Genomic DNA, 54,470 nt, shown 5'->3' with positions numbered 1-54,470 from the left:
CGGCCAGGTCACCGTCGTCTCCGAGCCCGGCATCGGCACGCGCTTCCAGTTGCAGCTGCCGCTGACGCTGTCCGTGATCCGCGCGCTGCTGGTCGAGATCGACGGCGAGCCCTATGCCCTGCCGCTGACGGCGATCGGCCGCGCCTTGCGGCTGCCGCGTGACAAGATCGAGCTGCTCGAAGGTCGCCCGCACTTCCGTCATGGCGAGCAGCAGGTCGGCCTTGTCACCGCCCACGAAATCCTGGGCCGGGGCGAAGCGATAGCCGGCGAGGCCGAATTGGCGACGGTCGTCGTCGGCGAGGGTGACAATCTCTACGCGCTCGTGGTCGACCGTTTCCTCGGCGAGCGCGAACTCGTGGTCCGGCCGCTCGACCCGAGGCTAGCCAAGGTCAAGGATGTCAGCGCCGCCGCCCTGATGGACGACGGCTCGCCGGTGCTGATCCTCGATGTCGAGGACCTGATCCGCTCGATGGAGAAACTGGTCTCGGGCGGGCGCCTCAGGACGCTCGAGCGCAGCGTGGTTCGTACGGGACAGAAGCGGCGCAAGCGCGTCCTCGTCGTCGACGATTCGCTGACGGTGCGCGAGCTGGAGCGCAAGCTGCTTGACCATCACGGCTTCGAGGTCGAGGTCGCCGTCGACGGCATGGACGGCTGGAACGCGGTGCGCTCCGACTCCTTCGACCTCGTCGTCACCGATGTCGACATGCCCCGCATGGACGGCATCGAGCTCGTCACCCTGATCAAGCGCGATCCCAACCTGCGCAACCTGCCGGTGATGATCGTCTCGTACAAGGACCGCGAGGAGGATCGCCGCCGAGGTCTCGATGCCGGCGCCGATTACTATTTGACCAAAGGGAGCTTCCACGACGAAACTTTGATTCATGCGGTCGTCGACCTGATCGGCGAGCCATGAGCACAAGTATACGCTGTGGGGGCGTTTCATGAGAATCGGTCTGGTCAACGACCTGCCGATGGCGGTCGAGTTATTGCGACGCGTCATCGCTTCAACGGCGGAGCATCAAATCGCCTGGATCGCCATGAACGGCCGAGAGGCGGTCGAGGCCTGCCGGCACGACCGGCCGGACCTGATCCTGATGGACCTCACCATGCCGGAGATGGACGGCGTCGAGGCCACGCGCCGGATCATGGCTGAGACGCCCTGTCCGATCCTGCTGGTCACTGCCAGTGTCGACGCCAATGTCTCCGGCGTCTACGAGGCGATGGGCCATGGCGCGCTCGATGCGGTGGACATTCCCAGCGTCGGCGCCAACGGCCACACCTCGGCGCAGACGGCCGCCCTGCTCGCACGCATCGCGACGATCGGCCGACTATCGCGCAGCCTGCCGACGGTCGATCCAGGCTCGCGCCGGCCGCCAGCGCCGGTCTCCTCCTCTCAGCGGCTCGTTGCCATCGGCGCCTCGGCCGGCGGCCCGGCCGCCGTAGCGACCCTGCTCGGCGGGCTGGCACCCGATTTCCCGGCAGCGATCATCCTGGTCCAGCATCTCGACGAGCAGTTCGTGCCCGGCTTCGCAAGCTGGCTCAGCCAGCATTGCCGCCTGCCCGTCCGGCCGGCCCGTGAAGGCGACAGACCGAAGCGCGGCGCGGTGCTGATCGCGGCGAGCGCCGATCACCTGGTTTTCAAGGCCGGCGGAGAACTCGGCTACCGGGCCGAACCGCGCGACTATCCCTACCGTCCGTCGGTGGACGTGTTCTTCGAAAGCGTCGCGGAACGCTGGCAGGGCGACACTGTCGGCGTCCTGCTGACGGGCATGGGCCGCGATGGCGCCCATGGACTGAAGCTCCTGCGCGACAGGCAGTGTTTGACGATTGCGCAGGACAAGGCCACAAGCGCGGTTTACGGGATGCCCAAGGCTGCCGCCGCGATCGGCGCGGCTGCGGAGATTCTGCCGCTGGCCGCTATCGCCCCTCGCCTGGCCGAGGCGTGCGCTCCGTCGTCCTGATGAAGGTTGCCCATGACAGCCGAAACGAGACCTCCCTCGCCTGACGTCCCGCCCCCCCGCCGACAGCTACCTGTCCATGGTGCTGCTGGTCGATGACCAGGTCATGGTCTGCGAAGCCGTACGCCGCGCGCTCGCCCATCATGGCGATCTCGATTTCCACTACTGCACCGACCCGCTGGAGGCGATCGCGATCGCCCAGCGCGTCAAGCCGACAGTCATCCTCCAGGATCTCGTCATGCCCGGCGTCGACGGGCTGGATCTTGTCCGGCAGTACCGCAAGCATCCGGCCCTGCATGCCGTGCCGGTCATCGTGCTCTCCACCAAGGAAGACCCGGCGACGAAGAGCGAGGCGTTCCAGGCCGGCGCCAACGACTATCTCGTCAAGCTGCCCGACAAGATCGAATTGATCGCTCGCGTGCGCTACCACACCCGCGCCTATCTCGATCACCTCCAGCGCGACGAGGCCTACCGTGCGCTGCGCGAGAGCCAGCGCGAATTGATGCGGGCCAATCTCGAGCTCGAGCGCCTGACCCGGATCGACGGCCTGACCGGTCTCGGCAACCGGCGCTATTTCGACGAGTACCTCACCGCCGAGTGGAAGCGCTGCCAGCGCACCCAGAGCCCGCTCTCCGTGCTGATGATCGATGTCGACCATTTCAAGCGCTACAACGACGCCTATGGCCATCTCGCCGGCGACGACGTGCTGAAACAGGTCGCACGCGTGATCCAGGAAGGCTCCACCCGCTCGACCGACCTTGCCGCACGCTTCGGTGGCGAAGAGTTCGTGGTCATCCTGACCGGCGTGCCACAGGAAGGGGCGGTCCATGTCGCCGAGCGGCTGGTGCAGGGCGTGCGCGATCTGAACATCGCGCATGGAAACGACCGGGTGACGATCAGCGCTGGCGTGGCGACCGCCTGGCCGGATGCCGACGGCGATCCCGCGAGGCTGGTCAATGCCGCCGACCTCGCCCTGTTCCGCGCCAAGAACGAAGGCCGCAACCGACTGGTCTATGCGGAGCTGCCTCCCGATCGGTGAGCGGCGCCGGGACGGCGCGGAGGCCGCACCGATGGCAAGCATAGGCAATATCTATTTGCCTGCGCCGCCCCCGGCCTGAAATCCTGAGCTGGTTGGTTCGCTCGCCATGGCTGAGCGAACGCATCGCCCCGCAGCAGCTCCCGCCCCGCCCGGCGGAGAGGAGACCCGTCATGCCCAGCCTCGACACGGCCCGTATCGACATCGAGCGCTTCTGGACCACGATCGAGCGCTCGGCCGAGATCGGTCCCGGCCGGCCGGGCGGCCTCTCGCGCCTCGCCTTGTCCGATGCCGACAAGCAGGTTCGTGACGTCTTCGTCGGCTGGTGCCGCGAGGCCGGGCTCGATGTGCGTGTCGACGGCATCGGCAACATCTTCGCCCGCCGCGCCGGCACCGATGACAGCCTGCCGCCGGTGGTGATGGGCAGCCATCTCGATACGCAGATCAATGGCGGCCGCTTCGACGGCATCGCCGGCGTGCTCGGCGGGCTCGAAGTCTGCCGCACGCTCGACGCGCTAGGCCACCGCACGCGCCGGCCGATCGAGATCGTCAACTGGACCAACGAGGAAGGCGCGCGCTTCTCGCCGCCGATGGTCGGCTCCGGCTGCTTCGTCGGCGCCTATACGCTCGACTTCGCGCAAGGGCGCACCGACGAGGACGGCCGCACGATCGGCCAGGAGCTGGAGCGGATCGGCTATCGCGGCGAGATGGAAGCGGCACCGCACGCCTTCGACGCATACTTCGAGTTCCATATCGAGCAGGGCTACTACCTCGACCGCGACGGCATGCAGGTCGGCGTCGTCACAGGCGGCTTCCCGAGCACCGGCATGCTCGTCGAGTTCAAGGGCGAGACCGCCCATACCGGCCCCTGGCCGATGGAGCGCCGCCGCAACGCCCTGCTGGCCGGCGCCCGCCTGCTGGTCGAGACTGACGAGATCGGCTGGACCTACGCCGCCGGCGGCGGCAAGGCGACGGCCGCGCGCCTCGCCGCCTGGCCGAACAAGCCGGGCATCCTCTCCGACTGGGCACAGGCCGTCTGCGACGTCCGCCATCCCGATCCGGAAACCTCCGAGGTCATGGCCGAGCGCGTCCGCCGCGCCGTCGGCGAATCCGCCGCCCGCGCGGGCTGCACCGCCGAGATCCTCGACGTCTGGAAATGGGGTGGCAAGATCTTCGCGCAGGAGCTGATCGACAGCGTCCGCCAGACCTCGCTGGCATTGGGCTATCGCACGCAGGACATCCTGAGCCAGGCCGGACACGACGCCTATTTCGTCGCCCGCCATGCTCCGACGACGATGATCTTCGCGCCCTGCAAGGGCGGCATCACCCATAACAATGCCGAGCTCTGCACGAAGGACGACCTCGAACCCGGTCTCAACGTGCTGCTTCACACCGTCATGGCACGGGCGGATCGCTAATCAGAATCGCGGCGGCCTCGGCCGCCGGCTCCTCCTCCGCCGTGCTGAGCCGCTTCTCGAACAGCCGCAGGAAGGCCTCTTCCGCGGCGCTGAGCTGCATGGCCGGGTTGGAGATGAAATAGAGATCGGCGCCGAGCAGGTCCTCGGGCCGTGCCAGGTTCCACAGGCTGCGGTTCTCCAGCGCCTCGGCCACGGAGGCCAGCGGCAGGATGCCGATGCCGAGGCCTGCGGCGATCATCCGGGTAACCTCCTCGAGATTGGGGCTGGAGCCGACGACCCGGCTGCCGAGCCCCGCCCCTTCCCTGACCGAGACCATCGGCTCCAGCGCCCCGTCCTGCCCGCAGGCGAGCGCGACGAAGGGCTCGTCGCGCAGTTCTGCCAATGGCACATCCGAGAGCCCGAAGAGCGGGTGGCCGCGCCCGCACAGGATGCCGAATTCCTCGCGCAGCAGCGGCCGGCAGTCGAGCCCGGCGAGTGGCTTGGCGAGCAGGCAGAAGCCGAAGGGACTGAGCTTCTGCGAGACCGCGCGGACGATGTCCTGGCTGTTGGCGACGTCGATCCGTACGCTGACGCCGGGATGCTTGCGGTTGAGCAGCGTCAGCGTCCGGTCGAGCGGCGGCAGCACGACATGGGTCACGACGAGCAGGCGCACCAGCCCGGTCAGGTCGTCGTGATCTTCCGACAGCCGGTCGCCGATGCGCGCCACGCTGCGGTAGATGTCGACGCATTCCTTGTAGAGCAATTCGCCGCGCTTGGTCAGGACGAAGCGGCGGCTGTCGCGCTGGATGAGCTGGCCGCCCAGCGTCTCCTCCAGCCGCTGCAGGGCCGCGCTGACCGTCGGCTGGCGCACGAGCAGACGGTCGGCCGCGCGCGTGATGCTGCGTTCCTCGACGATGACGAGGAAGGTATGCAGCAGATTCCAGTTGAGATGGTGCAGCTTCGGCTTCGTTCCGCTCAAGCGCGTATCTCTCTTCCCTTGGTGGTCCATGCCCCTTATGCAAACCCGCTGCCGTGGCAAGCCTATGCTTAGCATAGGAACTGTCTATTGGACCCGGTTTCGGTGCTTCCGTAGGTTCGGCAGAACGCGACATCCTCCAGCGCAAGGGCGACCATGACAGCGACCGGATCATCGGCGGAAGCCTCGATCGCACAGCGCGCCGCGCTGTTTCGCGAGATCGAGACCGCGACGCTCGGCCATATCCTGACCGAGGGTTTCATGGTCCCGGCGATCCAGTGCGTCATCGAGGGCCCGCGCGTCTGCGGACCGGCCCTCACGGTCAGCGTTCCGCCGGATGACGGCGCGGTGCTCTCCTGCGCGCTGACGCAGGCGAAGCCCGGCGACATCCTCGTCATCGACCGCCAGGGCGACGACCGCCAGGCCTGCTGGGGCGCAGTAATGACCGCCGCCGCACAGGCCGCCGGCATCGTCGGCGTCGTCATCGACGGCTTCATCACCGATGTCGCAGCGATCCGGGCCTCGGGCCTGCCGGTCTGGTGCCGTGGCCGCTCGCCCCTGACGACCAAGCTGCTCGGCAAGGGCGGCTCGATCGGCGAGACCGTCCAGTGCGGCAGTGTTACGATACGCCCCGGCGACTTGGTCCTAGCCGACGAGAACGGCGTCTGCGTCATCGATCCCGCCGAGGCCGACGCCCTCGCCAGGACCTGCGCCGCCATGCAGGCCGCCGAGCCCAGCGTTATCGAACGGGTCCGCAAGGGCGAGCGCATCGACGAGATCAACGGCGCGCGGAAGCTCTGGGAAAAATTTCAGGCCTCGTAGGCTCCGGCTGCAGAATCGCCCATAGAGGCGCGCTCCGGCCGGATGGATCATCCAGAAAACACAGGGGAACAAACCGATGAAGATTTTGGGAACGACCGCGCTGGCCGGCGCACTGCTGGCCGCCTCCTTCGCGCTGGCGCCGGCGCCGGCCATGGCCGGCAAGGCCGACGATACGCTCAACGCCGCCTTCGCACTCGAGCCGGAAGCGCTCGACACCTACAAGATCGCCGGCCGCGAGGGCCTGATCCTGGCCCGGCACATCTATGACGGCCTGCTCTACAAGGATCTCGACACCGGCGAGATCAAGCCCGCGCTCGCCAAGGCCTGGCGCTTCGTCGATCCCACGACGATGGAGTTCGACCTGCGCGAGGGCGTGACCTTCCATAACGGCGCCAAGTTCACCGCCGACGACGTGGTCTACACCCTGACGACCGTGCTCGACCCCGCCTATGGCACGCGCTTCCGCATCGCCGTCGACTGGATCGACAAGGTCGAGAAGGTCTCGGATTTCCAGGTCCGCATCAAGATGGCCAAGCCTTTCGCCGGCGCGGTCGAGATGCTGGCCGATGCGCTACCGATCTACCCGGCCGCCTATTTCAAGGAAGTCGGCTCCGCCGGCATGGCCGCCAAGCCCGTCGGCACCGGCCCCTACAAGCTCGTCGAGATGACACCCGGCATCCGCTACGCCTTCGAGCGCTTCGACGGCCACTATGCCGGCAGCCCGAAGGGCAAGCCCGCGATCGGCAAGATCGTCGTGCGCACCATTCCCGAGCTCAACACCCAGTTCGCCGAACTGATGGCCGGCAAGCTCGACTGGACCTGGCGTATCCCGCCGGATCAGGCCGCCCGCCTCGCCAGCCGCGTGCAGATCGTCAACGGCCCGATCATGCGCATCTCCTATGTCGGCATGACCGTGACCGGCGAGGGCAAGGACTACCCGACCAAGAACCTGAAGGTCCGCCAGGCGATCAATCACGCCGTCAACCGCGAGGCCATCGTCAAGGCCTTCGCCGGCGGTGCCTCGCAGGTCCTCAACGCCGCCTGCAACCCCAAGCAATTCGGCTGCGCGCAGGACGTGACGAAATACGCCTATGACCCGGCCAAGGCGAAGGCGCTGCTGGCAGAAGCCGGCTTCGCTAACGGAGTCGACATCGAGATGGTCTTCGCCGCCATGCCGCGCCCTGTCGCCGAGGCGATCGCCAGCGATCTCGGCAAGGTCGGCATCCGCACCACGCTGAATGAGCAGCAATACGCGGCCGGCGTGCAGAAGTGGCGCGCGGGCGAACTGCCGGCCTTCTTCACCAACTGGGGCAGCTACGGCACCGGCGACGTCGCCTTCATCATCTCCAACTTCTTCGGCGGCGGCGCCGACGACCTCGTCCAGGACAAGGAAGTCATGGAGCTGGTCAACGCGGCCGACACCTCCCAGGACCGGGCGCTGCGCGAGGCGAACTACGCCAAGGCGCTGAAGAAGATCGCCGATCAGGCCTACTGGCTGCCGATGTACGACTTCAACATCAATTACGGCCTGTCGCAGCAGCTCACCTTCAAGCCCCATCCGGACGAGTTCGCCCGCTGGTGGCTGTCGAGCTGGAAGTAACAGCTCCTCACCTGTCGCCGCGCCGCTTCCAGTCCATGGCTGGTAGCGGCGCCATCCCTGCCAGGCAGGCCGACCCGCTATTCCCGGAGCCGTCATGCTGCCCTTTCTCGCGCGCCGCCTGATCGTCGCCGCCCTCGTGGCGCTCGCCGTTTCGGCCGTCGCCTTCGGATTGATGTTCGTCTCCGGCGACCCCGCCGTCGTCCTCGCCGGCCAGGCCGGCCGGGCGCAGGATGTCGAGCTGATCCGGCAGGCCTATGGCCTCGACCGGCCGATCCCACTGCAATTCCTGAGCTGGATCGGCAATGCCTTCGCCGGCAATTTCGGCACCAGCCTCTATTTCAACCTGCCGGTCGCGCCGATCATCGCCGAGCGGCTCTCGGTCACGCTCGTGCTTGGCTCGGCTGCCTTCCTGCTGGCGCTCGTGGTCGCGGTCCCGCTCGGCATCCTCGCCTCGCTCAAGCCGGGCGGCACGATCGACCGGATCGCGCTGATGCTCGCCGTCCTCGGCCAGGCGATCCCGAGCTTCTGGCTCGGCCTGATCCTGATCGTCGTCTTCGGCGTCTGGTACGGGCTCGTGCCGATCTCCGGCACGGAAAGCTGGCAGGGCTATATCCTGCCCGTTGTGGTGCTGAGCTATTACGCCATGCCCGCCCTGATGCGCCTGACGCGAGCCGGCATGATCGACGTGCTGACCGCCGATTACATCCGCACCGCCCGCGCCAAGGGCGCCTCGCAGCCACGCGTGCTGCTGGTCCATGCCTTGCGCAACGCCGTGCTGCCGCTGGTCTCGCTCGCTGCCGTCCAGTTCGGCCTGATGCTTTCGGGCTCGATCGTCATCGAGAGCGTCTTCGCCATCAACGGGCTCGGCCGCCTCGCCTGGGAATCGCTGCTGCGCAGCGACCTGCCCGTCGTGCAGGCGATCATCCTGATCCTCTCGCTGATCTACGTCACGCTGACCACGGCAGCCGACCTGATCAATGCCTGGCTCGATCCCCGCCTGAGGAGCGCCTGATGTCGATCGCCGACAGCCCCGCCATCCGCCGGCGCAAGCTCTTCAAGGGCCTGAGCGCCAGCAGCGCCATCCGCATCGGCGGCGGCCTGCTCGCCGTCATCGTCTTCGTCGCGATCTTCGCGCCCTGGCTCTCGAGCCATGATCCGATCGCGCAGGATCTCGGCAAGCGCATGATCCCGCCCTTCTGGTATCCGGGCTCGGACCCCGCGCATCTCCTCGGCACCGACCATCTCGGCCGCGACTACCTTGCCCGCCTGCTCTACGGCGCACGCGTCTCAATCCTGATCGGCCTCGGCGTCACGCTCTGCGCCGGGTTCATCGGCACGATGCTCGGGCTCGCCGCCGGCTATTTCGGCGGACGTGTCGACATGGCGATCAGCTTCATCGTGACGACGCGGCTCTCGCTCCCGATCGTGCTGGTCGCGCTCGCGGCGGTGGCGCTCGGCGGCGCCTCGCTGAAGACGCTCGCGATCGTTCTCAGCCTCCTGCTCTGGGACCGGTTCGCGGTGGTCGTGCGCGCCGCTGCGCAGAGCCTGCGCAGTCGCGAATTCGTGCAGGCGACCCAGTCCTTCGGCGCCTCGCATCTCTACATCATGCTGCACGGCATCCTGCCCAACCTGCGCAACACGCTGATCGTGGTCGCGACGCTGGAAATCGCCAACGTCATCCTGCTCGAAGCGGCGCTGTCCTTCCTCGGCCTCGGCGCCCAGCCGCCGACGCCCTCCTGGGGCCTGATGATCGCGGAAGGGCGCGAGCACATCCTGTTCGACCCCTGGCTGATCGCCTTGCCGGGCGCCGGGCTCTGCCTGCTGATCCTGGCGGTGAACCTGCTCGGCGACGGCGTCCGCGACGCGCTCGACGAAAAGCGCTGAGACCTCCTCAAACGACGACGGCCCCTCGCGGGGCCGTCACATGCTTCCGGTCTATATCGATAGGCCGCTTCAGCGGACCGGCGGCGCGAACTGGATGCCACCCTTCGACCAGAGATTGTTGATGCCGCGCGGCAGGTTGATCCGGCTGCCGGAGCCGAGATTGCGCTCGTAGGATTCAGCATAATTGCCGACATGCTTGACGATGCGGGCGATCCAGTCAGGCGTCAGGCCGAGCCCCACGCCGAATTTGCCCTCGACGCCGAGCAGGCGCCGGATCTCGGGGTTTTCCGATTTCAGCATCTCCGCGAGGTTCGCCTTGGTCACGCCGAGCTCCTCGGCATTGACCAGCGCGAAGACCGCCCAGCGCACGATGTCGAACCATTCGTCGTCGCCCTGGCGGACATAAGGGCCGATCGGCTCCTTCGAGATCACCTCGGGCAGCAGCACATGTTCGGCCGGGTCGGTCATCTTCAGGCGGTACGAGACGAGCTGCGACATATCGGTCGAGATCGCGTCGCAGCGCCCGCTCTCATAGGCTTTCACCGTCTCGTCGATGCCCTGGAAGGCAACGACCTCGTATTTCATCTTGTTGACGCGGAAATAGTCGGAAAGGTTCAGCTCGTTGGTCGTGCCCTGCACCGTGCAGATCGAGGCGCCGTTCAACTCCTTGACCGATTTGACGCCGCTCTTGGCGCGGACCTGAAAGCCCTGCCCGTCATAATAGTTCACGGCGGTGAAGTTCAGGCCCTGCCCGGCGTCGCGGCTCAGCGTCCAGGTCGTGGTGCGCGGCAGCACGTCGATCTCCCCGCTCTGCAATGCGGTGAGCCGGTCCTTGCTCGCCAGCGGGATGAACTTGACCTTCGCGGGATCGTCGAAGACCGCCGCCGCCAGCGCCCTGCAGACATCGACATCGAGCCCCGACCAGTTGCCCTGCCCGTCCGCCATGCTGAAGCCGGCGATGCCGGTGCTGGTGCCGCAGATCAACTGCCCGCGCTGCTTGAGGCGTTCGAGCGTGGTTTGAGCCTGCGCGGCGGTCCCGGCCAGCAGCAGGCCGGCGAATGCTGCTAAAAGGCGATGGCGTGACGCTGTCATGGTCTGTCCTGTTGCTGGCGGGAGGGCGGGCTCAGAGCCCCATCTGCTCGTAGCGGCGATGCGCCGTCGGCTTTGGGGCGGGGACATCGCTGATCGCGATGATCTCGCAAGGGTGGCTCGACGGGGCGGCATCGCCCGCACGCCAGAGCCAGTAATGGTTCTCAGGCAGGCCGTTGACGGCGACGACCTTGTGGCCGCCTTGCCGGTCGATCGCATGGATGGTCACGCGGCCGATCAGCCCGCCCTTGAGGGCGCGCATGTCCTCGACCGCCTCGTGCACGGCCTCTTCGACGCTCATGCCCATCTTCATGTAGAGGACGACGGCGCGCGACGTGCCGGCGCGGATGCTCATCTCGCCGACGCCGGTGCAGGCGCAGGCGCCGTAGCGGCTATCCGCATAGGAGCCCGCGCCGATGATCGGGCTGTCGCCGAGGCGGCCGGGATATTTCCAACCCCAGCCCGAAGTGCTCGTGCCCGCACCGATATGACCCTCGACATCCTGCGCCAGGAAGACCGTGGTATCGCGCCCGGTCTCCGGGTCGATCGCCTGCTGGCACAGCTCCGCCATCGGCACGTCCGGCCAACGCGCCTGCTCGGCCGCGCTGACTTCCGTCTCCAACCAGCGCTGCCACGCCGACCGCGCATGCGGCATCAGCAATTCGCCGGCCTCGGCGCCGATCTCGGCGGCGAAGCGGCGTGCACCCTCCCCGACCAGCAGTTCATGCGGCAATCGTTCGAGCACCTGCCGGGCGATGCTGACCGGATGGAGATAGCCAGTCAGGGAGCCGACCGAACCGGTGCGCAGCGTCGTACCATCCATTACCGAAGCGTCGAGCTCGACCTCTCCCAGCAGATTCGGCCAGCCGCCGCGCCCGACGGTCCTGACCTCTTCGCTCGCCTCGACCAGCCGGATACCGGCCTCGATCGCGTCCAGCGCCAGATCGCCGCGGGCCAGAGACGCGCCTGTCGCCGCGATTCCGCAGGCTCCCTCATTATTGCAGATCGCGATCACGGGCAGGCTGTCCACCTAGATTGAATATTGAATCCAATTTTTGGATAAGACGACTCGATTGAGTATGCAAGGGGCCCTCTTTTACAGAACGACGGGAAAATTTCGGCGCACGGCCTCAGAATAATTGGATACAATAATTTCGCCACGCCGACATGACGACACCATCGATTGTAAGCGCGCGCCGTTCGGGGCAAGGATTGGGGCCAAACGCATTCGACGAAGCATGCCCGAGCGATGACCGCGCCGATCCTCTCGACCAAGACCACCGCGCTTCAGCGCAAGACGACGACCGCGCGCGTCGTGGCGCTGCTGCGCGACCAGATTCTCTCCGGGGCGCTGCCCGAAGGCCTGCAATTGCGGCAGGAGAAGCTGGCGGCCGAGCTCGGCGTCAGCCGGGTGCCGATCCGCGAGGCCCTGCACCAGCTCGAAGCCGAGGGGCTTGTCCTCCAGGAATCACATAAGGGCGCGGTGGTCTCGGGCCTGTCGATCGACGATCTCGAGGAGACCTACGAGATTCGCGCCCGGCTGGAGACCTGGCTGCTCGAACTCTCCATCCCGCTGCTCGGTCCCCAGCATTACGCCAAGGCGGAGGAATTGCTGGCGCGCATGGCTGTTGACCGCGAGGACGAAGCCTGGTCGAGCCAGAACTGGAATTTCCACGCCGCGCTCTACGCCCCGGCGAACCGGCCGCAGACGCTGGAGCTCGTCCGCAAGCTCTATCTCAACGCCTACCGCCATTTCCCGCTGCCGATCCGCCTGACCGGCGGGCGCGACCGGATGAACCGCGAGCACCAGCTCCTGCTCGACCTGTGCAGGCAGGGCGAGATCGAGCGCGCGAAGGAGCATCTGGAGCAGCATATCCTGATGGGCGCGCGCCACCTCATCAACCGGCTGAAGGCACTCCGCCAGCAGAGCAAGAGCGCCAGCTGAACGCTGCCGCTCAGCCCAGCGCCTTCACCATGTTGCGGGCGATGACGATCTGCTGGATCTGCGAGGTGCCCTCGTAGATCCGGAACAGGCGCGCATCCCGGTAGAAGCGCTCGATGCCGTGATCGGCGATGTAGCCGGCCCCGCCATGAATCTGCACGGCCCGGTCGACCACACGCCCGACCATCTCGCTGGCGAAGAGCTTGCAGCAGGCGGCATCGGTCGCGACGTCCTCGCCCCGATCCTTGGCACGCGCCGTCTCCAGCACCATGCAGCGCGCCGCATAGGCTTCCGTCCGGCTATCGGCCAGCATCGCCTGCACGAGCTGGAACTCGGCGATCGGCTGGCCGAACTGCTTGCGCTCGACCGCATAGCGCAGGCTGTCATCGATGACGCGCTCGGCCATCGCGACGCAGACCGCCGAGATATGGAGGCGCCCGCGATCGAGCACCTTCATCGCCGTGCGGAAACCCTGCCCCTCGCGCCCGCCGAGCAGCGCATCGGCCGGAACGCGGCAGTCCTCGAAGATGACATCAGAGGTGTGTGAGCCGCTCTGACCCATCTTCTTGTCGACCGGCCCGAGCGAGAGCCCCGGCGTGCCCGCTTCGACGAGGAAGGCCGAGACGCCCTTGGCGCCGGGCTGCGACGGATCGGTCCGCGCGAACACCGTGAACAGCCCGGCATGCGGGGCATTGGTGATGAAGCGCTTGGTGCCGTTCAGGACATAGCCGCCCTCGACCGGTCGAGCCGAGGTCTTGAGCGAGGCCGCATCCGAGCCCGCCTCCGGCTCGGTCAGCGCGAAGGAACTGATCAGTTCGCCCGAGGCCAGTCGCGGCAGGTAGCGTCGCTTCTGCTCTTCCGTGCCGTCCATGATCAGCCCCTGCGAGCCAATGCCGTTATTGGTCCCGATCAGCGAGCGGAAGGCCGGCGAGGTCCGGCCCAGCTCGAAAGCAACGCGGACCTCCTCCTCCATTGTCAGGCCGAGCCCGCCATATTCCTCGGGGATCGACAGGCCGAACAGCCCCATCTCCGCGATCTCCCGGCGGATCTCCGCAGGGATGCGATCCTCCTGCGCGACCTGATGCTCGAGGGGCCGCAGGCGCTCGCGCACGAAACGCGCGACGCTCTCCAACAGCCCCTGCATCGTCTCGCTGTCCAAGGCCATCGCCATCTCCCTCGCTTGCTCTCGCCCGGCGCCTCGGGCTTCCTTGACAAGGCGGAGCAGTTAAATACCTTCCAGCCGGTAAGTAAATATCGAGAACGCGAGACGGCAAGCGATGGGCGCGGCACTGGAAGGCATCAAGGTCCTCGATCTCACCCGCGTTCTCGCCGGCCCCTGGGCAACCATGACGCTGGGCGATCTCGGCGCGGAAATCTGGAAAATCGAGCAACCCGGCGCGGGCGATGACACGCGCGGCTGGATGCCGCCTTCGGTCGGAGATCACACCGACGCGGTTCTAGCTGAACATCTCCAGCTCGACCCCGAGCAGATCGCACGCCTGCGCGCGGCCGGCGCGATCGGCTGACGAGCCGTGGTAGCGCCCACCCCTCCAGCAACGAAACCCAAGCGTCAGGGTCGTCCGCCGACCATCGAGAACGCACGCGACCGCATCCTCGACGACGCCGCCCGGCTCTTCGCTAGGGACGGCTATGACGGAACATCGCTCGGCGAACTCGCAGCGTCCGTCGGCGTCACCAAGGCGGCGATCTACCACTACTTCCCCAACAAGCAGGAGATCTACGAGGCGATCATCGTGCGCACGCTGGAGGGGCTGCGCCGTCACGTCTCGCAGGCGACAGCCCAGACCTCCGGGCCGGAAGAGGCGCTGGCCCGCTTCATGATCGCCCACGCCGATTTCTTCGAGGATCACTACGATGGCTTCCTCACCATGCTCGTGGGCTATGGCGGCATGGAGAATGTCGTGATGATCGCGGAGGCACAGAAGCTGCGCGACGAGCACGAGCAGGCCCTGAGGCACATTATCGCCGACGGCATCGCCAAGGGCGCCTTCCGACCGATCGATATCGACGTCACCAGCCGCGCCGTGCTCTCGATGCTCAACTGGATGGTGCGGTGGTTCAAGCCGGGCAAGGGCCGCCGCGCCGCAGCCTTCGCACAGGATTATTGCGACCTGATGCTCGGCGGCCTGCGCGGCTGATCGTCAGGCAACCGCCGCAAACACCTTGGCCAGCCCGGCAACGCCGCGCCGGATCACGTCGACATCATGCGCCGCATAGCCGATGACGAAACCCGCCTCGGCCGGGCGCTCAGCCCCGGACGCGTAGAGCGGCCCGATCGGATAAAGGCCGATCCCGGCTTCGCGCGCGGCTTCGACGACAGCCGCCTCACGCTCCGCCGGGACGCCGTTGAGCCAGGCGACGACATGCAGGCCGGTATCCGCACCGGCCACCGTCAGGCGCGCCCCGCATTCCTCGGCGAGAGCCTGCAAAAGCGCGGCCCGGCGCTCGGCATTCCGCCGACGAATGCTCCGGATATGGCGCTCGTAGCCGCCGCTTGAGAGGAACTCCGCCAGCGCTTCCTGCTCCAGCAAGGGCGTATGCCGGTCGGTCAGGCGTTTGGCCTCTGCGAAGATAGGGCTGAGATCGGGCGGCACGACGAGATAGCCGAGCCGTAATGTCGGCGAGAGCGTCTTCGAGACCGTGCCGAGATAGATGACCCTGTCGGGGGCGGAAGCCTGCAAGGGCGGAATCGGTGCGACGCTGTGCCGATATTCGCCGTCATAGTCGTCCTCGACGACCATGGCCCCGGTTTCGGCCGCCCAGTCCAGCAGCGCCCGTCGCCGTGCCGCCGAGAGCACGCTGCCGAGCGGATACTGATGCGATGGCGTGACATAGGCCAATCGCGCCGCCGGCAAGCCCTCCGTCCGGATGCCCTCGCGATCGACGGCAGTAGGCACAGCCACTCCGCCCGAAGCGGCGAAGGCATGCCGCGCCAGCACATAGCCGGGGTCTTCCATGATGAAACTGTCGCCGGGATCGAGCTGCAGTCGGGCGCTGAGATCGAGCCCCTGCTGCGAACCGTTGACGACGATGATCTGCTCCGGCGCGCAACTGATCCCGCGTGACCGCCACAGATAGCTCTGCAAAGCCTCACGAAGCGGAGCCGAACCCTGCGGATCGCTGTAACGCAGACGCTCGGCCCGGCGCAGGCTCGCCCGATTGAGCGCACGACGCCAGGCCAGCATCGGAAAATCCGCGCCGCTCAGGTCGCCATAGCGCAGATCGGCGACGCGATAGGTGTGAAACCGGGCTGGCGCGGGCAAGGCAAGCAGGCGCTCAGCGAAACCGGACAAAGCCCGCGCACTTGCAGGCGCAAGAGCCTTGGGTGCTGGCGCCGCCGCAAGCCCGCGCGCCACGACGACCCGCGCACCGGGGCGGTTGAGCAAATAGCCTTCGGCGATCAACTGCCCATAGGCCGCCGTGACCGTCGTCCGCGACACGCCCCACTCGATGGCGAGCGCCCGGCTCGACGGCAGGCGATCGCCTGGCCGATATTCCCCGTCATGGATCCGCTGCTTGATCGCAGCGATGATCCGGCGGGCGACGCCCTGCCCCTCCAACTGGACCACTCAAAACCCTTGGAACTGGATATTCCGATCAGTCCAGATTGCAGGCATGACGGCGGCGACACAAGGAGTTCCCCATGTACACGCCACCGGCCTTTCGCGACGAGGACAGGACGAGCCTGCTGGCGACGATCCGCGCCGCGCGGCTCGCGACCTTCATCACCGCCACAGCCGAGGGGCCGCTGGCGACGCCGCTGCCGCTGTTTATCGACGAGAACGAGGGCGAGCATGGCGTGCTCTACGGTCATCTCGCCAGGGCGAACCCGCAATGGCGCGCGCCTGCCGTGGGCAATGGCCTCGCCCTCTTCGCGGGCCCGGACGCCTATGTGACGCCAAGCTGGTACGCGCTGAAGCAGGAGACCGGCAAGGTCGTGCCGACCTGGAACTACGTGACAGTCCATGCCTCCGGTCCGGTCGAGTTCTTCGACGATCCCGCCCGGCTGCTGGATGTCGTCACCCGCCTCACCAACCTGCATGAGGGCGAGCGCGCCGCGCCCTGGGCGGTCTCGGACGCGCCGCCGGAGTTCATCCAAGCCCAGTTGCGCGGCATCGTCGGCCTGCGCATGCCGATCGCGACGCTCGAAGGCAAGCGCAAGCTCAGCCAGAACCGCAGCCCGACCGACCGCGCCGGCGTCGCAGCAGGCCTCGCCGAGAGCGAACGGCCGGCGGAGCACCATGTCGCGAGGTTGATTCCGGTCTGAAGCCGCCAGGGAATCGGTCAACGCAGGTAAAAGATGCCGCTTTTGGAACGCTGCAAATAGGCCGGATTGAACACAGAAATGCCCCACCAGAATGTCCCACCGGCACGATCCTCTGGCTAAGGCATTGATCTGAAACGGAATGGTGGGCCGGGCCGGACTCGAACCGGCACCGGCGCTGTTATGAGCAGCGAGCTCTAACCATTGAGCTACCGGCCCGTTCCTCGCCTAGCATCGCCACCACCCGGCAAGCAAGGCGCATGCAACCGGAATCGAAAGGGCCTCCCGGCAATGCCGGGAGGCCCTGTTCCGTTCACGGGAGCTGGATGGCCCCGCAGCCCTCTCAGGCTGCCGCGACATGCCGGCCCTCGCCATGCTCCTCGGCCGCATGGCCCTGCCGGAAGGTGAAGCGGCCGATATGCTCGGTCAGCGCCCGCGTCTGCTCGTCGGTGAGGGCAAGCGCAGCGTTGGTCTCCTCGACCAGCGCGGCGTTCTGGTGTGCCATCGTGCCGATGCCGTCGATCTCGGTATTGATCGCCGAGACGTCGCTCGCCTGGCTGCGGGCGGTCTGCGAGATGCCGTTCATCAGCCCGGTCAGCTCGTTCACCGAGGAGACGATCGCGCCGAACATGGACGAGGTCTCTTCGACCAGCCCGACGCCGACCTTGACGTCGCCATGCGCCGCCTCGACCAGCTTCTTGACGTCGTTCGAGGCGTCGGCCGAGCGCTTGGCCAGGCTGCGCACCTCGGTCGCGACCACCGCGAAGCCCTTGCCGGCATCGCCCGCACGCGCCGCCTCGACCGCGGCGTTCAGCGCCAGCAGATTGGTCTGGAAGGCGATCTCGTCGATCATAGCGATGACCTCGGAAATCTTGCTCGAGGACTGGCGGATGCGCTGCATCGCTTCCAGCGCCGAGGCCACGACCTTCTCCCCCTGCTGCGCGCGCTCCTCCGCTCCCTGAGCCATGCCCGTCGCCTGGGCGGCCTCGCTCGCGGTCTTCTTCACGGTGCCGGCGAAGGCGCCGAGCTGGTTGGTCGCCATCGAGACGGCGTTGCTCTCCTCGCTGGTGCGCTCGGCCAGATCGGTGACGCCGTCGAGGATCTCGCTGGTCGCGCTGCGGACCGCGGAAACCGTCTCGGCGAGGCGGGCGAGCGTGCTCTCGAACTCGTCGGCCAGCGCGTTGGTGCCGTCCTTGAGCTCGGCGAAGGCACCCTGATACATCCCCTCGACCCGGGTCGAGAGATGACCGGCGGACAGCTCCGCCAGTACGTCGCAGGTCTCCAGCAGACCGGTCTGGACGGTTTCCAGCAGCGTGTTGACCGAGCCGGCGAGCGCATTGAGCTCGGGATCGGCGAACTGCGCCGCAACGCGCTGGGTGAAGTCGCCAGCCGCAGCGGCGGCCACGACGACGCCGAAGGCCTCGCCGAGTTCGCGCATCATCTCGCGGCGCTGCTCCAGCGCCCGCGCCTCGTCCTCGACCTTAGCGAGTTCAGCCGCGCGCAACGCCACCGCGTTGTCGCGGAACAGCAGGACGCTCTTCGAGATATCGGAGATCTCGTCATTGCCCTTGGTATCGACCACCGTCTCCAGCGCGCCATCGGCGATCGCCTTGGTCGCGGCCCAGAGCCGGTTGAGGCGGCCAACGATCATCGGGCGGACGAAGAAGAAGGACAGGGCGAGTGCAATCAGCAGCGAGGTGATGCCGATCGCGGCCAGCGTCAGCTCGCTGCGCTTGATCACCGCCTTGGTCGAGTCGCGCCCGGCGATCGCGCCGCCACGGGCGGAGGTCACGAGCTCGCCGACCTCGCGACGGACCTTATCCGCCGCCTGGTCGAGATTCTTGAGGCCGGCAGCGATCGCGGCCTGCGTCCCGAGATCGCGCTCGCGGATGGCGACGAGACCACCCGCGCCTTCGCCGAGTTCGGTCACGGCATTGACCGCCTGGCCGCGCGCCGGATTGGCCTGGAGCATGTCCGCCGCCATCAGCAGGCCGCGGACCTGGCCGAGCTGCGCCTTGAGGCGCGATTTGGCATATTCGAGCTTCTCGGTGCTGTCGACCTGGGAAATCTCGCGCAGCAGGCCGACCGTCTCGCTGATCTGGAGCTGGAGCGACTGGGCGGTCTGGAGCGAGGAGAGATCCTTGTCGAGCACCTTGGACAGGGCGGCGTCGAACTCTGCACCGGTGAGCTGCGCGGCACTGGTGATGTTCATCTTGACGTTGAACTGGGCGTCGGCCGTCTCGAAATCGGCCATGGCACTGAACCCGTCGCGGGCCTTGGACAGGGCCGCCAGCGCCGCAGTGGTGTCGGCGGCGTTGCGCAGCCGCTCGCCCGTCAGGTCGTTGATGTCGTTGATCTGGCGCGCCAGGTCGTCGATCGCCGATTGCGGCTTGGACTTGTCGACCTTGCCCTGCTCGGCGATGCGCCGCAGCAGCTCGAGCTGGCGCGCCTCGACGGTATCGAGCTCGCCGGTCAGGGTCGCGCGCTGCTGCAGGGTCGAGACCTCGCTGAAGCGGGCCGCCAGCGCGGTCGACTGCGTCGCCGCCTGCGAGAGCTCGAGCGCGAGTTCGACCACGGGCATCTTCTGCCCGACGAGGTCGTCCACCGTCTGGTCGACGCTGTCATAGGAGAACCATGCCACCGAGGACGAGATGATGGTCAGGGCCGTCATCACGCCGAGAGCGGCATAGATGCGGGGCGCGATACCGATCCGCAGCGGCTTGCCCTCACGCGCGGGCTTGGCTTTCGTCATGAAGTCGTACTCCGGATTCACGCAACGCTGGAGAGGAGTTCTGAACACAGGAAGACCGACCCGCTCAGGCTCACCCTGAGCCGGCCCTGATCATCCGGCAGACGCGGGAATCCCCTCCCTCCCCCGGCGTGCAAGCCAGGCGGCTGGATCCGCATGCGGCGTCGAAAGGCCATGGAAGTCCCCTGGCCGGGGCGTATCCCCGGTCTGGCGCGCAGCATCCCCCGAGCGCGCTTAAGGAACGCTTAAAAGTGGATTCTTTTGAATCACTCCCGCGGCCGAGAGATTCACTCGGCGTTAGAGGAGGTTAAATCCGGTTAAGCTTCCGGTTTCGGCACCGGCCGCGGCCGCCCCTCCTCGTCGATCGCGACGAAGGTGAAGGTGGCGTCGGTGACCTTCTCGTGCAGCGTGGTGCGGAAGCGCTTGGCCCAGGCCTCGACATGGATCTTCATCGAAGTCCGCCCCACGGATTCGATCTCGGTATAGACGCTGAGCACGTCGCCGACCTTGACCGGCCGGATGAAGGTCATCGCATCGACCGCGATCGTGACCACGCGCCCCTGCGCCCGGTCGACACCCGCGATGCCACCGGCCTGGTCCATCCGCGACATCACCCAGCCGCCGAAGATATCGCCATTGGCGTTGGTGTCGCCCGGCATGGCGATCGTGCGCACGGTCAGCGTCCCGCGCGGGGCTTCATCGGATCCGTCGGTGGCAGGGCTCATGGGCATCCTTGGGGCAGGCGGAGAATCCGCCGGCGATGATGCTGACGCTGCGGCGGGCGCGCAAGCGGGCGCTTTGCCAAACGGGCGCTTTGCATTGCCTCGCATTGTCGCCGACAATCGCGGCGGGCCCCATGAACAGGGATCATGCCATGTCGAGCGCCGATGCGTCCAAGCTCGCGCCCATGATCATCATCTCGCTGCGCTATGCCGATGCGCCGCGGATGTATGACTGGTTGATCGAGGCCTTCGGCTTCGAGAAGCATGCCGCCCATTATTCAGAGGACGGCAGGACGCTTCTCCACGGCGAACTGCGCATGGGCTCGAGCTTCGTCATGCTCGGCTCGTCCGAGGGCAACGCATTCGGCAAGCTGGTCGCGCGCCCGGCCGAGCTCGGCGGCACCACCGCCTCGCCCTACATCGCCACCGACGATATCGACGCCCGCTGCGAGCGCGCCCGCAAGGCCGGCGCCGAGATCTGCATGGAGCCGACCGACCAGCCCTATGGCAGCCGCGACTTCATCTGCAAGGACCCGGAAGGGCATGTCTGGTGCTTCGGCACCTATCGCCCCGCCTGACGCATCGGACCGAAAAGTGGAATGCACTTTTCGGTCCGATGCGATCGCAAAGAGCGAGATCGCCACAATCGCGTCCAATCGGACGCGCGGCGATCTAGCCGGCGACCTGAAGCGGCGGCGTCGACCGCCGCGCCCGCATCATCAGCCAGCAGACCACGCTGAGATTGACGAGGTTCCAGGCGAGGCCGTTGAGGAAGGCCATCCGGTACGAGCTGAAATAGTCGAAGATCACGCCCGAGAGATAGCCGCCGAAGGCCATGCCGAGCACGGTCACCGACATCACCAGGCCGATCCGCACGCCCGCCTGCTTGGCCGGCAGGTACTCGCGGATGACGACGGCGTACATCGGCACGATACCGCCCTGGAACAGCCCGAAGATGCCGCTGACGACATAGAGCGACTGCAGCCCGTCGAACCAGAGATAAAGGAAGAGCGCGACGCCCTGCATCAGCGAGCCCAGCGCCAACGTCGCCACGCCACCGATCCTGTCCGCGACGAAGCCCGAGCCGATGCGGCTGACGATGCCGAGCAGCATCATCAGCGAGAGCATCTCGGCGCCACGCGCCACGCCGTAGCCGAGATCGCCGCAATAGGCGACGATATGGACCTGCGGCATCGCCATGGCGACGCAGCAGGCGAAGCCCGCGACGCAGAGCAGGAGCTGGAGTTGGCCGGCGCTGAGGCCGAGATCGCCGCGCGCTCCGGCACTGCTCGCCTCGGCCGCGGCAAACGTCGCCGCGCTCGGCTGGCGCCGGAAGAACGGCGCGAGCGGCAGCAAGACCACCAGTGTGACGATGGCGATACCGAAATGCGTCGCGCGCCAGCCATGGTTGGCCATGCCCCAGGTGATCACCTGCGGCCAGAACACGCCGGCGAGATAGCTGCCCGAGGCGCCGCAGACCACGGCGAGGCCGCGGTGCTTGCGAAACCAGTGCGAGAGGTCAGAGATCAGCGGCGAGAAGCCGGCGGCGCTGCCCATGCCGATGAGCAGTCCATGCGCCAGCGCGAACTGCCACAGCGACTGCGACATCGCCGCAGCCGCATAGCCGGCCGCGAGCAGGATCGCGCCCATCACGATCGGCACCATGATGCCGTAGCGATCGGCGACCCGACCCATGATGATGTTGCCGGCGCCGAAGCCGAGCATGGCGAAGGTATAGGGCAGCGAGGCACCGGCCCGGAGCGTGCCGAACTCGCCCTGCATCGTCGGCAGCACCACCACGACCGACCAGGAACCGACGCAGGCGATCGTGCCGATCACCAGCGCGACGGCGAGCCGGAGCCAGGCATAGGACGAATCGGGTTGGTAGCGCTCGGCGTCGTGGGACATGTTTCCTCGGCGGCCACATCTTTGGAGATGGCTCTTCTCCGGGCAGCTTTAGCGGCTGGAATCCGCCGGGCAAGCGCACGCGAGGCAGCCCTGCCGCGCGCCAGCGGCAGGGAGCATTTCAGACTCCCGCCCCGCAGTCTCAGCGGAAGACGCGGTCGCCTTCCATGTCGACGATCTGCTGGCCCTTCACCAGGGTGAAATCGGCGGCCTCGGCCTGGCCCGGGAAACGGTCGGCCCGGATGAAGCGATGGCTCTTGGTCTCGCCGTCGACGACCTTCTCGATGACGCCGCAGAGCTGGTACTGCCCCGCTTCCTGGTAGGGCGTGGCATGGATGGTGAAGCCGTTATGCTCGATGCTCTTGACCGGGCCGGCGGGCTTCTCCTCGGCCGGCTTGCGGCCACCGAACAGCGATTTGAAGAAAGACATGGTGCCTCCGCATTGCTTGCGGCCTGATATAAGGCAGGAGCCGCCTCAAGGGGAGCGCTGTTTCGCTTGATCGCGCAAAGCCCCGCCGGCTCTGCCGCTTGAACCGCGCTTCGCCGCTTCCCACATCTAGGGTGTTCAGGGCAGCCGCGGGGCTTCCCGATATCGTGCCGCCCGAGCGGCTACCTCCGGACAGGGAGGTGGTCATGACACTCAGCAGAATCCTGATGACCGCGTGGCTCGTCGGTGCGACGGTCACAGCCCCCGCTTTCGCCCAGCAACCCACACCGCGCGAGCCGCCCTGCGCCGATCGCAGCCATGTCGTCGGCCAGCTTCGCGACACCTTCGGCGAACGCATGATCGGCAGCGGGCTGGCCGAGATCGGTGTCCTGTTCGAGCTCTATGTCGGGCCGACCGGCAGTTGGACCCTGCTCGCCACCAACCCCGCCGGCAGAAGCTGCTTCGTCGGCGCAGGGGAAGCCTGGGAGCCTCTGCCGGAACAGGATCTGTTCGCAGCGCGGTAGACCGCCTTGGCAATCCCGTTCGGATCACCTAATGGAGCCGCCACCGGGCTTCCATCCCGTTCGTAAGCGTCTCACGTCAGGCAACGCACCATTCGGCCAAGTCGTATCGGATGCCTCCGAACGGCCTGCCTCTTGCGAAAGCCTGACTTATGTCCAGCCCTGCCTTCCCTCGCCTCCCCGCCCGCTATGCCGGCGTGGTGATGCCCTTCTTCCTGTCGATCCTGATGACCTTCGTCGTCTCCGGCATCTCGACCGTGAAGGCGCTCGGTCCCACCGCCGAATTCCTCCGGACCTGGCCCGGCGCCTGGGCCCTGTCCTGGCTCGTCGCCTTCCCGACATTGCTCCTCGTGCTGCCGGTCGTCCGGCGCCTCGTCGCGCTCGTGGTGGCGCCGCCGGCCTGATCGCTTACGCCGAAAGGTGGAGGGCGATCTCGCGCCGATGCGGCATCCGGCGGTGCTCGAACAGATAGATGCCCTGCCAGGTGCCGAGCGCGAGGCGCCCGCCTATCACCGGGAGCGAGAGAGAGACCGGCGTCAGCGCCGCCTTGATATGGGCCGGCATGTCGTCCGGTCCCTCGTCGCGATGAACGAGATAGGCCATCGCCGGATCATCCGCCGACGGCACCAGACGACGAAAAAAGGCGTCGAGATCGCGGCGCACATCCGGATCGGCATTCTCCTGGATCAGCAGCGAACAGGAGGTGTGCCGCACGAACAGCGTCAGCAAGCCGCTCGTCTCGCCGCTGGCCTTCACGAAGGCGGCAACGCGGTCAGTGAACTCGTAGAGTCCCGGCCCGCGCGTCTCGACGCTCAGGATCGTCTGCCGCGCCATCAGCGCTCGGTCAGCGCGAGCTTGGCGCCGAGCGCGACGAAGGCGGCGGCGAAGCTCCGGCGCAGCCAGGCCATCACCGCCGGGCGGCTGATGACCTTGTCGCGCATCGCCGCAGCGAAGAGCCCGTAGAGCGCGAAGACGATGAAAGTCATTGCCATGAACACGCCGGAGAGCTCCAGCATGCGCGCGCCCGGGCTGGCCTCGCCGGCCACGATGAACTGCGGCAGGAAGGCGACGAAGAAGATCGAGAGCTTGGGGTTGAGCAGATTGAGCGCGAGCCCGTCGCGCAGCACCAGCCAGGCCGAGCGCGCATCCGCCTTCGTCTCGACCTTGAGCGCACCATGCTCCTTGAGCGTCTGCCAGGCCATGTAGAGCAGGTAGGCGACGCCGGCATATTTCACGACGGCGAAGGCGAGCGCGCTGGCATGCAGCAGCGCCGCGATCCCCATCATCGCCGCGATCAGATGCGGCACGATGCCGATCGTGCAGGCGAAGGCGGCGAGCACGCTCGCCCGCGATCCGCGCGTGAGGCCGGCGGCGATGGTGTAGATCGCGCCCGTTCCGGGCGAAGCGACGATGATCAGCGAGGTCAGCAGGAATTCCGGGGACATCAGGAGCTCAACCCTTCGAAAATGCCGCCAATGACGGTGACGACCGCCTCGCCGGTTGCCACCGCGACGGTCCCCACGCCTTGGACCACGGCCCCGGCCACATCGACCGTGACGGTTCCCGCGATATCGAGCGCGCCGCCGATGATGTCAGCGGTTGCCGAACCCGTTTCCTGTTTCGGCTCGTTCTGGACTTGTGCCTGGAGTGCCGTCTGGGCAGCCTCGATCTCTTCGGGCGTTGGGATACCGGTCATCTGCTCTCCTCCGACGGAAGCACTGATCTTCAAAGCAACTTTAGCAGAACTGTGGCGGAACCAAACGCGCGTAACGGCAGGCAGAGGCTTGACGCCTGCCTCGAATCAGAAAATGTTTATGCTTTGTTCCAGGTCGGGAGGCAGCATTGGCTACCAATACCGGTAAAGGGCACCGTCAAGGTGCCGTGACGGGCAGAACGCAGTTTCAACAGCCGAATGGAGATTGGCAGAAGCGCGACGAGCGCACCGGCCATTTCATGGAACGCAAGGACAGCCCCGGACCGTTCAAAGGGGTAGCCAAAGAGCCGGATGGGCGCGACACGAAGAATAGCTAGGGCATGTTGATCTTGCTCGGAAACACGGCGTCATCCCGGGCTTGACCCGGGATCCATGCCGGAGCGCTTCCGGTTGAGGTTCAGGCATGGATCCCGGATCTCCGCTTCGCTGCGTCCGGGATGACCTGTCGCTGATATGCAATTGCTGGAAATGAAGAAGGGCGCCAATGGCGCCCTTCGTTTTATCTCAGTTGTCCAAGAAGCTCCTGAGCTTCCGGCTCCGGCTCGGGTGCTTGAGCTTGCGCAACGCCTTCGCCTCGATCTGGCGGATACGCTCGCGGGTGACGCTGAACTGCTGACCGACCTCTTCGAGCGTGTGGTCGGTGTTCATGCCGATGCCGAAGCGCATGCGCAGCACGCGCTCCTCGCGCGGCGTGAGCGAGGCCAGCACGCGGGTCGTCGTCTCGCGCAGGTTCGACTGGATCGCGGCGTCGATCGGCAGGATCGCATTCTTGTCCTCGATGAAGTCGCCGAGATGCGAATCCTCCTCGTCGCCGATCGGGGTTTCCAGCGAGATCGGCTCCTTGGCGATCTTCAGGACCTTGCGCACCTTCTCCAGCGGCATGGCCAGCTTCTCGGCCAGTTCCTCCGGGGTCGGCTCGCGGCCGATCTCATGCAGCATCTGGCGCGAGGTCCGTACGATCTTGTTGATCGTCTCGATCATGTGGACGGGGATGCGGATCGTGCGGGCCTGGTCGGCGATCGAGCGGGTGATCGCCTGCCGGATCCACCAGGTCGCGTAGGTCGAGAACTTGTAGCCCCGGCGGTACTCGAACTTGTCGACCGCCTTCATCAGGCCGATATTGCCTTCCTGGATCAGGTCGAGGAACTGCAGGCCGCGGTTCGTGTACTTCTTGGCGATCGAGATCACGAGACGCAGGTTCGCCTCGATCATTTCCTTCTTGGCCTGGCGGGCCTCGCGCTCGCCCTTCTGGACCATCAGCACGATCTTGCGGAATTCCTGGATCTCAAGGCCGGTCTCGGAGGCGAGCGTGTGTACCTCCTCGCGCAGCTGCTTAATGCGCTCCAGCTCCGCCGCGACGAACTCCTTCCAGCCGCGCGAGCCGAGCTTCGAGACGCGCAGGACCCATTTCGGATCGAGCTCGCCGCCGACATGCTGCTTGAGGAAGTCGTCGCGCGCCACGCCATAGCTCTCGGCGAGGCGCAGCAGGCGCGTCTCATGGCCGATCAGGCGCTTGTTGATGTCGTAGAGCTGCTCGACCAGCGCCTCGATGCGGTTGTTGTTGAGCGAGAGCGACTTCACCGCGGTGATGATGTCGTCCTTGAGCTTCTTGTACTTGCGGTCCTGCGACGGCGAGAGCTTGGTGTTCTCCAGCCGGTTCGCGATGTCCTGATCCTGCAGGCGACGCAGCTTCTTGTAGTCGTCGGCGATAGCGTTGAAGGTCTCGAGCACGCGCGGCTTGAGCTCGGCTTCCATGGCCGAGAGCGACACGTTGTTCTCCATGTCGTCGTCGTCCATGTCCGGCGGGGTCTCGCCCTCCGGGGTCTCGGCCTGCTCGGCTTCCTCGCCCCCCTCCTCGCCGGCGACGGCGTCGGGGTTCTTGCCGTCCGGGCCGGCATAGGTCGCTTCAAGGTCGATGATGTCGCGCAGCAGAACCTTGCCGTCGACGAGTTCGTCACGCCAGATGATGATGGCCTGGAAGGTCAGCGGGCTCTCGCAGAGGCCCGCGATCATCGCTTCGCGGCCGGCTTCGATGCGCTTGGCGATCGCGATTTCGCCCTCGCGCGAGAGCAGCTCGACCGAGCCCATCTCGCGCAGATACATGCGGACGGGGTCATCGGTGCGCTCGGTCGGCTCGAGGTTGCGCTTGGTCTCGACAGGCAGGGTCTGGCGCGAGGCGTCGACCATGTCGCCGCCCTCGGGCTCTTCCTCGTCGGCACCGCCATCCTTGCGGGCCGCGCGCTCCTCGCCAGCCGCTTCCGGGTCCTCGTTGTCGACGACGTTGATGCCCTGCTCGCTGAGCTGGCCGAGTACGTCCTCGATCTGCTCCGAGGAGAATTCCTCGGAAGGCAGCACTTCGTTCAGTTCGTCATAGGTGACATAGCCGCGCTTCTTCGCGAGCTTGATCATCCGCCTTACGGCCTGATCGGTCAGATCGAGCAACGGGCCGTCGGTAGTCGGGGGGGCATCCGGCGCGACCTGATCGGTCTTTTCCCGTTCGCTCGCTTTAGTCGCCATCAATCAGCGCTCCGCACTCGCGCCGGCTCTGGCCGAGAAAGCCATATACCGACGCATAAAAGGGCGGCGCGACCGCAGGCCCGGCGCGCTCACCCACCCAAATCCAGTTGCAGATGGCACCAGACGTCGTTGACGAATCGTGAACCACCCCACAGCTTGCGCGCACTCGGACTCGCGTCCACCACTCGCTGGGCTTCAATTCTCGGACATGGCCTCGGTGCCTTCGATTGTCTCGAGGCGGGCCTTCACGTCCTTGATCCAGGCGAAATTGGCTTCGGTCGCGTCGTCAGCCAAGGCGCGCTCAGCTGCTCTCAACTCGCTATTTAGCGTTCGCGCGCGATGATGCAAGACGAGAGCCTGATGAATCGAGTCAAAAACCGATTCAGGATCAGCATCTTGCGCGAGTTTTAATCGTTCGGCCGGGCCTGTGACGGCCATCAGATGGCCCTGCGCTTCCCGCACACGCGGCTGCTCCAACCGATTCGCCAGGGTTTCCCGGTCGAGCGTCTCCTCGACGGAATCGAGCAGCGCCTGCCGGAAGCGCTCGGCCGCCGGTCCGTCCAGCGACAACTCGGCGATCTCGTCGGCGCAGCGCAGGATGAGATCGGGGTGGCTCGCCAGCGCCAGCAGGATGAAGGCCTCGCGCTGGTCCTCGCCGCGCACCTTCGCGATCAGGCGCGACTGCGTCAGCGCGCTCGACGCCTTGAGCGGTCCGGCAAGCCACGGCGGAACCTGCCTGCCGAACCCGCCACGCTGGGGCGGCCCGCCGCGACCGCGCTGGAAATTTCCACCGCCGCCGCGCTCCGACCGCGCCGGGGCAGCGCTGGCGAAGAGCTGCGCCAGGCGCTCATCCATCTCGCGGCGATAATGCTTGCGCGTGGTCTCGTCGCGGATCTGCCCAAGAGGCTCCTTCAGGCGGCGCTCGAAGGCCGCGCGGCGCTCCGGCGTATCGAGCGGGCCGGCCTCGACCTCGCGCTGCCAGAGCATGTCGACCAGCGGGCGCGCCGCCGCAACCACCTCGGCGATAGCCTGCCGCCCGCCCGAGCGGGCGAGGTCGTCGGGGTCCTGCCCGTCAGGTAGCAGGGCAAAAGAGAGCGACTTGCCGGGCTCCAGCAGCGGCAGCGCGATATCGATCGCCCGGCTCGCGGCCTTGCGACCCGCCTTGTCGCCGTCGAGGCAGATCACCGGCTCGTCAGCCATGCGCCAGAGCAGGCCGAGCTGATCCTCGGTCAAAGCCGTGCCGAGCGGCGCCACCGTCTGCGGAAAGCCCGAGAGCGACATGGCGATGACATCGACATAGCCCTCGACCACGATCACCTGCCCGGTGTCATGCGACGCCTTGCGGGCATTGTGGTGGTTGAACAGCAGGTGGCCCTTGTGGAAGAGCGGCGTCTCCGGCGAGTTCAGATATTTCGCCGCGACTTCCGAGCTCATCGCCCGCCCGCCGAAGGCGACCACGCGTCCCCGCGCATCATGGATCGGGAACATCACCCGGTCGCGGAAGCGGTCATAGGGCACGGCGATTTCCTCGCCGTGGATGAGCAGCCCCGCTTCCATCATCAACTCGGCCGGAACGCCCTTCCCCGCCAGATGGTCGCGCAAGGCGAAGCGATCGACCGGGCCATAGCCGAGACGGAAGCGCGTGCGCGCCTCTCCGTCGAGCCCGCGCGTCGCGAGATATCGCCTTGCCGCACCACCGCGATCGCCCATCAATTCGGCCTCGAAGAACTGCGCCGCGAGCTCCACGACCTCGTGCAGCCCCTTGCGCTTCTCCTCCTGGACCTGCGCCTCCGCCGTGATCTTCGGCAGGATGACGCCGGCCTCGGCCGCGAGCTTCTCGACAGCCTCGGGGAAGGAAAGCCCCTCGGTCTCCATCACGAACTTGAAGATGTCGCCGTTCTTGCCGGACGAGAAATCGAAGAACGAGGCCTTCTGGTCGTTGACGAAGAAGGAGGCGGTCTTCTCGGCATTGAAGGGCGAGAGGCCCTTCCATTCGCGCCCTGACTTCTGGAGGCGCACGCGCTTGCCCACGACCGCCGAGACAGGCAGCCGCGCCTTGATCTCATCAAGGACGGAGGGCGGGAACTTCATGGGGTTCTATCTGGTCCTTGCGAAGGCGCTTGCCAACCGCCGAGACGTCCGAAGCCGGGCTTATGGACGATATCCACAGCGCTCCCCATCTGGTAAAGAAAATCGGAGAAAAGGAAGAAAGCCATGGCGCTCAACATCAAGGACCGCGAGACCGAGGAGGCCGTGCGCCTGCTCGCGCGTCGTCGTGGCCTGAGCTTGACCGAGGCCGTGCGCCAGGCCGTCAGGAGCGAGCTCGGCAAGGATGAATTGTCCGAGGAGGAGAAGGCCCGGCGCGTGGCGGCGGCCATGGCGCGGATGGGAGCGCTTTACAAGAAGTACGACATCAAACCGACAGCGCGCTCGATGACCCGCGACGAGATCGACGATTTCCTGGGCTATGATGATAACGGCCTGTGGTCGTGATCGTCATCGACACATCCGCAGTCGTCGCCTGCCTGGCCGAGGAGGCCGAAGCTGCCGAGTTCACAAAGAGAATCGCACTGGCCGAGCGTCGCATCATATCGAGCTTCAACCTGTTGGAAGCGCGCCTCGTCCTGGTCTTCTCGAAGGGAATTCCCGTAGAAATCGTCGATGACTTCCTGACGAACGAACGCATAGAGGTCATCCCCTTCGACGCAGCCCTCTCCGATCTCGCCTTCGAGGCCTATGGCCGCTACGGCAAGGGCCGCCATCCGGCCCGGCTGAACATGGGCGACTGCGCCGCCTATGCCCTGGCGAAAGCGCGCGGCTGGCCATTGCTCTACAAGGGCGAGGACTTCTCCGGGACGGATATCGAGCGGGCCTGAGGCCCGCCCGTTCCCGCCGGCTCAGCCGCCGAGCGCGGCCTTCACCATCGGGCTGACCTTGCCGAAATCCATCTGGCCGGCGTAAGCCGCGCGCAGCACGCCGATGACCTTGCCCATGTCCTTGACGGCGGTCGCGCCGGTCTCGGCCACGGCCTTGTCGATCGCGGCCTTCACCTCGTCGTCCGACATCTGCTTGGGCAGATAGGACGAGATCACCGCGACCTCACCGCGCTCGCCATCGGCGAGTTCGGGGCGGTTGTTGGCGTCGTAGATCGCGATCGATTCCTGGCGCTGCTTGATCATCTTCTGGAGCACGCCGAGGATTTCGTCATCGGTCGCCTCGCCCTTGCCGGCGCCGCGGGCCTCGATGTCCTTTTCCTTCAGCGCGGCGACGATCAGGCGGATCGCCGCGACCTTCTCCTTCTCGCCGGCCTTCATCGCCTCCTTCATATCGGGCATGAAGCGCTCGCGCAGGCTCGTCATCTCGTTGTTCCTTTTTCTCTTGTGCGGGCTGCGCCAGCTTCGATTGACGGGCAGCGCCCGGCTCATTAAGGCTCGCGTTCCAGACCGGCGGAGTGGATGCCCATGCCCCGCCCCCGCATTTTTCCGCTCAAGCGGACTGGACCGAGACATAGACATGACCGCTCCCGAAGGAAACCCCGCCGCTGGCGGCTGGACCGAACCGCGCGCGACCGCGCTCCTCGTATTGGCTGATGGCACGGTGCTGGAAGGCTTCGGCCTCGGCGCCGTCGGCGAGGCGCCGGGCGAGGTCTGCTTCAACACGGCGATGACCGGCTATCAGGAAATCCTGACCGACCCGTCCTATGCCGGGCAGATCATCACCTTCACCTTCCCGCATGTCGGCAATGTCGGCGTGAACGAGGAGGACACCGAGACGGTGAACGCCGCCGCTTCCTCCGGCGTGCGTGGCTGCGTGCTCCATGCCGCGATCACCGAGCCCTCGAGCTGGCGCGCCAACCGGCATTTCGACGCCTGGCTCAAGGCCCGCAACATCGTCGGCATCTGCGGCGTCGACACCCGCGCGCTCACCGCCCTGATCCGCGACAACGGCATGCCGAACGCCATCCTCGCGCATAGCCCCGACGGCGTCTTCGACATCGAGCGCCTGAAGAAGCAGGCAGCCGGGTTGCCCTCCATGGCCGGTCTCGACCTCGTCCCGCTGGTCACCGCCTCGCAGCGCTATGACTGGGACGAGACTCCCTGGGTCTGGCCGGTCGGCTACGGCAAGCGCGAGAGCAACAAGTTCAAGGTGGTCGCCATCGATTACGGCGTGAAGCGCAACATCCTGCGCCTGCTCGCCAAGGCCGGCTGCGACGTCACCGTCGTGCCCTCGACCACGAGCGCCGAAGACATCCTGGCGCTGAAGCCGGACGGCATCTTCCTCTCCAACGGCCCGGGCGACCCGGCCGCGACCGGCGAATATGCCGTGCCGGTCATCAAGCAGTTGCTCGACAGGAAGGTCCCGACTTTCGGCATCTGCCTGGGGCACCAGATGATGGCGCTCGCCATCGGCGGCCAGACCATGAAGATGAAGCAGGGCCATCACGGCGCGAACCATCCGGTGCAGGACAAGACCACCGGCAAGGTCGAGATCGTCTCGATGAACCACGGTTTTGCCGTCGATCCGGCGAGCCTGCCCGCGAACGCGGTCGAGACCCATGTCTCGCTCTTCGACGGCTCGAACAGCGGCATCGCGCTGACCGACCGTCCGGCCTTCAGCGTCCAACACCATCCGGAAGCCTCGCCGGGCCCGCAGGATAGCCATTATCTCTTCAACCGCTTCACCGAACTGATGGCGGCCGAGAAGGCGAAGAAGGCGGCCTGAGGGCCATCTTGATGCTGGAGGAGACGGGCATGATCCACCAGTTGCGCATCTACGAGATCTTCGAGCGCAACAAGGCGGCCTTCCATACCCGCTTCCGCGACCATGCCGCGCGCATCATGGCGCGCCATGGCTTCCGCATCGTCGCGACGTGGGAGACGGCGAGCGCGGGGCGCACGGAATTCGCCTATATCCTCGCCTGGCCCGATGCCGAGACCAAGGCCAAGGCGTGGGCGAGCTTCGTGGCCGATCCCGAATGGATCGAGATCAAGCGCGAGACCTCGCTGGCGCATGGCAGCCTCGTCGGCGCGATCGAGGATCGCCTGATGACGCCGACCGCCTATTCGCCGTCGCTCGATTGACAGCGCGGTCACTGCGCGGTTTAAGCAGCGCATGACCAGCCTGATGGCCCTCCAGCGCAGCTATTACGCCCCGTCCTCATAGAGGCGGTGGCATTCCCATGTTCAACCGCCGCGCTGGCGGTTGAATTCAGGCTCTCATCCGACATCGCGGCTCCCAACGAGCGAAAACGATGTCCTCCACGATCAGAACCATCTCCACCATCGGCATCATGGGCTTCGGCGCCTTCGGGCGATTGATGGCCCGCCATCTCCAGCCGCATTTCGCGCTATGCGTCTGCGATCCCGGCAACGCGCCCGCCACCGATGCGAGCGGCAAGGGCTTGCGGCCGGCGACCGCCACCGAAGTCGCCGCTTGCGACCTCGTCATCCTCGCCGTGCCCGTCCCGGCTATCCCCGATGCGATCGCGGCCTTGCGGCCGCATCTCAAGGCCGGCGCCATCGTGCTCGATGTCGGCTCGGTCAAGATCAGCCCGGCCCGCGCCATGCAGACGGCGCTGCCAGACGATGTCGAAATCATCGGCACGCATCCGCTTTTCGGCCCGCAGAGCGCCCGCAACGGGCTTACCGGCCTCAAGATCGCGCTCTGTCCGATCCGAGGCTCCAGCACGCCGCGCATCGCCGCCTTCCTGCGTCATATCCTCAAGCTGAAGGTGATCGTCACCACGGCCGACGCCCATGACCGCGAGGTTGCGATGGTGCAGGGCCTGACCCATCTCATCGCCAAGATCCTGGTCCGCATGGAACCCCTGCCTCGCACCATGACCACGGCGAGCTTCGACCTCCTGATGCAGGCGACCGAGATGGTCCGCTACGACGCGCCCAACGTCTTCATGGCGATCGAGCGCGCCAATCCGCATGCCAAGGCGGTGCGCGATCGCTTCTTCGCGCTCGCCGAGGAGATGCGGCTGTTTCTGGAACATGGCGATGGCCGGTTCACGGAAACCGCTGAGGCGCCCGCCGATAGCCAGCTCCTCACCGTTTGACAAAAACGACGGTCATCCCGGGCGACCGCAGGGAGAGCCGGGATCCATGCCGGAACTTCTATCTGCCAAGCTCAGGCATGGATCCCGGATCTCCGCTTCGCTACGTCCGGGATGACAGGCATGAGTGCTGGCATGAGGCCTGCGACGCTGGCGGACCTACCAATCCGGCCCCGCATTCGCCATATCGGATACAGACACTCCCTGATCGCGCGACGATGACCGACAATCCTCTGATCTACCCGGGCGCCGCCCATCCCGACCTGCGCGAGCCGATGATCGCGGAGCTCGTCCGCACGTTCTATGCGCGAGCCCGGGAGGACAAGCTGATCGGCCCGGTCTTCGAGGCTGCCGTCGAGGACTGGGACCATCATATTGGCAAGATCACCGATTTCTGGAGCGGCGTGATGCTGCGCACCGGCCGTTACGATGGTCGCCCGATGCGCCCGCACCTGATCCTGCCGCTGACGGCTGAGCATTTCGACCGCTGGCTCGACCTGTTCGAGATCACCGCGCACGAAGTCTGCCCGCCGGATATCGCGCAAGCCTTCATCGTCCGGGCGCGCCGCATCGCCGACAGCTTCGAGATGGCCCGCGCCAGCCAGCGCGGCGAATTCGCGGCGCCGCGGCATAGCTTGCGGTAAAAACAGCCTCAGTCGTCATGGTCGGGCTTGTCCCGCCATCCACGTCTTCACCGATGCAATCCTGTGTTCAAGACGTGGATGCTCGCCACAAGGGCGAGCATGACGCGCGGCGGATCAAGCCGCCCTGGCTTCCCGGCTGAGAAAAGCTGCGATCTCTCCGCGATCCGCCCCCGCTTCAAGCGCAATCCGCTCGGCCAAAGCCGCCGCCGAAGGCCGCAGCGCGCCCAGCGGCCGATCGAGCCAATAAGAAACCGGGTTCAGCGCCTCGCGCGCGTCGACCCTGACGATCCGTCCCGCTGCCAGCTGCTCGCGCGCCAGAGGCGGACGCGCCAGGGCGATACCGAGCCCATGCGCGGCGGCATCCAGCACAAGATTATAGTCCTCGAAGCGCCGATCCTGCGGGCGCGGGCGATAGTCGAGCCCCTGCGCCGCAAACCACGCCTTCCAGCCGGCGGCATCCGAGTCGTGGATCAGAGGCTGCGCCAGCAGGCGCTCCGGCGCTCCCTCCCCGATCGCCTTGGCAAGCTGCGGCGAGGCGATCGGAAAACACCATTCCTCGAACAGCTTGAGCGAGAGCCGGTCCGGCGCGCCGCCACGACCGCAACGTATCCCGAGATCGACGCCTTCCTCCTCGAAATCCACCTTGCGATGCTCGACCTGCAGCACGATCCGCAGCGGCGGTGTCCCGGCCTCCAGCACCGCCAGTCGCGGCATCAGCCAGAGCGCACAGACCGACGGCGGCGCGCTAACCCTGACCACCGAAGCCCCGCGCGCCTCACGCCAGCGCTCGGAATTATCGGCGATCAGCGCAAAAGCCTCCTGCGTGCGCTGGAGCAGACGCTGGCCTTCCGGCGTCAGCGAGACACCGCGCGCCTGCCGCAGGAAGACGCGCAGGCCCAACCAATGCTCGAGCTTGGCGACCTGCCGGCTGACCGCGCCATGGGTCAGGTTCAGCGCACCGGCAGCCGAAGAGAAGCTGCCGGTGCGGGCGGCCGCCTCGAAGGCGCGCAAGGTATCGAGCGGCGGCAAGTTCGAGCTGTGATCCATTCTCACAGCTCATGCGCGAATTGTTCGTTTGTCAATCAGCTCGTCGAGGCGCTTATCGGGAACAACTTCTTCCCATCGATGGATCGACGCAATGTCCTCCTCAAGCTGCACCTCTCCCGCGCTCGCCGCCTCCGGCGCCCAGCGCCTCGATCCGACGCTGGTCTTCACCGTGACCTTCACGGTCATGGCCTGGGCCTCCTCCTTCCCGGCGATCCGCGCCGGCCTCGCCGGCTTCGGTCCCGCGGAAATGGCCGCACTGCGGTTTGCGCTCGCCGGCGCCCCGGCCGCGCTCTTCCTCATCGCGACACGGGCGAAGCTGCCCGAGCTCGGCGATATCTGGCGTTTCCTCGTCGGCGGCGTGATCTTCATCGCCGGCTATGCCCTGCTCTTGAATTTCGGCCAGCGCGTCGTGCCGGCGGGTCCCGCCGCCTTCATCATCAACACCAATCCGATCATGACCGCCGTGCTCGCCATGATGATCCTGGGCGAGCGCTTCAGCCTCACCGCCTGGCTCGGTACAGCTTTGTCCTTCGCCGGCATCGGCGTGATCGCGCTCGGCAAGGGCCTCGATGTCGAGATCGGCATCAGCGTGCTGCTGATCCTCGGCGCCGCCTTCTGCAACGCCATCACCACCGTGCTGCAGAAGCCGCTCTTCGCCCGCTACAAGCCGCTCCATGTCGCGGCCTGGAACATGTCGATCGGCGGTTTCGTGCTGCTGCCCTTCCTGCCGTCCGCGATCGAGCAGGCACAGGTCGCCCCCGCCGTCTCCTTCTGGTCGGTGGTCTATCTCGCGGTGGTGCCGAGCCTGATCGCCTACGGCACCTGGGCGATCACGCTCTCGCGCCTGCCGGCCGCCCGCGCCTCGAACTTCCAATACGCCGTGCCGCCAATGGCGATGCTCATCGGCTTCCTCTGGCTCGGCGAAATCCCCACGGTCTTCGGCCTGATCGGCGGCGCCATGGCGCTCGCCGGGGTAGTGGTCGTCAACCTGAAGCGCTGATCAGAAGCCTCTCGCCTCCAATGCCTTCTCGTCATCCGCGATATAGTCGCGGATGACCGGGACGGCGCTCTTGTGCTGGCCGAGCAGCAGCTGGAACACCATATCGCCGCCGATATCGAAGGAGATCGAGCAGGCGCAGAGATAGAATTCCCACATCCGCGCGAAGCGCTCGCCCATCATGGCGACGACCTCAGCGCGCTTCGCCATGAAGCGCTCGCGCCAGGCCTCCAGCGTCCAGTGATAGTGCCGGCGCCAGAACTCGCAGTCCGACGCCCACAGGCCCGTCTGCTCCTGCGCCGCGAACACCTCCGACAGCGCCGGCGCATAACCACCCGGGAAGATGTACTTGTCGAAGAAGGGGCCGGTGAAGCCGGGCGGACCGACGCGGCCGATGCAATGGACCAGCGCGATCCCGTCGGGCGTCAGCAGGTCGCGAATCTTCTCGAAATATTCGCCGTAATGCGCGACGCCGACATGCTCCATCATGCCGACCGAGACGACGCGGTCGAACGTGCCGCCGAGCTCGCGGTAATCCTTGTTGATGAAGGTAACGGCATCGCCGACGCCGGCCGCCTCGGCCCGCCTCGAAGCCGCCGCCATCTGATCCGGCGAGACGTTGAGCCCGGTCACCTTCGCGCCGCAGGCCTTGGCGAGGTAGATCGCCAATTCACCCCAGCCCGAGCCGATATCGAGGACGCTCATGCCGGGCTCGATCTTCAGCTTGGCCGCGAGATGCCGGAGCTTCGCCTTCTGCGCGGCTTCCAGCCCGACCTCAGGACTGTGCCAGTACGCGCAGGAATAGGTCATCGTCTCATCGAGCCAGAGTCGGTAGAACTCGGTCGGGATGTCGTAGTGATGCTTGACCTTCTTGCCGGCGACGCCGAGGGGATTATGCATCCGCCAGCGCCGGATCTTGAAGCGCACCTTGCGGATCGCCTGCTGCAACGGGTCCTTGCGCATTTCCCGGCGCTGCATCCAGAACAGCGTCAGCAGGTCGTGGATCGTGCCTTCCTCGAAATCGATCCGCCCGTCCATGTAGCCTTCGGCCAAGGCGAGCTCGGGATTGAGGAAGAGCTCGCGCTCGACGCGGTTGTCATGGAAGCGCACGGTGACGGCGGGCGCGGTCTTGGTGACGCCCGCGAAGAGCAGCTCTACCGGCCCGGAGCCGAAGACATGCCGCTTGCCGTCCGGCGTGATGACCGTCAGGCGGCCGTGGCGGATGAACCGCCTGAGCAATCGCGGCAGCAGCAGCATGGGCGCTCCTCGTCTCGATTCGCCAACTAAAGCGGAAACCTAGCAGCCTCGAAACCCCCGAAGGTTGCGGAGCTTCCCGGCTTGTGCGTAGTCATCGGGATCAGGCGGCCGCATCCGGCCGCGCCCCGAGGGTCGACCGAACACATGTCCTGGCGCGATTTCTGGAACGGCGAGCATTCGATCTACGTCTCGCCGCGCCACAAGGCCCTGCATTATCGCGCCATCGCGACCGACCTGATCGGCCACATCCCCTCAGCCGAGGCCACCGTCCTTGACCATGGCTGCGGCGAGGCTCTCGATGCCGCCCGCGTCGCCGCTTCCTGCGGCAGGCTCTATCTCTGCGAGGCGGCGCCGAATGTCCGCGACAAGCTGCGCGCGCAGTTCGGCCGGAAGGACACTATCGTCGTGGTCTCGCCGGAGGAGGTCGAGGCCCTGCCGCCGGCCTCGCTCGACCTCGTCGTCGCCAATTCCTTGCTCCAGTACCTCTCGCGCGACGAACTGAAGGCGCTGCTGGAGACCTGGCGCGACCGGCTGAAGCCCGGCGGCGCGCTGATCCTCGCCGACGTCATCCCGCCCGATGTCAGCCCGCTGACCGACGCCTCGCAATTGCTCGCCTTCGCCTGGCGCGGCGGCTTCTTCCTGGCGGCGCTCGGTGGCCTCGTCCGCACCGCCTTCTCGGACTACCGCAAGCTCAGGGCGCAATACGGCCTCTCGACCTATACGGCGGAGGCGATCATCGAGCTGATCCGCGAAGCCGGCTTCGCCGATGTGCGGCGGCCGGCGAATTTCGGCCATAACCCGCACCGCATGACGTTCAAGGCCATCAAGGCCGCGACATAGACGAAAGTAGAATACAGATCGAAGATCCGGCGCTTCAGCACCGCAATTCCCTAACGGAAGTTCGTCATACGCCTTGATTTGACGCTTCAGATATGGCTTTGACCGCGGCTTGCCCCGCGAGATTACCGTGCTGGACCAGTTCGTCTGTCCCTATTGCGAAGCTGCGCTCAACAAGGGCGTGCTGTCCTGCCGCTGCTGCGGCCGGGACCTCACGCCCGTTCTGCCGCTGCTGCGCCGTCTCGATGCGCTGGAAGAGCGCCTCGCCGCTCTTGAGAAGCAGCCGGAAGAAGGCCGTCCCGCTGGCGCACGGGTGCCCGAGCCTTCGCCTGCCACCTTTGCCGACCTGGTGGAATCACCGCCTGAAGCGGCGCCCGCCACCGTAGGGCTCGCACGCCGGCGCTTCTGGGTGCTGCCCTTCGGCCTCGTGCTGCTGCTGCTCGCCTATTGCGCGGTGATCCTCTGGCTCGACCTGCCGCTCTGGACCCTGCGTCTCGCCTCGATCGCGATCCCGTTCTTCACGGGCCTGATCTATTTCGGTATCCGCCCACGCCTGATCGCCTTCGACATCGGCGTTGCTATCGTCTTCGCAATTTTTTCCGTCGCGACCATGAACGCGTTGCTGGGCTGGCACGACAACATACCGCTCCTTCCGCAGGGGGCGGTGGCCTGGCGCGAGACTTCATTCTACGCGCTGAGCATCGCCGCCTCGATGTTCTCGGGGATGTTGCTGCGCGTGACGCAGGCTGCGCTCGCCGCGCGCGGCCTCGTCTCGCTGCCGGAACTGCGGAAGGGGCTGCAGGCCGTCCATGGCAAGGTGCCGATGGAAACGCTGAAGACCATCGAAACCACCATCCTCATGGCCGGCACCGCCATTTCGGCAATCGCCGGCCTCATCGCTGCAATCCTTGGAGTGAAATAGGACGATGATGAAGTCTGTGCTCGCTCGGCACATGCTGGCTGCCGTTCTCGCCACCGCCGCCCTGCCGATGGCGGCGCAAGCCGCCGACCCGGTCCACCTCATCACCCGTGAGGAAGCTGGCCTGCCAGCCGCGGCCAAAATCCCGGCCAGCACGCGCAACCTGACGCGCGGCCCCGGCATCGACACGCTTCCGACGCCGGACAAGGGCGTCGACGGCAAGCCCTTCCGCCTCAACGTGCGCTTCCTGCCGGCGAACAGCGTGCCGATCGATCCGGCGACCGTGCGCGTCTTCTATCGCCGCGACCCTCCGGTCGACATCACCCAGCGCATCAAGCAGTACATCACGCCGAACGGCATCGACGCGCCCGCAGTCGTCGTGCCGAGCGGCAGCCATATCATCGAGATCGAGGCCACCGACAAGGAAGGTCGTATCGGCCGCAGGCAGATCACGCTGACCGTCGCCCCGACATCGTGACATCGAATGGGGCGGCGGACGCGCAACCCGTCACGCCGCCCTGTCCGCGAAGCTGAAGAATTTGTGGCCGAGGAACGAGAACACCATCACCACGCCCGTGGTGACCAGTTGCATCGGCAGATAGGGCAAGCCGGCCCGCGCCACGAAGAGATGCATCAGGATGCCGGTGAGCACGAAGCCCCCGGCCGCGATCAGGGCGAAGCGCCAGCCGGCCTGTGCATGGCTGCGGGTCGCGTCGAAGGTCATCCACCGGTTCAGGGCATAGGAAACCAGCGCGCCGACGATGAAGCCGGCGAGCGTCGCCGGCACGGGGTCGATGCGGCCGAGCTCGACCAGCCCGATCAGCACGCCGTAATGCGCGACCGCGGTCAGCCCGCCGGCGAAGACATAGGCGGCGAGCTGGCGGAATTGGCGCGGATAGCGACGAAGCGGCATCCGCGCTTCCTAGAGGATGCCGCACGCGCACGGAAGCCCGTCAGCCCGCGTCGCTGCCCGCGAGATTGGCCGGCATGCCGCCGACGGGCATGTCGAGCCCCTGCTTCAGCGTATCGAGATGGTATTCGCGGATGCGCCCGTTCGTAGGGTCGCTGACGAAGGCATTGCCGCCGATCACGGCGAGGTTTGGCGTCGGGGTCTTCGCGCCATAGGCGCAATCGAAGGCCGGCACCGCCTCGAAAGCCGCCAGCTCCTTCCAGGTCGGCGCGATCTCATAGATCCTGAGCTTGCCGTCCGGCGTCAGATTGGCGAGCCGATTGCCATTGCCGCTGAGCTCGAACTGGCAGGCGGCCTGCCCGCCCGGCACGGCCAGCACGTCCTCGATCTTCAGCGCCTTAGCCTCCGGATCGATCCGCAGCAGCGCGTCGTAAGGCGCCCTCAGCCCGTAATTGCCGACGAGATGGCGCCCGCTGTCGCGCGCCTTCAGCGCGCTGACGCGGCGCTCGTCGGGATAGCCGAGCTTGCGCCCGCTCCATGCCGCCGCAGCCCCCTTGCCAGCCTTCGACAGAACCAGCAAGCCGCCGCCTTCGCCCTCAGCGCAGCCGAAGACATGGCGCCCCCGTGCTTCAGCCGTGCCATGGAAGAGTTTGCAGGAGGCGTCGGGCTTTGCGGCGTCGTCGAACAGCGCGACGCGCTTCCAGTCCTTGCCCTCCGCGAGAACCTCGAAGCCGTTCGGGCGCGACGAGGCGCTGCGGTCGTCGCCTTTGGCATAGGCCGGGTTCGGGATCGACATCAGCCATTGCCGGCTGCCGAGCGGCACGGCGATGCCGTGCTGCGGCGCTGGGCTCGGCCAGATCGTGACGGTTGGCTTTCCCTTGGCGAGGCTGTCGATCGCGACCAGCACCGCCTTCGGCTCGCTCTTGCCTTCCCAGGGCCGCCGGCCATCGAAGAACAGAGCGAGCTGCCCGTGGCCTGAAAGCACATGCGCCGGCCGGTCGCCTTTGACCGCGAAATCAAGCAGCTTCGGCGTCGCCTTGTCGAGATCGACATGGTCGCCATGCGATTCCGCGATCAGCCCGGTATCGAGGATGCGCAACGTACCCGCCTCGTCCCCGGTCTTGACCACGACATAGCGCCCGCCGGAAACGCCGGCAAAACCGGGGTTGGCCTTCGGCACATCGAAGCTGTGCGTGACCTCGCCGCTGTCGAGATCGAGGATGCGCACGACCGGCTTCTCATGATCGGCGAAGACGAGGCGTCCGCGCAGCGGGGCATGATCATGGGCAAAGGCCGCGGAAGCGAGCAGGCAGCCGGCAAGGCCGGCAGCGGCGAGACGGAAGGAAGGCACAGGGGTCTCCAAGGCAATAATGCAATACTATAACATTACATCACCATCTCGCGAACTCAACCCGCTTCTGCGCCGCCGGTGGACAACACGGATCGCCCGGCAAGCGATCGGCGAGAGCGTGGTGATTTTGCGTGGAAACGCGCGTCATCCCCGGCGACCGAAAGGAGACCCGGGATCCATCGTAGAGCGCCGAGCTTTACGATGGATCCTGGGTCGGCGCCGCTTCGCGGCTTGCCCGGAATGGCGCCTCGGTTCCGTGAAAACAAACCAAGGTCGGACCAGCTCAGGCCCGAACCTCGAACACCATGTTGAACGGCGTCTCGGTCGCCCGGCGGAAATGCTGGAAGCCGGCATCCATCGCGACCTTGCGCAACCGCATCTCGCCCGCCTGCGCGCCCAACCCAAGCCCGACCTCCTGCGAGAGCGAGGCCGGCGTGCAGATCATGGTCGAGGCCCCGTAGAAGATCCGCCCGACCGGGTTCAGATTGTCCTTGAGATGGTCGTGGGCGAAAGGCTCGACGATCATCCAGCTGCCATCCTTGGCCAACGATTCACGCACATGCTTTCCGGCACCGACCGGGTCGCCCATGTCGTGCAGGCAGTCGAACATCGTCACGAGGTCATATTTCCGCTCCGGGAAATCCTTGGCCGAGGCACGCTCGAAGACGATGCGGTCGCCGACGCCGGCCTTCTCCGCCGCCTCGCGGGCCCGCTCGATCGACGGCCCGTGATAGTCGAAGCCGTGGAAGCGCGACTTCGGATAGGCCTGCGCCATCAGGATGGTGGAGGAGCCGTGACCGCAGCCGACATCGGCGACGGTCGCGCCCTCCATCAGCTTGGCCTGGACGCCGCTCAGCGCCGGAATCCACTCCGCCGTCAGATGCGCGTTGTAGCCCGGCCGGAAGAAGCGCTCGGTGCCCCGGAACAGGCATTTGCTGTGCTCGTGCCAGCCAAGCCCCGAGCCGTTGCGGAAGGCCTCCTCGACCTTCGGCTCGTCGAGCCACATCGACTGGATGATCTCGAAGGCGCCGGCGAAGAAGGCCGGGCTGTCCTCTTCCGCGAAGGCCATGGCCTGCTCCGGCGAGAGGCTGAAGCTGTCGCTGCCCTCGTCGTATTCGACATAGCCGGCAGAAGCCTGGCCAGCGAGCCATTCGCGCAAATAGCGCTCCTTGAGCCCGGTCTTCTCCGCCAGTTGCTGGGAGGTAACGGGTTCGCCGTCCGCCATTGCCTTGTAGAGGCCGAGCTGGTCGCCCAGCACGATCAGGGCGCCGGTGACGGAGGCACCGACATCACCGACGAGGCGTCCAACCAGGGCATCGAGTTTTTGAGGGTCGGCAGCACGCATGGCCATGCTCCTCGGGTTCGGGCGTGGCCGGTGCCGTGTCGCGATCCGGCTCGACGCCATCGCGGAAACAGGAACGCTAGACCCGTGCGAGGGCCTGTCAACGTGACGAAGTCTGACCCTGAGCCTGCTCGGCGCCCGCGAGCCATTCCGACCCCAGCCGCGGCAGGTTCGGATCGCGCCGCGCCGTCTCGATGACGCTGTCGATCAGCCCCGGAAAGCGCTGGTTCAGCTCCTCGCGCCGGATGCTGAGATAGCGCGACGTGCCCTCCGCCCGTACGCGGGTGATGCCGGCCTCGCGCAGCTTGGCGAAGTGATAGGACAAAAGCGAGGGCGAGGCGAAGGCGGTGAAATGGCTACAGCGCGCCTTGTCGACCTCGTTGACGTCGGACAGCGCGACGAGGATGCCGAGCCGGATCGGATCGGCCAGCGCCGCGAACACGTCGGCGGGCGCAACATCCTCGATATCAGGGTGAAAGACCGGCTTCATGGCCTCCGAGATAGGCGATGCCGTCGCCGCTGACAATATTCAACATTCATTGAAATTACCCTTGTGGTAATCGCCAGGCGAGTATAATTCAACGATCATTGAATTTCGAACCCAGCTTTCGAAACAGCGATCATCCGCAAGGATCGCTCCCCAAGGGTCACTCCAATGGATACGCGCCTTCTCTCGCTCGCCGGCGGCGCCTTCGCCATCGGCACGGGCAGCCTGATCGTCACCGGCATCCTGCCCCATCTCGCCTCCGGCCTCGCCGTCTCGGTCGATACTGCCGGCCTGCTGATCTCGATCTTTGCGCTGGCCTATGCGATCGGCTCGCCGATTCTCTCCACCGTGCTCGGTGACGCCGATCGCAAGACGGTGCTGGCCGGCGCGATCACCGTCTTCGGCCTCGCCAATCTCGGCGCCGCCTTCGCCACCGACTTCTGGGTGGTGATGGCCGCCCGGATCGTGATGGCGTTCTCGGCCGGCGTCTTCATGCCCGCCGCCAACGCCGTCGCCGTCGCGGTCTCCGCGCCCGAGCGGCGCGGCCGGGCCATCGCGCTCGTCACCGGCGGCATGACCGTCTCGCTGATTCTCGGCATACCCATCGGCACGGCGGTCGTCGGCTTCGGCGGCTGGCATCTCGCCTTCCTGATCGTGGCCCTGTTCAGCGCGCTCTCGCTCGTCGGCCTCTTGGTCAAGCTTCCGCGCGGCCTGCCGCGCGGCACCAATACGCTGCGCGAGCGGCTGCAGGTGGCGGCGCGCGGCGACGTGCTGCTGGCCCTCGCCACGACCATGCTGTGGACCACCGGTGCCTTCGTTCTCTACACCTATATCGCGCCCTTCCTGACCAATCACGCCGGCATCACCGGCCCCTGGCTCGCCGCGACGCTCGTCGTCTCCGGCCTCGGCTCGGCCATCGGCAACCAGCTCGGCGGCATCGCCAGCGACCGCTTCGGCCCCGAGCGTTCGCTGAGCGTGGTGCTGTCGATCCTGGCCGCCGCGCTGGCTACCGCCTCGCTGATCGCAGTCAGCCTGCCGCCGGCTTTGGCGATCTGGCCAATCCCCTTCGTGCTCTTCATCTGGAGCGCCGCGGGCTGGGCCGGCCATCCCTCGCAGATGTCGCGACTGGCCGCGATGGCGCCGGATGCGACCGTGGTCGCGCTCTCGCTCAACGCCTCCGCGCTCTATTTCGGTATCGCGGCTGGCGCAGCGCTCGGCCAGCAGGTGATGCGCCATGCCGGCACCTGGCCTCTCGGCTTCGTCGGCGCCGCCTGCGAGGTTGCGGCGCTCGCCGTGCTCGCATTCACGCTCCATCGCAAGCGCGCCGCCAGGCGCGTGCCGTCCCTCCCGGAAACGGCAGCGCCGGCTCGAAGCTGAGACGGTGCGGGCGGATCAGGCCGCTTCCGCCCGCCGCCAGGCCGGGAACGGGTCCGGCAGGTCGCGGTAGCGCTCGGGGTTGAAGCGCAGCGGCAGGGCATCGCCGACGAGGCAAAGGTCGAGCGCGGTGCGAATCGCCGCCTCGTCCAGCTCGGTCCCGATGAAGACCAACTCCTGCCGGCGGTCGCCCCAGACGGAATGCCAGTTGCGGTTCAGGATCGCCTGCCATTCGGGATGATCCGGCCAGCGCGAGCGCGGCACGGCCGCCCACCAGAAGCCCATCGCCTCCGTGCGGCAGATGCTGCCGGCAAGCGACATCTCGCCAACCCAGTCAGGCCGCGTCGCCAGCCAGAAATGCCCCTTGGCGCGGATCAGCCCCGGCCATGTCCGGCTCAGGAAAGCGCTGAACTTTTCGGGATGGAACGGACGCCGTGCCCGGTAGACGAAGGAGGAAATGCCGTATTCCTCCGTCTCCGGCACATGATCTTTGAAGCCGTAGAGCTCCTTGTGCCAGAGCGGGTGTTCCTGCGCCTTCTCGTGGTCGAACAGCCCGGTATCGAGCACGGCATCGAGCGGCACCTTGCCGAAATCCGCCTCGACCTGCCTTGCGTCTGGATTGAGCGCACGCACGATCTTGCTGACGGCCTCGCGCTGTTCCGGCGAGGCGTCCGAAATCTTGTTGAGCACGACGACATCGGCGAACTCGATCTGCTCCACCAGGAGGTCGACCAGCGTGCGCTCGTCGCCCTCCCCCGCCGTCTCGCCGCGTTCCCTCAGGAAATCGCGCGAGCCGTAATCCCTGAGCAGGCTCACGGCATCGACCACCGTCACCATCGTGTCGAGCCGTGCGACATCGGACAGCGAAAGCCCGGCCTCGTCGCGGAATTCGAAGGTCGCGGCGATCGGCAAGGGCTCCGCGATCCCCGTCCCCTCGATCAGCAGGTAGTCGAACCGCCCCTCCTCGGCGAGGCGGCGCACCTCGGCCAGCAGATCGTCGCGCAACGTGCAGCAGATGCAGCCGTTGCTCATCTCGACCAGCTTCTCGTCGGTACGCGAGAGCTTGCCGCCGCCCTCCCGCACCAAATCGGCGTCGATATTCACCTCGCTCATGTCGTTGACGATGACCGCGACCTTGCGGCCCTCGCGGTTGTTCAGGATGTGGTTGAGCAGGGTCGTCTTGCCGGCTCCGAGGAAGCCGGACAGGACAGTGATGGGCAGGCGACGCATGAAAAGACCTCGACATGAAATGTTATAATATAACATTTCATGAAAGCCTCCTGCCTGACAAGTGCCGTAACGAAGCCGTGCACATCTGGCCGTGCCGCTCCTTTTAGCTTTCCCCCGCGGCCTTCGCCGTCTATAGCGAGCGCCTAGCATTCATTCAGACGCTCGCCACGCCTCCGCTCGCCCGATCGGACCGGCCTTGCGCGCGCCTGCCCAAGACCGGTCGAGATCATGCCCAAGCGCACAGACATCAAGTCCATCCTGATCATCGGCGCCGGCCCCATCATCATCGGCCAGGCCTGCGAGTTCGACTATTCCGGTACCCAGGCCTGCAAGACGCTGAAGGCCGAGGGCTACCGCATCATCCTGGTCAACTCGAACCCGGCGACGATCATGACCGACCCGGACCTGGCCGACGCGACCTATGTCGAGCCGATCACGCCCGAGATCGTCGCCAAGATCATCGAGAAGGAGCGCCCCGACGCCCTCCTGCCGACGATGGGTGGCCAGACCGCGCTGAACTGCGCGCTCTCGCTCAACAAGAAGTCGATCGTCCAGCCCGATGGCAGCAAGATCAGCGTGCTCGAGAAGTTCGGCGTCGAGATGATCGGCGCCACCGCCGAGGCTATCGACAAGGCCGAGGATCGCGAGCTCTTCCGTGAGGCGATGACCAAGATCGGCCTGGACACCCCCCGCTCGCACCACATCAAGACGCTCGGCCAGGCGCTCGACGCGCTTGAAGATATCGGCCTGCCCGCCATCATCCGCCCGTCCTTCACCATGGGCGGCACCGGCGGCGGCATCGCCTACAACAAGGGCGAGTTCATCGACATCGTCGAGCGCGGCATCGATGCCTCCCCCACCAGCGAGGTCCTCATCGAGGAAAGCGTTCTCGGCTGGAAGGAGTACGAGATGGAGGTCGTCCGCGATAAGGCGGACAACTGCATCATCGTCTGCTCGATCGAGAATTTCGATCCGATGGGCGTCCATACCGGCGATTCGATCACCGTCGCGCCTGCGCTGACGCTGACCGACAAGGAATACCAGATCATGCGCGACGCCTCGCTGGCGGTGCTGCGCGAGATCGGCGTCGAGACCGGCGGCTCGAACGTCCAGTTCGCGATCGATCCGGCCACCGGCCGCATGATCGTCATCGAGATGAACCCGCGCGTCTCGCGCTCCTCGGCGCTGGCGTCGAAGGCGACCGGCTTCCCGATCGCCAAGGTCGCGGCGCGGCTCGCCGTCGGCTACACGCTCGACGAGATCGAGAACGACATCACCGGCGGCGCGACCCCGGCCTCCTTCGAGCCGACGATCGACTACGTCGTCACCAAGATCCCGCGCTTCGCCTTCGAGAAGTTCCCGGGCTCCGAGCCGACCCTGACCACAGCGATGAAGTCGGTCGGCGAGGCCATGGCGATCGGCCGCACCTTCCAGGAAAGCCTGCAGAAGGCGCTGCGCTCCCTTGAGACCGGGCTCGACGGCCTCGACGAGATCGAGATCGAGGGCTTCGGCCAGGGCGACGACCGCAACGCCATCAAGGCAGCGATCTCGACGCCGACGCCGGACCGCATCCTCCATGTCGCCCAGGCCATGCGCGCCGGCTTCACCGACGAGGAGATCCACGAGAGCTGCAAGATCGATCCCTGGTTCCTCGCCCAGATGCGCGAACTGGTCGAGACCGAGGAGAAAATCCGCAAGATCGGCCTGCCGACCACGCCCGGCGCGTTCCGCCAGATCAAGGCGATGGGCTTCTCCGACAAGCGCCTCGCCGCCGTCTCCGGCAAGACCGAGGCCGAGGTCAGGACAGCGCGCCGCGCGCTGGAGGTCCGCCCGGTCTACAAGCGCATCGACACCTGCGCGGCCGAGTTCGCCTCTCCGACCGCCTACATGTATTCGAGCTACGCCATGCCCTTCGCCGGCAAGGCCGCGGACGAGGCTAATCCCTCGGATCGCAAGAAGGTCGTGATCCTCGGCGGCGGGCCGAACCGCATCGGCCAGGGCATCGAGTTCGACTATTGCTGCTGCCACGCCTGCTACGCGCTGCGCGACGCCGGCTACGAGACCATCATGGTCAACTGCAACCCGGAGACGGTCTCGACCGACTACGACACCTCCGACCGGCTCTATTTCGAGCCGCTGACGGCGGAAGACGTGCTCGAAATCCTCGAGACCGAGAAGCAGAACGGCACCCTGATGGGCGTCATCGTCCAGTTCGGCGGCCAGACCCCGCTGAAGCTGGCGAACGCGCTGGAAGAGGCCGGCATCCCGATCCTCGGCACCTCGCCCGACATGATCGACCTCGCCGAGGACCGCGACCGCTTCAAGCGCCTGCTCGACAAGCTGCACCTGAAGCAGCCGAAGAACGGCATCGCCTATTCGGTGGAGCAGGCCCGCATCATCGCCAGCGAGCTCGGCCTGCCCTTCGTCGTGCGCCCGTCCTATGTGCTCGGCGGCCGCGCCATGGCGATCATCCGCGACGAGATCATGTTCGAGGATTACCTGCTCGGCACCCTGCCCTCGCTGATCCCCTCCGAGGTCAAGGCCAAGTACCCGAACGATAAGACCGGCCAGATCAACACGGTGCTCGGCAAGAACCCGCTGCTGTTCGACCGCTACCTGTCGGACGCGATCGAGGTCGATGTCGACTGCCTCGCCGACGGCAAGGACGCTTTCATCGCCGGCATCATGGAGCATATCGAGGAAGCCGGCATCCATTCCGGCGATTCGGCCTGCTCGCTGCCGCCGCGCTCGCTCTCGGCCGAGACGATCGCCGAGCTGGAGCGCCAGACCAAGGCGATGGCGCTCGCGCTCGATGTCGGCGGCCTGATGAACGTCCAGTACGCCATCAAGGACGGCGAGATCTATGTGCTCGAGGTCAATCCGCGCGCCTCGCGCACGGTGCCCTTCGTCGCCAAGGTCATCGGCCAGCCGATCGCCAAGATCGCCGCCCGCGTCATGGCCGGCGAGCCGCTTGCCAGCTTCGGCCTGAAGCCTGCGAAGCTCGACCATGTCGGCGTCAAGGAAGCGGTCTTCCCCTTCGCGCGCTTCCCCGGCGTCGACGTCCTGCTCGGGCCGGAAATGCGCTCGACCGGCGAGGTCATCGGCCTCGACCGCTCCTTCGACACCGCCTTCGCCAAGAGCCAGCTCGGTGCCGGTTCCAAGGTGCCGGTCAAGGGCACGGTCTTCGTCTCGGTGCGCGACGAGGACAAGCCGCGCATCGTCCCGGCGGTCCGCATCCTCGCCGATCTCGGCTTCCGTATCCTCGCGACGGGCGGCACGCTGCGCCACCTGCAGGAGCAGGGCATCTCGGCCTCCAAGATCAACAAGGTTCTGGAAGGCCGCCCGCATGTCGTCGACGCGCTGAAGAACAGCGAGATCCAGCTCGTCTTCAACACCACCGAAGGCCCGCAGGCCCTGGCAGACTCCCGTGCACTCCGGCGCACGGCCCTCTTGCACAAGGTGCCCTATTATACCACCTTGGCCGGAGCGATCGCTGCGGCGGAGGGCATCAAGGCCTATTGCAGCGGCGATCTCGAAGTACGATCCTTGCAATCGTATTTCGAGCGCGCGGCCTGACAGGCCGCTCGTCGCACATCACAGATTGAGCGGAAGCGCGGGAACCGGCGGTCGATTTGCCGCCGGTGAGCCGCGCTTTCGGAGCTTATGGGACGGAAGGTATGGAAAAGGTTCCGATGACCGCGGGCGGCTTCGCCGCCCTGGAGGCCGAGTTGAAGGACCGTCAGCAGGTCCAACGCCAGCGCATCATCACCGCGATTGCCGAGGCGCGCGCGCTGGGTGACCTTTCCGAGAACGCGGAGTATCACGCGGCCAAGGAAGCGCAGTCGCTCAACGAGGGCCGGATCATGGAACTCGAATCGCTGATCGGCCGCGCCGACATCATCGATATCGCCAAGCTCGCCGGCGGCGACACGATCAAGTTCGGCGCCACCGTCAAGCTGATCGACGACGATACCGAGGAAGAGAAGAGCTACCAGATCGTCGGCGAGCCGGAATCGGACGTGAAGTCCGGCAAGGTCTCGATCGGCTCGCCGATCGCACGCGCGCTGATCGGCAAGAAGGTCGGCGATTCCGTGCAGGTCAACACGCCCGGCGGCGGCAAGTCCTACGAAGTCGTCAGCGTCGTCTTCCGCTGAGAGAACGGAACCGCGCCATGTCCCCTCTCCCCCTGCGGGAGAGGGTTAGGGTGAGGGGTCTCGCGACGCTCATAGCCAGCGCTCCCCGACGCCCATCAATGACTTCGACCTGCGCGACCCCTCATCCGGCCCTGCGGGCCACCTTCTCCCGCAAGGGGAGAAGGCAGGACCGCCCCCTACCCCGCCAGCACGACTCGCATCGCCTTGATGATGCCGTCCACGGCGACGCTGGCCAGGATCAGGCCCATCACGCGGCTGATGATGCTCGCCCCCGCATTGCCGATCACCGCGATGATCCGCGAGGCGCTGAACAGCAGCCCTAGCAGGATCGCGAAGATGATCGCGATCTGGATCACGGTCTCGGTCTGCTCGATGAGGCTGAATTTCGAATTATCGGTGACCGTCATCACCGTCAGCATCGCGCCGGGGCTGGCGATGCTCGGGATCGCCAGCGGATAGACCGCCTTTTCGAGATCGGAGGAGCGCAGCAGCTTCTGGTCCTCCTCCAGCTTCGATTCGCCGAAGATCATCGTCAGCGCGAACAGGAACAGCACGATGTTGCCAGCGATCTGGAACGAGCTCAGCTCGATATCCATGGCCGTCAGCAGGACCTGGCCGAGTACGACGAAGAACAAGAGCACGAGGAAGGCGACGAGCGAGCCCTGCAGCGCGATGCGCCGTGCCGCTGCGGCGCTCAGTCCCGCCGTCACCGCCAGGAAGACCGGCAAGGTCCCGATCGGGTCGATCACGACCCAGAGCTTCACGAATTCGGTCAGCCAGCGTTCCACGGCAGTGCCCCTCCGGTCGCGCCGGTGCCGGCGCGCCTCCCCCGCCCCGATAGACCGGATTTCGACACGGCTTGGCAACCATCTCCCGCGCATGATCGCGCGCAACCGCCAGCCATGGACTATCGCTGGTCCGTCCCTACATTGAGGCGACAGGCTTTTCGGAGATCCGGCCATGATCACCCGTCGACAGGCACTGGCATCCGCGTTCGGAGCTGCCGCGCTGGCCCTGGCGCCGGCGGTTTCCCCCGCTTTCGCGCAAGGACGGGCGGTCGGCACGATCCGCGTCGATGCGCTGCCCTCGGTCGTGGAGGCCTGGGGTCCCAATCTGCCGATGGTGAAGACCGAGCTGGAGCGAACCCTGGTCGAAATTCTCGGGCCGTCGCTGCAGCGCGGCGCCGGGACGAAGCTCGTCGTCACCATCGGGCGCCTGTGGCTCTCCAGCAGCACGCGGGGCACTGGCTTGACCGGAGCCCACGAGGACTACCTCGAAAGCACGGCGACGCTCTATGATCGCAGCGGCCGGCCGCTCGCCAGCTATCCGATCCGGTCCACGGAATCCGCCACCGGCGCCGGGCTCCAGCCCCAGCCCGAGGCCGACTGGTTCCGCCTGAGGGCCTTGGCCCGCAACAATGCCTGGTGGGTGAAGCGCTACATCACCGGCTGAACGCCGGCCGTCAGCCGAACGGCACGATCGGCTCGTCCTTGACCCGGTCGAGGGCGAGCGCTGTCCGGACATTGCGCACATTCGGCATCGCCGTGAGCTCGGCGACGAAGTCCTGGAAGGCCTTCAGGTCCGGCGTGACGCATTTCAGGGAGAAGTCGATATCGCCCGAAAGGGTCCAGCACTCACGCACCGCAGGCCAGTTCCGCATCCGCTCCTGGAAGGCAACCAGATCGGCCTCCGCCTGGCTCGCCAGATGCACGAAGGCGAAGCAGACGACCTCGAAGCCGAGCTTCCGCTCGTCGAGATCGGCATGGTAGCCGCGGATCAGCCCGGCCTCCTCCAGCGCGCGCACGCGCCTGAGGCAGGGCGGCGGCGAGATGCCGACGCGGCTGGCGAGCTCGACATTGGTCATGCGCCCATCGGCCTGGAGTTCGCGCAGGATGCGCAGGTCGATATCGTCAAGTTTGGGGCGCACGAAAATCCTCGCGTGAAGGTCGCGCTGGTGTAGACGGCGGCGTCAGGCGATACAAGGCGCATGCCACGAGCCCAGACCGCCATGCACGACAATCCGGAGCCGAAAGTCTGGGTCCTGACCGACGGCAAGGCCGGCGACGAACTGCAATGCCTGGGCGTCGCCGAACGGCTCGGCATCGTCCCCGAGATCCGCCGGGTGAAGCCGCGCAAGCCCTGGGCCTGGCTGATGCCGCGCGGGCCGATCGACCCGCGCGAGGCTCCGGATCGGCCGGAGAGCCCGCTCAAGCCCCCTTTTCCCGATATCGCCATCGCCTCGGGCCGACGCGCCGTGGCCTATCTGCGCGCGTTGAAGCAGGCCTCGAACGGCGCGACCTATACCGTGTTCCTCAAGGATCCGCGCACCGGCCCCGGTGCCGCCGACCTGATCTGGGTCTCCGGCCATGACAGGCTGCGCGGCGACAACGTCCTGGTCACCACCACCTCGCCGCATCGCCTGACGCCCGGCAAGCTCGCCGCCGCCCGCGCCGTGCCGCCCCCGGCCATCGCGAGCTTGAACACACCACGCGTCGCCGTCCTCGTCGGCGGCGACAGCCGGCATCACCGTTTCACGCCGGCCGATATCGAGCGCCTCGCCCGGCAGCTCGATGAGCTCGCCGGCTCGGGCGCAAGCCTCATGGGCTCGCCCTCCCGGCGAACCTCATCCGCGTTGGGGGCGGCCGTCGCCGCCGTCTTCGCCAGGCATGGCGGCTGGTGGTGGGACGGCACGGGCGAAAATCCCTTCCTCGCTTTGCTGGCCAATGCCGATGCGGTGGTGGTGACGGCCGACTCCACCAACATGATCGGCGAGGCCGCGGCGGCAGGCCGGCCCGTGCTGGTTTTCGAGCCGACCGGCGGCCATCCCAAGATCGCGGCGCTGGTCGCGGCGCTTGAGCGCGAGGGCGTTGTGCATCGCTTCTGTGGACGCCTTGAAGGCGAGGCTTACGAACCGATAGACTCAACCCCGATCATAGCCGATGCGATACGGCAAGGCTGGCTGCGCCATCGGGCTGCACTGGAGTTCACGCGCGCCTGAACCCGGTCGCCCTTGTTTCGGCGCCACGCCGGCGTATCTGACGGATCGAGACTGCGGCTCCCGCCCGCAGGAGAGGAATTGAGACGATGGCCCATACCCACGCCCGCGTCATGATCATCGGCTCCGGCCCGGCCGGCTACACCGCCGCGATCTACGCCGCCCGCGCCATGATGGAACCGGTGCTGATCTCCGGCATGCAGGCCGGCGGCCAGCTGATGATCACCACCGATGTCGAGAACTATCCCGGCTTCGCCGACGTCATCCAGGGCCCCTGGCTGATGGAGCAGATGCGCGCCCAGGCCGAACACATGGGCACGAAGATGGTCTCCGACCACATCGCCCGCGTCGACCTCTCGCAGCGTCCTTTCCGGCTCTGGGGCGATGGCGGCGAAACCTATTCCTGCGACGCTCTGATCATCGCGACCGGCGCCCAGGCCAAGTGGCTTGGCCTGCCTTCCGAGCAGGCCTTCCAGGGCTTCGGCGTCTCGGCCTGCGCGACCTGCGACGGCTTCTTCTTCCGCAACAAGGAGGTGGCGGTCGTCGGCGGCGGCAACACCGCCGTCGAGGAGGCGCTCTATCTCGCCAATCTCGCCAGCAAGGTTACGCTGGTCCATCGCCGCGACAACCTGCGCGCCGAGCGCGTGATGCAGGAGCGCCTGTTCAAGCATCCGAAGATCGAGGTGGTCTGGGATAGCGAGATCGCCGAGATCTGCGGCGGCACCACGCCCCCCAATGTCACGCATCTGCGCCTGAAGAACCTCAAGACCGGCGCCGAGAGCGAACTGAAGACCGACGGCGTCTTCATCGCCATCGGCCACAAGCCGGCGACGGAGCTGTTTGTCGGCCAGCTCGCCATGAACGAGTCCGGCTATCTCGATGTCGAGGCCGGCACGACCCGGACCAATGTCGAGGGCGTCTTCGCCGCTGGCGACGTCACCGACGAGCATTACCGGCAGGCAGTGACCGCCGCCGGCCTGGGCTGCATGGCGGCTCTCGACGCCGAGCGCTGGCTCGCCGCCAACGCGCTCGACCGCCGTGAAGCAGCGGAATGAAGGCTTTCGCGCAACCCATCACTGACTCTGATGGGTTGCGTCACCAGATTCACGACGAATAACAGAGACTCCCCGTCACACAGGCGTTGACGCACAACGCCTTTATCCCCCATCATGCAAAAAACGCATAACGGGGAGATGCGCGGTGGATTGGGACCGCATTAGAATCTTTTATACGGTCGCGGAGTCAGGCAGCTTCACCAAAGCTGGCGATGTTCTCGGCTTGAGTCAATCGGCCGTCAGCCGCCAGATCGGCGCGCTGGAGC

Annotated in this window: 56 protein-coding genes, 1 tRNA gene and 1 pseudogene (2 of these 58 only partly in view); 33 read left to right on the top strand and 25 right to left on the bottom strand. The window is 66.5% G+C overall.

Annotated features, from left to right (window positions below; genetic code table 11):
- The 4 genes from AC6RIC_RS09585 to AC6RIC_RS09570 all read left to right on the top strand — a co-directional run.
- Positions 1-913, top strand: the end of a protein-coding gene (locus AC6RIC_RS09585; RefSeq protein WP_499736000.1) for a hybrid sensor histidine kinase/response regulator. The gene continues 1,355 nt to the left of window position 1, outside the view; the window shows 913 of its 2,268 coding nt (coding positions 1,356-2,268); its start codon lies beyond the left edge, outside the window; its stop codon occupies positions 911-913.
- A gap of 28 nt (positions 914-941) precedes the next feature.
- The gene (locus AC6RIC_RS09580) at positions 942-1,961 is read left to right on the top strand and encodes a chemotaxis response regulator protein-glutamate methylesterase (RefSeq protein ID WP_499735999.1); all 1,020 of its coding nucleotides are present in this window, start codon (positions 942-944) and stop codon (positions 1,959-1,961) included.
- 76 nt (positions 1,962-2,037) lie between these two features.
- Complete coding sequence (locus AC6RIC_RS09575) at positions 2,038-2,997, top strand: GGDEF domain-containing response regulator (protein WP_499735998.1); 960 nt, start codon at positions 2,038-2,040, stop codon at positions 2,995-2,997.
- 170 nt (positions 2,998-3,167) lie between these two features.
- Positions 3,168-4,412, top strand: a complete 1,245-nt coding sequence (locus AC6RIC_RS09570) for a Zn-dependent hydrolase (protein WP_499735997.1) — start codon at positions 3,168-3,170, stop codon at positions 4,410-4,412.
- On the opposite strand, the gene AC6RIC_RS09565 is transcribed toward AC6RIC_RS09570, so the two are convergent.
- On the bottom strand, positions 4,390-5,370 hold the full coding sequence (locus AC6RIC_RS09565; protein ID WP_499735996.1) for a LysR family transcriptional regulator: 981 nt from the start codon (positions 5,368-5,370) through the stop codon (positions 4,390-4,392). The two genes, AC6RIC_RS09570 and AC6RIC_RS09565, sit on opposite strands and share 23 nt — an antisense overlap.
- Before the next feature lie 153 nt (positions 5,371-5,523).
- Between AC6RIC_RS09565 and AC6RIC_RS09560 the strand changes: the two genes are divergently transcribed.
- From AC6RIC_RS09560 to AC6RIC_RS09545, 4 genes are all read left to right on the top strand, one after another.
- On the top strand, positions 5,524-6,189 hold the full coding sequence (locus tag AC6RIC_RS09560; protein ID WP_499735995.1) for an RraA family protein: 666 nt from the start codon (positions 5,524-5,526) through the stop codon (positions 6,187-6,189).
- A gap of 76 nt (positions 6,190-6,265) precedes the next feature.
- Positions 6,266-7,789, top strand: a complete 1,524-nt coding sequence (locus tag AC6RIC_RS09555; protein WP_499735994.1) for an ABC transporter substrate-binding protein — start codon at positions 6,266-6,268, stop codon at positions 7,787-7,789.
- A 94-nt stretch (positions 7,790-7,883) separates the two neighbouring features.
- Positions 7,884-8,801, top strand: coding sequence for an ABC transporter permease (locus AC6RIC_RS09550; RefSeq protein WP_454656072.1), 918 nt, complete (start codon positions 7,884-7,886; stop codon positions 8,799-8,801).
- Positions 8,801-9,673, top strand: coding sequence for an ABC transporter permease (locus tag AC6RIC_RS09545; protein ID WP_499735993.1), 873 nt, complete (start codon positions 8,801-8,803; stop codon positions 9,671-9,673). The genes AC6RIC_RS09550 and AC6RIC_RS09545 overlap by 1 nt, the downstream gene beginning before the upstream one ends.
- Before the next feature lie 69 nt (positions 9,674-9,742).
- Here AC6RIC_RS09545 and AC6RIC_RS09540 read toward each other — a convergent pair whose 3' ends face one another.
- Together AC6RIC_RS09540 and AC6RIC_RS09535 are read right to left on the bottom strand one after the other, a co-directional pair.
- A complete protein-coding gene (locus AC6RIC_RS09540; protein WP_499735992.1) occupies positions 9,743-10,765 on the bottom strand; it encodes an amino acid ABC transporter substrate-binding protein in 1,023 nt (340 codons plus the stop codon).
- Positions 10,766-10,796: 31 nt separating this feature from the next.
- Positions 10,797-11,777 (bottom strand): glycosylasparaginase, encoded by a 981-nt coding sequence (locus AC6RIC_RS09535; protein WP_499735991.1) that lies wholly within the window; start codon positions 11,775-11,777, stop codon positions 10,797-10,799.
- Between the two features lie 234 nt (positions 11,778-12,011).
- Here AC6RIC_RS09535 and AC6RIC_RS09530 point away from each other — a divergent pair, with 234 nt between their 5' ends.
- Positions 12,012-12,707, top strand: a complete 696-nt coding sequence (locus tag AC6RIC_RS09530) for a GntR family transcriptional regulator (RefSeq protein WP_499735990.1) — start codon at positions 12,012-12,014, stop codon at positions 12,705-12,707.
- Between the two features lie 10 nt (positions 12,708-12,717).
- Here AC6RIC_RS09530 and AC6RIC_RS09525 read toward each other — a convergent pair whose 3' ends face one another.
- A complete protein-coding gene (locus AC6RIC_RS09525) occupies positions 12,718-13,869 on the bottom strand; it encodes an acyl-CoA dehydrogenase family protein (RefSeq protein ID WP_499735989.1) in 1,152 nt (383 codons plus the stop codon).
- A 112-nt stretch (positions 13,870-13,981) separates the two neighbouring features.
- On the opposite strand from AC6RIC_RS09525, the pseudogene AC6RIC_RS09520 reads away from it, so the two are divergent.
- Together AC6RIC_RS09520 and AC6RIC_RS09515 are read left to right on the top strand one after the other, a co-directional pair.
- A pseudogene (locus AC6RIC_RS09520) lies at positions 13,982-14,137 on the top strand (CoA transferase); the annotation flags it as partial.
- Between the two features lie 99 nt (positions 14,138-14,236).
- Positions 14,237-14,863, top strand: a complete 627-nt coding sequence (locus tag AC6RIC_RS09515; protein WP_499735988.1) for a TetR/AcrR family transcriptional regulator — start codon at positions 14,237-14,239, stop codon at positions 14,861-14,863.
- Between the two features lie 3 nt (positions 14,864-14,866).
- On the opposite strand, the gene pdxR is transcribed toward AC6RIC_RS09515, so the two are convergent.
- Positions 14,867-16,294 (bottom strand): MocR-like pyridoxine biosynthesis transcription factor PdxR, encoded by a 1,428-nt coding sequence (gene pdxR / locus AC6RIC_RS09510; protein ID WP_499735987.1) that lies wholly within the window; start codon positions 16,292-16,294, stop codon positions 14,867-14,869.
- 74 nt (positions 16,295-16,368) lie between these two features.
- On the opposite strand from pdxR, the gene AC6RIC_RS09505 reads away from it, so the two are divergent.
- A complete protein-coding gene (locus tag AC6RIC_RS09505; RefSeq protein ID WP_499735986.1) occupies positions 16,369-16,992 on the top strand; it encodes an FMN-binding negative transcriptional regulator in 624 nt (207 codons plus the stop codon).
- A gap of 140 nt (positions 16,993-17,132) precedes the next feature.
- On the opposite strand, the gene AC6RIC_RS09500 is transcribed toward AC6RIC_RS09505, so the two are convergent.
- The 3 genes from AC6RIC_RS09500 to AC6RIC_RS09490 form a co-directional block, all read right to left on the bottom strand.
- Positions 17,133-17,208: transfer RNA gene (locus tag AC6RIC_RS09500), tRNA-Ile, on the bottom strand.
- A gap of 124 nt (positions 17,209-17,332) precedes the next feature.
- Positions 17,333-19,741: a methyl-accepting chemotaxis protein gene (locus AC6RIC_RS09495; protein ID WP_454656065.1), complete on the bottom strand. Its 2,409-nt coding sequence runs from the start codon at positions 19,739-19,741 to the stop codon at positions 17,333-17,335.
- Between the two features lie 314 nt (positions 19,742-20,055).
- Positions 20,056-20,463 (bottom strand): acyl-CoA thioesterase, encoded by a 408-nt coding sequence (locus tag AC6RIC_RS09490; RefSeq protein ID WP_454656064.1) that lies wholly within the window; start codon positions 20,461-20,463, stop codon positions 20,056-20,058.
- Positions 20,464-20,612: 149 nt separating this feature from the next.
- Here AC6RIC_RS09490 and AC6RIC_RS09485 point away from each other — a divergent pair, with 149 nt between their 5' ends.
- Entirely contained in the window at positions 20,613-21,038 is a 426-nt protein-coding gene (locus AC6RIC_RS09485; RefSeq protein WP_499735985.1) for a VOC family protein, read from the top strand.
- Positions 21,039-21,132: 94 nt separating this feature from the next.
- Here AC6RIC_RS09485 and AC6RIC_RS09480 read toward each other — a convergent pair whose 3' ends face one another.
- Together AC6RIC_RS09480 and AC6RIC_RS09475 are read right to left on the bottom strand one after the other, a co-directional pair.
- Positions 21,133-22,368 (bottom strand): MFS transporter, encoded by a 1,236-nt coding sequence (locus AC6RIC_RS09480; RefSeq protein WP_454656062.1) that lies wholly within the window; start codon positions 22,366-22,368, stop codon positions 21,133-21,135.
- A 139-nt stretch (positions 22,369-22,507) separates the two neighbouring features.
- Entirely contained in the window at positions 22,508-22,795 is a 288-nt protein-coding gene (locus AC6RIC_RS09475) for an HlyU family transcriptional regulator (RefSeq protein ID WP_499735984.1), read from the bottom strand.
- A 203-nt stretch (positions 22,796-22,998) separates the two neighbouring features.
- On the opposite strand from AC6RIC_RS09475, the gene AC6RIC_RS09470 reads away from it, so the two are divergent.
- The gene (locus AC6RIC_RS09470) at positions 22,999-23,316 is read left to right on the top strand and encodes a hypothetical protein (RefSeq protein WP_499735983.1); all 318 of its coding nucleotides are present in this window, start codon (positions 22,999-23,001) and stop codon (positions 23,314-23,316) included.
- Between the two features lie 149 nt (positions 23,317-23,465).
- A complete protein-coding gene (locus AC6RIC_RS09465) occupies positions 23,466-23,717 on the top strand; it encodes a DUF2798 domain-containing protein (protein WP_499735982.1) in 252 nt (83 codons plus the stop codon).
- A 4-nt stretch (positions 23,718-23,721) separates the two neighbouring features.
- On the opposite strand, the gene AC6RIC_RS09460 is transcribed toward AC6RIC_RS09465, so the two are convergent.
- From AC6RIC_RS09460 to AC6RIC_RS09450, 3 genes are read right to left on the bottom strand one after another with little or no spacing between them, the layout of a single operon-like run.
- A complete protein-coding gene (locus AC6RIC_RS09460) occupies positions 23,722-24,147 on the bottom strand; it encodes a secondary thiamine-phosphate synthase enzyme YjbQ (RefSeq protein WP_499735981.1) in 426 nt (141 codons plus the stop codon).
- On the bottom strand, positions 24,147-24,758 hold the full coding sequence (locus AC6RIC_RS09455) for a LysE family translocator (RefSeq protein WP_499735980.1): 612 nt from the start codon (positions 24,756-24,758) through the stop codon (positions 24,147-24,149). Before AC6RIC_RS09455 ends, AC6RIC_RS09460 begins: the two co-directional genes overlap by 1 nt.
- Positions 24,758-25,009, bottom strand: a complete 252-nt coding sequence (locus AC6RIC_RS09450) for a hypothetical protein (RefSeq protein WP_499735979.1) — start codon at positions 25,007-25,009, stop codon at positions 24,758-24,760. The genes AC6RIC_RS09455 and AC6RIC_RS09450 overlap by 1 nt, the downstream gene beginning before the upstream one ends.
- Positions 25,010-25,155: 146 nt before the next feature.
- Here AC6RIC_RS09450 and AC6RIC_RS09445 point away from each other — a divergent pair, with 146 nt between their 5' ends.
- Entirely contained in the window at positions 25,156-25,344 is a 189-nt protein-coding gene (locus AC6RIC_RS09445; RefSeq protein ID WP_299858304.1) for a hypothetical protein, read from the top strand.
- 187 nt (positions 25,345-25,531) lie between these two features.
- Here the strand turns inward: AC6RIC_RS09445 and rpoD are convergent, their stop codons facing one another.
- Together rpoD and dnaG are read right to left on the bottom strand one after the other, a co-directional pair.
- Entirely contained in the window at positions 25,532-27,544 is a 2,013-nt protein-coding gene (gene rpoD, locus AC6RIC_RS09440) for an RNA polymerase sigma factor RpoD (protein ID WP_499735978.1), read from the bottom strand.
- A gap of 195 nt (positions 27,545-27,739) precedes the next feature.
- Positions 27,740-29,635 (bottom strand): DNA primase, encoded by a 1,896-nt coding sequence (gene dnaG / locus AC6RIC_RS09435; protein WP_499735977.1) that lies wholly within the window; start codon positions 29,633-29,635, stop codon positions 27,740-27,742.
- A 123-nt stretch (positions 29,636-29,758) separates the two neighbouring features.
- Between dnaG and AC6RIC_RS09430 the strand changes: the two genes are divergently transcribed.
- Entirely contained in the window at positions 29,759-30,037 is a 279-nt protein-coding gene (locus AC6RIC_RS09430) for a type II toxin-antitoxin system VapB family antitoxin (RefSeq protein WP_499735976.1), read from the top strand.
- Complete coding sequence (locus AC6RIC_RS09425; RefSeq protein WP_499735975.1) at positions 30,028-30,420, top strand: type II toxin-antitoxin system VapC family toxin; 393 nt, start codon at positions 30,028-30,030, stop codon at positions 30,418-30,420. The genes AC6RIC_RS09430 and AC6RIC_RS09425 overlap by 10 nt, the downstream gene beginning before the upstream one ends.
- A gap of 21 nt (positions 30,421-30,441) precedes the next feature.
- On the opposite strand, the gene AC6RIC_RS09420 is transcribed toward AC6RIC_RS09425, so the two are convergent.
- Positions 30,442-30,903 carry a GatB/YqeY domain-containing protein gene (locus AC6RIC_RS09420; protein WP_454656056.1) on the bottom strand — a complete coding sequence of 154 codons (462 nt, stop codon included), beginning with the start codon at positions 30,901-30,903 and terminating at the stop codon, positions 30,442-30,444.
- A gap of 154 nt (positions 30,904-31,057) precedes the next feature.
- On the opposite strand from AC6RIC_RS09420, the gene carA reads away from it, so the two are divergent.
- From carA to AC6RIC_RS09400, 4 genes are all read left to right on the top strand, one after another.
- Positions 31,058-32,266 carry a glutamine-hydrolyzing carbamoyl-phosphate synthase small subunit gene (gene carA, locus AC6RIC_RS09415; protein ID WP_499735974.1) on the top strand — a complete coding sequence of 403 codons (1,209 nt, stop codon included), beginning with the start codon at positions 31,058-31,060 and terminating at the stop codon, positions 32,264-32,266.
- A 29-nt stretch (positions 32,267-32,295) separates the two neighbouring features.
- Positions 32,296-32,625, top strand: a complete 330-nt coding sequence (locus AC6RIC_RS09410) for an NIPSNAP family protein (RefSeq protein ID WP_499735973.1) — start codon at positions 32,296-32,298, stop codon at positions 32,623-32,625.
- Positions 32,626-32,795: 170 nt separating this feature from the next.
- Positions 32,796-33,608, top strand: a complete 813-nt coding sequence (locus AC6RIC_RS09405) for a prephenate dehydrogenase/arogenate dehydrogenase family protein (RefSeq protein ID WP_499735972.1) — start codon at positions 32,796-32,798, stop codon at positions 33,606-33,608.
- 215 nt (positions 33,609-33,823) lie between these two features.
- Positions 33,824-34,249 carry a group III truncated hemoglobin gene (locus tag AC6RIC_RS09400; RefSeq protein ID WP_454656052.1) on the top strand — a complete coding sequence of 142 codons (426 nt, stop codon included), beginning with the start codon at positions 33,824-33,826 and terminating at the stop codon, positions 34,247-34,249.
- Positions 34,250-34,363: 114 nt separating this feature from the next.
- Here the strand turns inward: AC6RIC_RS09400 and AC6RIC_RS09395 are convergent, their stop codons facing one another.
- Positions 34,364-35,296 (bottom strand): LysR substrate-binding domain-containing protein, encoded by a 933-nt coding sequence (locus tag AC6RIC_RS09395; RefSeq protein ID WP_499735971.1) that lies wholly within the window; start codon positions 35,294-35,296, stop codon positions 34,364-34,366.
- Between the two features lie 91 nt (positions 35,297-35,387).
- On the opposite strand from AC6RIC_RS09395, the gene AC6RIC_RS09390 reads away from it, so the two are divergent.
- Positions 35,388-36,296: a DMT family transporter gene (locus AC6RIC_RS09390; protein WP_499735970.1), complete on the top strand. Its 909-nt coding sequence runs from the start codon at positions 35,388-35,390 to the stop codon at positions 36,294-36,296.
- On the opposite strand, the gene AC6RIC_RS09385 is transcribed toward AC6RIC_RS09390, so the two are convergent.
- Complete coding sequence (locus AC6RIC_RS09385) at positions 36,297-37,550, bottom strand: class I SAM-dependent methyltransferase (RefSeq protein ID WP_499735969.1); 1,254 nt, start codon at positions 37,548-37,550, stop codon at positions 36,297-36,299.
- 144 nt (positions 37,551-37,694) lie between these two features.
- Between AC6RIC_RS09385 and AC6RIC_RS09380 the strand changes: the two genes are divergently transcribed.
- The 3 genes from AC6RIC_RS09380 (at position 37,695) to AC6RIC_RS09370 (ending at position 39,784) form a co-directional block, all read left to right on the top strand.
- The gene (locus AC6RIC_RS09380) at positions 37,695-38,390 is read left to right on the top strand and encodes a class I SAM-dependent methyltransferase (protein WP_499735968.1); all 696 of its coding nucleotides are present in this window, start codon (positions 37,695-37,697) and stop codon (positions 38,388-38,390) included.
- Between the two features lie 127 nt (positions 38,391-38,517).
- A complete protein-coding gene (locus tag AC6RIC_RS09375; protein WP_499735967.1) occupies positions 38,518-39,309 on the top strand; it encodes a hypothetical protein in 792 nt (263 codons plus the stop codon).
- 4 nt (positions 39,310-39,313) lie between these two features.
- A complete protein-coding gene (locus AC6RIC_RS09370) occupies positions 39,314-39,784 on the top strand; it encodes a hypothetical protein (protein ID WP_454656046.1) in 471 nt (156 codons plus the stop codon).
- A gap of 30 nt (positions 39,785-39,814) precedes the next feature.
- Here AC6RIC_RS09370 and AC6RIC_RS09365 read toward each other — a convergent pair whose 3' ends face one another.
- The 4 genes from AC6RIC_RS09365 to AC6RIC_RS09350 all read right to left on the bottom strand — a co-directional run bounded on the left by AC6RIC_RS09365 (position 39,815) and on the right by AC6RIC_RS09350 (position 43,399).
- Positions 39,815-40,219 (bottom strand): GtrA family protein, encoded by a 405-nt coding sequence (locus AC6RIC_RS09365; protein ID WP_257731426.1) that lies wholly within the window; start codon positions 40,217-40,219, stop codon positions 39,815-39,817.
- Between the two features lie 40 nt (positions 40,220-40,259).
- Entirely contained in the window at positions 40,260-41,567 is a 1,308-nt protein-coding gene (locus tag AC6RIC_RS09360) for a hypothetical protein (RefSeq protein ID WP_499735966.1), read from the bottom strand.
- Positions 41,568-41,850: 283 nt separating this feature from the next.
- On the bottom strand, positions 41,851-42,912 hold the full coding sequence (locus AC6RIC_RS09355; RefSeq protein WP_499735965.1) for a class I SAM-dependent methyltransferase: 1,062 nt from the start codon (positions 42,910-42,912) through the stop codon (positions 41,851-41,853).
- Positions 42,913-43,009: 97 nt separating this feature from the next.
- Complete coding sequence (locus tag AC6RIC_RS09350; RefSeq protein ID WP_454656043.1) at positions 43,010-43,399, bottom strand: ArsR/SmtB family transcription factor; 390 nt, start codon at positions 43,397-43,399, stop codon at positions 43,010-43,012.
- A gap of 165 nt (positions 43,400-43,564) precedes the next feature.
- Here AC6RIC_RS09350 and AC6RIC_RS09345 point away from each other — a divergent pair, with 165 nt between their 5' ends.
- On the top strand, positions 43,565-44,773 hold the full coding sequence (locus tag AC6RIC_RS09345) for an MFS transporter (protein WP_499735964.1): 1,209 nt from the start codon (positions 43,565-43,567) through the stop codon (positions 44,771-44,773).
- A 15-nt stretch (positions 44,774-44,788) separates the two neighbouring features.
- Here the strand turns inward: AC6RIC_RS09345 and zigA are convergent, their stop codons facing one another.
- Positions 44,789-46,000, bottom strand: coding sequence for a zinc metallochaperone GTPase ZigA (zigA, locus tag AC6RIC_RS09340; protein ID WP_499735963.1), 1,212 nt, complete (start codon positions 45,998-46,000; stop codon positions 44,789-44,791).
- 228 nt (positions 46,001-46,228) lie between these two features.
- Between zigA and carB the strand changes: the two genes are divergently transcribed.
- Positions 46,229-49,576 (top strand): carbamoyl-phosphate synthase large subunit, encoded by a 3,348-nt coding sequence (gene carB / locus AC6RIC_RS09335; protein WP_499735962.1) that lies wholly within the window; start codon positions 46,229-46,231, stop codon positions 49,574-49,576.
- Positions 49,577-49,677: 101 nt separating this feature from the next.
- Positions 49,678-50,154, top strand: coding sequence for a transcription elongation factor GreA (gene greA, locus AC6RIC_RS09330; protein WP_047579718.1), 477 nt, complete (start codon positions 49,678-49,680; stop codon positions 50,152-50,154).
- Between the two features lie 176 nt (positions 50,155-50,330).
- On the opposite strand, the gene AC6RIC_RS09325 is transcribed toward greA, so the two are convergent.
- Entirely contained in the window at positions 50,331-50,942 is a 612-nt protein-coding gene (locus tag AC6RIC_RS09325; RefSeq protein WP_454656039.1) for a MarC family protein, read from the bottom strand.
- A gap of 172 nt (positions 50,943-51,114) precedes the next feature.
- Between AC6RIC_RS09325 and AC6RIC_RS09320 the strand changes: the two genes are divergently transcribed.
- Positions 51,115-51,606 carry a hypothetical protein gene (locus AC6RIC_RS09320; RefSeq protein ID WP_454656038.1) on the top strand — a complete coding sequence of 164 codons (492 nt, stop codon included), beginning with the start codon at positions 51,115-51,117 and terminating at the stop codon, positions 51,604-51,606.
- Between the two features lie 10 nt (positions 51,607-51,616).
- Here AC6RIC_RS09320 and AC6RIC_RS09315 read toward each other — a convergent pair whose 3' ends face one another.
- Positions 51,617-52,081 (bottom strand): Lrp/AsnC family transcriptional regulator, encoded by a 465-nt coding sequence (locus AC6RIC_RS09315; RefSeq protein WP_454656037.1) that lies wholly within the window; start codon positions 52,079-52,081, stop codon positions 51,617-51,619.
- A 60-nt stretch (positions 52,082-52,141) separates the two neighbouring features.
- Between AC6RIC_RS09315 and AC6RIC_RS09310 the strand changes: the two genes are divergently transcribed.
- The 3 genes from AC6RIC_RS09310 to AC6RIC_RS09300 all read left to right on the top strand — a co-directional run.
- Positions 52,142-53,152 carry a mitochondrial fission ELM1 family protein gene (locus AC6RIC_RS09310; protein WP_499735961.1) on the top strand — a complete coding sequence of 337 codons (1,011 nt, stop codon included), beginning with the start codon at positions 52,142-52,144 and terminating at the stop codon, positions 53,150-53,152.
- An 86-nt stretch (positions 53,153-53,238) separates the two neighbouring features.
- Entirely contained in the window at positions 53,239-54,204 is a 966-nt protein-coding gene (gene trxB / locus AC6RIC_RS09305; RefSeq protein ID WP_499735960.1) for a thioredoxin-disulfide reductase, read from the top strand.
- 145 nt (positions 54,205-54,349) lie between these two features.
- Positions 54,350-54,470, top strand: the beginning of a protein-coding gene (locus tag AC6RIC_RS09300; protein ID WP_079591033.1) for a LysR family transcriptional regulator. The gene runs 770 nt beyond the window's last position; only the first 121 of its 891 coding nucleotides appear in the window; the start codon lies at positions 54,350-54,352; its stop codon lies beyond the right edge, outside the window.

The organism is Allobosea sp. TBD101, assembly GCF_059817965.1.
This window is presented reverse-complemented; position numbering and strand designations above follow the sequence as displayed.

Excerpts from the sequence above, each read along its gene's own strand:
- AC6RIC_RS09580 (WP_499735999.1), top strand. The coding sequence starts at position 942 with ATGAGAATCGGTCTGGTCAACGACCTGCCGATGGCGGTCGAGTTATTG.
- AC6RIC_RS09575 (WP_499735998.1), top strand. The coding sequence starts at position 2,038 with ATGGTGCTGCTGGTCGATGACCAGGTCATGGTCTGCGAAGCCGTACGC.
- AC6RIC_RS09570 (WP_499735997.1), top strand. The coding sequence starts at position 3,168 with ATGCCCAGCCTCGACACGGCCCGTATCGACATCGAGCGCTTCTGGACC.
- AC6RIC_RS09560 (WP_499735995.1), top strand. The coding sequence starts at position 5,524 with ATGACAGCGACCGGATCATCGGCGGAAGCCTCGATCGCACAGCGCGCC.
- AC6RIC_RS09555 (WP_499735994.1), top strand. The coding sequence starts at position 6,266 with ATGAAGATTTTGGGAACGACCGCGCTGGCCGGCGCACTGCTGGCCGCC.
- AC6RIC_RS09550 (WP_454656072.1), top strand. The coding sequence starts at position 7,884 with ATGCTGCCCTTTCTCGCGCGCCGCCTGATCGTCGCCGCCCTCGTGGCG.
- AC6RIC_RS09545 (WP_499735993.1), top strand. The coding sequence starts at position 8,801 with ATGTCGATCGCCGACAGCCCCGCCATCCGCCGGCGCAAGCTCTTCAAG.
- AC6RIC_RS09540 (WP_499735992.1), bottom strand. The coding sequence starts at position 10,765 with ATGACAGCGTCACGCCATCGCCTTTTAGCAGCATTCGCCGGCCTGCTG.
- AC6RIC_RS09530 (WP_499735990.1), top strand. The coding sequence starts at position 12,012 with ATGACCGCGCCGATCCTCTCGACCAAGACCACCGCGCTTCAGCGCAAG.
- AC6RIC_RS09525 (WP_499735989.1), bottom strand. The coding sequence starts at position 13,869 with ATGGCCTTGGACAGCGAGACGATGCAGGGGCTGTTGGAGAGCGTCGCG.
- AC6RIC_RS09505 (WP_499735986.1), top strand. The coding sequence starts at position 16,369 with ATGTACACGCCACCGGCCTTTCGCGACGAGGACAGGACGAGCCTGCTG.
- AC6RIC_RS09495 (WP_454656065.1), bottom strand. The coding sequence starts at position 19,741 with ATGACGAAAGCCAAGCCCGCGCGTGAGGGCAAGCCGCTGCGGATCGGT.
- AC6RIC_RS09490 (WP_454656064.1), bottom strand. The coding sequence starts at position 20,463 with ATGAGCCCTGCCACCGACGGATCCGATGAAGCCCCGCGCGGGACGCTG.
- AC6RIC_RS09485 (WP_499735985.1), top strand. The coding sequence starts at position 20,613 with ATGTCGAGCGCCGATGCGTCCAAGCTCGCGCCCATGATCATCATCTCG.
- AC6RIC_RS09480 (WP_454656062.1), bottom strand. The coding sequence starts at position 22,368 with ATGTCCCACGACGCCGAGCGCTACCAACCCGATTCGTCCTATGCCTGG.
- AC6RIC_RS09475 (WP_499735984.1), bottom strand. The coding sequence starts at position 22,795 with ATGTCTTTCTTCAAATCGCTGTTCGGTGGCCGCAAGCCGGCCGAGGAG.
- AC6RIC_RS09470 (WP_499735983.1), top strand. The coding sequence starts at position 22,999 with ATGACACTCAGCAGAATCCTGATGACCGCGTGGCTCGTCGGTGCGACG.
- AC6RIC_RS09465 (WP_499735982.1), top strand. The coding sequence starts at position 23,466 with ATGTCCAGCCCTGCCTTCCCTCGCCTCCCCGCCCGCTATGCCGGCGTG.
- AC6RIC_RS09460 (WP_499735981.1), bottom strand. The coding sequence starts at position 24,147 with ATGGCGCGGCAGACGATCCTGAGCGTCGAGACGCGCGGGCCGGGACTC.
- AC6RIC_RS09455 (WP_499735980.1), bottom strand. The coding sequence starts at position 24,758 with ATGTCCCCGGAATTCCTGCTGACCTCGCTGATCATCGTCGCTTCGCCC.
- AC6RIC_RS09450 (WP_499735979.1), bottom strand. The coding sequence starts at position 25,009 with ATGACCGGTATCCCAACGCCCGAAGAGATCGAGGCTGCCCAGACGGCA.
- rpoD (WP_499735978.1), bottom strand. The coding sequence starts at position 27,544 with ATGGCGACTAAAGCGAGCGAACGGGAAAAGACCGATCAGGTCGCGCCG.
- dnaG (WP_499735977.1), bottom strand. The coding sequence starts at position 29,635 with ATGAAGTTCCCGCCCTCCGTCCTTGATGAGATCAAGGCGCGGCTGCCT.
- AC6RIC_RS09430 (WP_499735976.1), top strand. The coding sequence starts at position 29,759 with ATGGCGCTCAACATCAAGGACCGCGAGACCGAGGAGGCCGTGCGCCTG.
- AC6RIC_RS09420 (WP_454656056.1), bottom strand. The coding sequence starts at position 30,903 with ATGACGAGCCTGCGCGAGCGCTTCATGCCCGATATGAAGGAGGCGATG.
- carA (WP_499735974.1), top strand. The coding sequence starts at position 31,058 with ATGACCGCTCCCGAAGGAAACCCCGCCGCTGGCGGCTGGACCGAACCG.
- AC6RIC_RS09410 (WP_499735973.1), top strand. The coding sequence starts at position 32,296 with ATGATCCACCAGTTGCGCATCTACGAGATCTTCGAGCGCAACAAGGCG.
- AC6RIC_RS09405 (WP_499735972.1), top strand. The coding sequence starts at position 32,796 with ATGTCCTCCACGATCAGAACCATCTCCACCATCGGCATCATGGGCTTC.
- AC6RIC_RS09400 (WP_454656052.1), top strand. The coding sequence starts at position 33,824 with ATGACCGACAATCCTCTGATCTACCCGGGCGCCGCCCATCCCGACCTG.
- AC6RIC_RS09395 (WP_499735971.1), bottom strand. The coding sequence starts at position 35,296 with ATGGATCACAGCTCGAACTTGCCGCCGCTCGATACCTTGCGCGCCTTC.
- AC6RIC_RS09390 (WP_499735970.1), top strand. The coding sequence starts at position 35,388 with ATGTCCTCCTCAAGCTGCACCTCTCCCGCGCTCGCCGCCTCCGGCGCC.
- AC6RIC_RS09385 (WP_499735969.1), bottom strand. The coding sequence starts at position 37,550 with ATGCTGCTGCTGCCGCGATTGCTCAGGCGGTTCATCCGCCACGGCCGC.
- AC6RIC_RS09380 (WP_499735968.1), top strand. The coding sequence starts at position 37,695 with ATGTCCTGGCGCGATTTCTGGAACGGCGAGCATTCGATCTACGTCTCG.
- AC6RIC_RS09370 (WP_454656046.1), top strand. The coding sequence starts at position 39,314 with ATGATGAAGTCTGTGCTCGCTCGGCACATGCTGGCTGCCGTTCTCGCC.
- AC6RIC_RS09365 (WP_257731426.1), bottom strand. The coding sequence starts at position 40,219 with ATGCCGCTTCGTCGCTATCCGCGCCAATTCCGCCAGCTCGCCGCCTAT.
- AC6RIC_RS09355 (WP_499735965.1), bottom strand. The coding sequence starts at position 42,912 with ATGCGTGCTGCCGACCCTCAAAAACTCGATGCCCTGGTTGGACGCCTC.
- AC6RIC_RS09350 (WP_454656043.1), bottom strand. The coding sequence starts at position 43,399 with ATGAAGCCGGTCTTTCACCCTGATATCGAGGATGTTGCGCCCGCCGAC.
- AC6RIC_RS09345 (WP_499735964.1), top strand. The coding sequence starts at position 43,565 with ATGGATACGCGCCTTCTCTCGCTCGCCGGCGGCGCCTTCGCCATCGGC.
- zigA (WP_499735963.1), bottom strand. The coding sequence starts at position 46,000 with ATGCGTCGCCTGCCCATCACTGTCCTGTCCGGCTTCCTCGGAGCCGGC.
- carB (WP_499735962.1), top strand. The coding sequence starts at position 46,229 with ATGCCCAAGCGCACAGACATCAAGTCCATCCTGATCATCGGCGCCGGC.
- greA (WP_047579718.1), top strand. The coding sequence starts at position 49,678 with ATGGAAAAGGTTCCGATGACCGCGGGCGGCTTCGCCGCCCTGGAGGCC.
- AC6RIC_RS09320 (WP_454656038.1), top strand. The coding sequence starts at position 51,115 with ATGATCACCCGTCGACAGGCACTGGCATCCGCGTTCGGAGCTGCCGCG.
- AC6RIC_RS09310 (WP_499735961.1), top strand. The coding sequence starts at position 52,142 with ATGCCACGAGCCCAGACCGCCATGCACGACAATCCGGAGCCGAAAGTC.
- trxB (WP_499735960.1), top strand. The coding sequence starts at position 53,239 with ATGGCCCATACCCACGCCCGCGTCATGATCATCGGCTCCGGCCCGGCC.